Genomic DNA, 57,671 nt, shown 5'->3' with positions numbered 1-57,671 from the left:
GAGGACAGCGACGTCAAGTTCGTCGTCAGTGACGCCAGCGCGCTTGGCGCGAATGAATCGCGCCGCGTTCGCGATTTCGATCGGGCTGATGTAGACGAAAGGGCGATCGGCGTCGCTGTCGTTCGGCCGGAACTCCGCCCATGTAGAGGCGTCGAGCTCGCGAGGCCACACAAACTTGTCCTCATCGACGAAGAGACCCGCCTGCCGAACCTGATATGCAATCTTTCCCTGACGTCGAGCATGGACACGCTGGAGGCCGAAAGACTGGACGATCTTGTCGACGAGACGGTCGATGTGAATGGGGCCTTCGAACGTCGCGATCTCGACCGCAATCGCTCGCACCTTCTCCTTGGCGGCCTTCTTAGGGAGTTCGTCCAGCACGTCGATGCTTCCAATACGGACGACGCTCCACGGCGAGAACTCCAGCCGCCCGTCACCGATCGCGCTTGGTTCGCCCATAAGAACGTCCGGATCGGGCGTCACCGGCTCGTCTTTCGATTCTATCGCTTTCGGACGAGGAGCCTCGGCCTTCTCAACGATCGCCGGCAGACCGAGTGCAACGCTCGCGTCCTCCGCTACCTGTTCGGTTACACCTTCCTGTTCGGCTAAAGCCGCAAGGGCTTCGTGGCGAACCCGTTTCGCTTCGTCCGTTCCTTCGGGGTCACCAAAGTGTTCCAAGAGCCGTACGCAGAAGTCGTTCGCTCTGAACGCGTCGTCCACTGAGAACTCGTACATGTGGGCCATTTGCTTGCGAACAATGCGCAGCTCGTTGCCGATGGTACTGACGGTCCGCTCGTGATCGTCAAACGGGTACCCGAAGTCACCAAGCCTCTCTGTGAGCATCCGGAGTTGGGCTTGCAGGTCGTAGGTCCAGTACTTGTAGCCGTTGGCGAAGCCCTTCTTCTGGTCAAGGATGTCCAAGACGACGGTCCAAGGGTGATCTCCGAGGTCGCTGGCCAATCGTGCGGCGATGATCGGGTCGAGGCGTTTCGCAAGGTGGTCGAGTCCCTCTTTCACTGAGAGGTTGGGTTTGAAGGCCATTAGGAGGCTCCTTCCCCGTCATCGCCGAAGAGGACGTTTTCTTCGCCGATGCTCGCACGGACTTTCGGGGGCTGACGAAGGGCGAGCGGAACGGGTGGCAGTTCATTTGCAGAGATGAGCGGACCCGAGATGATGTCCTCAAGCAAGGTGACACCGTCAGGAATGAGTGCCAAAGTCTGCTTGATGGCGCTCACTACCTCAACTAGTTCGGTGCTCCATTCAGGGGCCCAAGCAGTCGGACGGATCTTATCCAACGGCGATCTACTTGATCCTGCTTTTCCTGCAGGCTTCACCATGCGATAGCCCAACCATTTCGGGATTACCTTCATGCCGCTCACTTCAAATGTCCACACGGCCTCGGGTATTCCAGTGAGGACACCGTCGGCCACGCGAAGAGTCGCGGTTTCAGAGTCGAAGACAACATCCGCCTTAGATGACGGAAGCTCCGTCGGGGTCGAACTCCACGCCACGCCGTTGGTAGTGAATGTGCCGTCCCCGAAGCGCTCGCCGAAGGTCTGGAGCCAGATCAACCTCTCGCCATGGGTTGCCATGTTATCGAAGCGCTCTGGATCTGCCGTGAGCGGTATGCGCGTTCCAGCGGTATCAAGCTCACTGTGGAAACGCTCGGTGTAGTCGGCGCCCGCGAGGACACCCGTGACATAGGCGAACAAACGCTCTCCCGTGATGCCTTTGGCACCAGAGTCCATGCGTAGGTGGTGCTGTGTCACAAGTTTGAGAAGCGCCGGGTCCGCATTTGGTGTCCCCTTGGCATCACGGTAGAGAGGGATCACGTCCTTGCCGCCGCGTCCATTGAAGTAGTCAAGATCGGGAACATACGCCGTCGCGACAACCGCCGGGCCGAGACCAAGTTGTCGGGTTGACGTCGTAATCATGACCTGTCGGTCACTCTGAGCCCACCAAAGCGACGGACTCTCGGTCTTGGCCATACGCGGGTCTTGAAAAGCCCACTGCCGGTCGAACGAGCGATACCCGTATCTCACTACCGGCGGGCTCGGCGTTCCCGACTTCAGGTCGGCAATCCTATCTAGAGCGCCCACTTTCGTGTAGATGTTCCTACCAGCCGAGGGAGTAACAAAGCATGTGGCTCGGTCGTCGGAAAGTTCCGATGAGATCAGTCGCTTCCAGCGCAACGCGAGAACCTGAGGCGCTGGTGACAACGGCCATGTTCTTCCGAATTTGCAGCCCGGTTGCTGCCAAGGGAGGAGGTCAACGAGTGCGGGATAAGACTTCCAGTCCGTGCCGCTTGACGTGGGAATCAGCGGCGCGTACCACTCTGTGCTGGCATCGGTGAATTCGAGGACCTCCTGGTTAGTGGCGACGCTGGTTAGCAGCGCGAGTTTTTCGGCGCGACCACCCCGGCAACTCGCGTAGCGTACGGAAGCTGGGACTGTGCGATCGCCTCTGCCGTGTCGTACGAGAGTAACGATTGCGACTGGTGACTCAATGTCGAAAACGTTTTCGTCCTTCCGTGCGCCCTTGTTGTTTCCATGCAGGTCGACCACTATGATTTCGTCGGCGACTTCGCGAGCGAGTCGCCGGAGGCCAAGGAAACCAGGGCCTTCGAGCCAGGATGACGCGGTGATCATGGACACGACTGCGGGCCCTGTGTTCTCCTCGAATGCCTTCCAAATGGCAAATCGCCAGAAATAGACATAAAGGTTGTAGAGACTAGCGACGTGCGCGAAATTGGTGTTTTGAACCGCTGGCCCGTAGATGTCGTCGAAGAGCGATCGTTTGGAGCCATCCTGCATCGCGGTTATGAAGCCACCAGTGCCGGAGCTCTTGACTCGGTCGTACGGCGGGTTGCCAATGAGGACGTTGTGGTTCCATTCGAACTTGACCTCGTCGGCATGTGCTCCTTCGATACTGATCGGGTCGGCAAGCTCCTCAATCACTTGGGGATGTCGCTTGCCGAGGGTGTCGCCGAGATAGATAGGGAGCCGAGACTTTTCGCGAAGCCCTTCAGCGACTTCGAGTGAGACCTTGAGGTGGCTAACCGCGTACGAGGCCAGTGAAATTTCACAGGCCGATGAATGCGCGAGGGCAGATGCCTCGCCGATGCTCCCGCCGTTGCGCCGCGCCTGCCTCATCCACTCCACTAGGAACGTGCCGGTGCCGTTGGCCGGGTCGAACATCGAGACCACCGCGTCTTCGGGTCTGGCCAGTTTGGGAACGTCTATCTCGGGACGGGTTGTAATATACTGCGCCCATGTGGTCGAATCCGCGACACCAAGGGGAAGCCCGAACGACCTGAGGGCATCGTCGACAGTCTTCACGATGTAGCGGACCACGGGGAGTGGTGTGTAGAAGGCCCCGAGGTTCTTGCGCTGCTCAGGGTCGTACTGCGCGAGGAATTCCTCGTAGAAATACACCACCGGGTCGTCACGCTGGTTGTCGGCTCCGAAGTCGGCCAGGAGTTCATCGACGTCCGTGGCGGCGAGTTCCTCGGCCAGATCGTTAAGGCCGAGCTCGTCGACGTCGATCACACTATCCGAGTCGTCGCGGAAGCGTGCGTAAATGGCATCCAAAAACTCGTTGTCGAATTTGAGCGCCGTCAGCGACCTCGCAGCCTTAAATTCCTCTGGGTGGGCAATGCGGGCTGTCAACAGTCCATAAACCATCGTCTGCGCATAGACGTCTGCAAAGCCATCGGGCTGTAGGTTGCTCAGCAGTTGGGCGCGCACTTCGTTGAAGAGGGTTCGAATCGGCCCGCCTGCCGTCTCGACATCGTAGAGGGCTTGGATCTCGTCGCGGACATCCTGCGCGACCTCGGCCATCCGCCGCGAGAGTGTAGCTGCCGATTTGATCCCCTGGCGGTAGCCATGGAAACCACTCCCGAGGTCAGAGCTGAGGACGATCTTAGGGCCAGCGGCCGTTTGCCAAAAGAGGTCAGGCACGCCGCGTTGTACAAGCAGGTCGAGCCTGGTCTTGGTCGGATTGTCGCTCCACGACATCACGTTGAGGAGTCGCTTCCCGTCTTTCTCACGGAAGTTGACAACGTGGAGTAGATTTTCCTGCCCTTCCGATAGGCAGAAGAACAGGAGATCGCCGAGCGCCCATTGAGCATGGCGTCCGCTGCCCTTGCGGGCTCGCTCGTTCCTCACCAGTCGCTGCACCACACGGCGGATTGCGCCGATCGGAAGCCTGCCTCCGTCGAACTCCAGCACCCAGACGCCGAAGGTTTGATTCGTGGTCAGTTGTGGCAGCTGTGAAATGTGATTGAGCTTCGCGACCTTCTCGGGGTCAAGATGGAGTTCCTCCGGCTCCCATTCAAGCTGGAGGTCATCCCACGTGAGCCCGTCGGTAATTGGCCAATCGAGGCCGTCGAGCAACAGGGTGAGCAGCTGGTCAGCCGACCGGGGGGCGGCCATGAGCAACTGGCGGAGTTGATCTTCCACGACGCTCATCGGACCTCCATCCAACAAATTGTCGTGGGGTTGGGGGCATCAAGTGGCAGCTGAGTTTCCTTGCGCATCCGCTTGGTCTCGTCCCGCTCAAGTTGGCGCAATGTGCCGCTGACTTCCTCTCGATCGCTGAACTTCACAGCAGGCGACTCAGGCAAAGCCTCGACGGCAGCCTCAATCTTAAGGAGTTCGCGCTCGACGCCATCGGGTCTGCGGAGAACCCACTCGACAGCTCCCGGATCGATGACCCAAGCGGGCTCGAGATCATCGTCATTCACTTTGGTGAGAACGGGAACTCGACGGCAGATGAACACGCCGGCCGGCTTGCCTGCCTTGGCCACCGAGATGCCATCAGGGAGGCGCTCTACAAGTTCGTCGAGGCCAGGGTTGTCTTTAGTGAGTTCGAGCCACTTAAGCCGAAGTTCCTCGATGGGTGCGATATCTCCGACGTACTCGTCCTTGAAGGCCTGGAATACCTTGACGTCGTCATACATGTCTGACTCGTCGATGAGCTTCCCGCCAGGGATGCCAAGCGTGCTGGAGATCATCAAGGTCTTGCTCTGAACACGGGAGTACAGGGCGAGGAGGGTCTCGATCTCAGCGGGCGGAAGAAAGTTTCGGACCTGGATGTGGCCGCGCGACTTCCTTGCCGAGGGCTTCTCCCTGACGAGTTCAGCCTCGATTGTGGGGTTCATCCGGCGATCGACACGGCCAATCCGCTGCATGAGCCGCACCGGATTCCAGTGGATGTCGTAGTTGACGAGAAGAGTCCCGTCCTGGAGGTTCACGCCTTCACTCAGGACGTCGGTCGAGACCAACACACGGATCGGGGCGAGGCTCTTGCGTTCCTCCGCGCTGACCTTGTTGTAGAAAGGCGCGAACCGTTTGATCATCGAGTACCGGTCGTTGCCACGGGTGCCATCAATGCGATCGACCTGCTCTAGGCCGTCCGCCTTCAGCCTCTCTTCGAGGTAACGGGCCGTGTCGGCGAATTCTGTGAAGATGATGACCTTCTCATCCCGGAACTCTGGCGTGAAGACGCTCTTGTCGAGCGACTTCTGCTCGATCTTGCCGGCACCGCTGAGTAGGTCGCGCAAGCGGAGGTACTTGTCGTCGATTCCAGCGCCTTGGAGGATCAGGTCCATGAAGCGCTTGAGCTGGTCAAGGTCATCAAACGCGGCGTCAATCATTTCCGCGAGCTTGTAGTCACCGCCCACGAGGTTGTACTCGAGTTCATCCAGTTCTTCCTCGGTCAGATCCTCGTCATGCCAAACCTCTAAGAGGGTTGAGCGATAGCGATCGTGAATCGACTTGAGCGTCGGCCCGTTCGCGGAGCGCCACACGTCGAGCCGGGCCTCCTGATCGGGGTCAACCTTGGTGTTGACGTCGAGCCAATGGAGCACTTTCGCAGACAGATCGAGACACGAACCCGCGAAGGCCGCCAGACTGGATTCGAAACGCTTGAGGAACGTTGTGCGGATCAACGCGACCACTTGGCGTTGCCGGTTCTCCGCGACAGTGTCGATGGCCTTGTCAGTCGAGAACGCGAGGGGGTAGTACATGGGCAGCACGAAGAGTGGCGTTTTTCGGCTGAAGGCCGACTGGAGTTCGGTAAAGAGCGGCGCATACAGAACCCCGAATGAATAGGGCACGACCTTGGGGACTTGAGTCTCGGGGAACACCACCTCTGCTCCTCCTGCGACCTTCGACCCTTCGACCGCATAGCGTCGGCTGTTCTGGTGGATAATTGACCGGAAGAGCTTGTCCTCTGCCATCAACGAGGCGATAGCCGCGTGGTCCGGAATCGCGCTCTTGAAGGGTTTCTCCAGGCCAACGATGTACTTGCGCAGGCTGCTGACGCCGATGCTCGCGAAGTGGTCGTCCGCATTGACGCCGGTGAACAGTTCTGTCTGGTGTACGAGGTCAAACAGTGAGTTATTGATCGGCGTAGCCGTCAAGAGAAAGACGGTCTTCCCTTTGCAGATGTCCTGCATGCGCCACCAGCGCGAGCCCCAGGGGTTTTCCTCCGTCTTGTGAGAGCCGTGATTTCTGAAGTTGTGTGCCTCGTCGATGATCACGATGTCGGCGCGCTTTGCTAGATGTTCAATCTCCTCCTGACCCTTGACGGTTGACAAATCTGTGTGGGCACGCACGAGTACGTTGGAGAATTGGCCGAAGAGCTGCGGCAATCTCTCTCTGAGCTCAGGGTTCCAGACCGCATCCTGCCCCGTTTTTGTTGCCATGATCAAGACGTTCTTGCGGTGCCGGATTGCATAGTACTCGGTCAACATGAGGCCCACGAACGTCTTACCGAGCCCAACGCCATCGGTCAGGAACCCACCATTCCAGCGACGAGACATCTCGATAAGAGCATGGAAACCCTCTTGCTGGTACGGCGCCAACATTGGGTAAATCACCGACTCGGACTCTTCCCAGGTTTTGTCAGTTGGGTCGACGTTCGCAGTCAACGCGTGTAGCGCCTTCGCATAAACCTCGAAGGGGGTGAATTCGCGGGCGTTGTGCTCCAAGACCGCGAGGAGGTCCTCATCAACTGGGGCTGCGCCGTCCCAATGCTGCTCGTACCAGTCCTGAAGTTCCGCAATTTCTGGGCCTTGAAACCTCACATTGAGTTCAACGTTCTGAGTCAGGCCAGGGCGAGTGAAGTTGGATGAACCCACGAGAGCAGCTGAGCCCACCACCTTCAGTTTGCTGTGTGTGATGTAAGCCTTCGCGTGGAACTTCTTCTGTGAGTAAACGCGGATCTCGATCTTGCCAGTTCGGATGGCATCGACGACGGCCTCGATGCCTGTCAGGAAGGTATCGCCCTTTTGGCGCTCAACGGCAATCGACGAATCTAGTGCCGTAGCAATAGCGTCTGCGGTCGTACGGCTGGTTTCCCCGCCGATAAGCAGGCGGATCTTGTCGACTTTTTGCCACGCTCCGTCAAGGGCGAGAAAAGCGCCAATTTCGAAGTGCCCAGTCGCGATGTCGATCGCCGAGCTAATGTCGCACCACTCCCGTACGTACTGGAGAGCTTTCCAGTCCTCGTTGGTGTTGTCGACGATGAATTGCTCGGACGTTGTCATGGGCGTCTACTTCCCTGCTCGGATTAGTGAGATTCCAGGTGCTTTTCGCACCTCTTGGAAATCCTCGGTGTCAACGCGACCCCACTGCGGAACACGCGCGCGCTGGGCGATGGCGTACAGCTCGGCATTGACCTCCTGGCCGTAGAGGTGGGTGGAGAGCTTCTTGTCTCCGGTGAGCTCGTTGAGGGTGTCCTCGGCGACGGTGAGCATTCCGCCGGTGCCCATAGCTCCGTCATACAGCAGGTAGGTGCCCTCGGGGACGGTGTCAGCGAAGGGTGCGAACATGAGGCGGGTCATGAGCTTGACGACGTCGCGAGGCGTCCAGTGCTCGCCGGCTTCCTCATTGTTGGCCTCGTTGAACTTGCGCACCAGCTCCTCGAAGACGCTGCCCATGCCGTGATTGTCGAGGGCGTCGGGGGAGAGGTCTATTGAAGGGTCGAGGAACTTCTCGATGAGGGTGCCCAGCGCGTCTGCCTTGGTGAGCCGGGGGATCTGATTGCGGAACTCGAAGTTCTCGAGGATCTCCTGGACGTTCGGGGAGAAGCCGTCGAGGTACGCCTCGAAGTCTTGGCGGAGCTGTGCTTGGCTGGTGGCCGAGCGGAGGTCCTTGAGCGTGAACTGGCTGGTGTTGTAGAAGTCCTGTTGCGCGGCCTGTCGGAGAGGGGCGTCCTGGTTGGTGATGCCAGCGTTGTCGAGGTGCGTCTTTGCTTCCAGGACTTGGGCTTTGGTGGGAACGAGGACGGCGTCGAGGCGGCGCAGGACCACCATGGGGAGGATGACGTCGCGGTACTTGCCGCGCACGTAGAGGTCGCGGAGCACGTCATCCGCGATGAACCAGATGAGGGACGCCATGCGGGCGTTGGTGGTGGCGTTCATTTGGTGAAACTCCTCAGCGTGGATACCGCGGCTGTGCGGCGTCCTGTGGACATCAGTGGTTGGCTGTCTTCAATCCTATTGGGGGAGGGTGACATGGGGCGCGGGCGCTCGATCAGCCGCTTGATCTAATTGGCTGTCTCACATTTAGGCGGTCGTTTACGCACTCAGTATCTAACGTTGCAGGACTTTGTCGATGGCACGCTCGGGTGCCTGTGCGGGCTGCCAGTGGCCCTGAGCGACATCGAAAATTGCTTCTTCCACATCGACGACAGTTGAGCCTTCCATGGCTTCCGACCACTCATTCAGCAGATCGACATACTTTACGTAGCCGGCTTTATATCCCCACTTGATGAAGTTGTCTCCTGCGACCGTGTTCACGTATTGCTGTGTGACTTCGTCGAGGATTGGGAGAGCGGCCTCAGCAGAAACATCGCCCTTCGACGAGACCGCATAGAGCCATTCTGTGAAAAAGGCCGGACCCAGGTTCTTGCATTTTCCAGGTCCGTAGTTCAGGTAACTGAAGCTCCCTTCCGCGGCATGGTCAACCCGAGCGAGATCGATTGACCGGGCTAGGTTCTGCAAAACCCCGATGCTTGGTGCATATGCGGAGTCGTCCTCGACACACAGGATGTTGCTTGTTCGGTATGGGCCGTAGTTCGAGGGGCCGTGCCCCCACACCATCGTCAGGACAAATGCAGCCGCGACCCCATATGTCGGGTTTGCAGGTACGCGTAAACCATCGCCGTCGAGCGAGCGAGTGACTAGATCAACCATCTCCTGGCGGTTGATTTTGCCGCCGAGAAATTTCAGATTGAGTCCATCTAGACCAAGGCGGTCCACCATTGATTGCCACGCTGTCGTATTAAAGTTCACGTAGCGGTAAGTGGTCCCCCGATATTTTAGTGCCTCGAGGACCGTTGGTGGAATCGGCGGGAACTCGTTCATGTAAGGCGCCTCAGCATTGGTTCGGGAATGGGCTCTTAGGCATTGTGGCAGAAGCCCACAGGCCAGTCCCTTTTCGTGAACGGCTATCGCGCTCGGCGCTAAGCCTTAGCCAGGGCTACTAACTGGGTTCCGCGGAGCGGTCCCGGCCGTGGGAGCGTGGGTCAAAGGAAACAACGGCATCACAACCGTAACCATTGCATGATCGCCAGTGCATTTGGTTCTGAGCTGCAGGTGATGCAAGCACAAATGATTGCCGAGCAGGTCGGCGCGTACCCGGACCAAAATGGGCTGTGGGGTGCCAGACCAGCGTAGGTGCCTTCCCCGGCGTCGAACAATGCTGAACGAGACGGCACCGTCTAACGGTTTGAAGGTCGACGGTCAGGAGTCAGGGCGGTGCGTTCACGGGCCCAATGATGATGATTCGCTCCTAATTGCGTTGGAGAGGAATTCGTAAGGAGCGCTAAGTTAGGGCTTGCCGCCGAGCCGCACCGCAAATCTTCGAAATCCAAGCCATCCTAGGACGTATTCGACATCGGAGTGAGCTGGGGGATCCATATGACGGACACGCCGGAGCCGGTGCTGCCGCTATCTCTGCTCGCGTCAAACCGAGATAAGTTCAATGCGCTCTTCTACGACACCGTCAGCGTCCCTCTCCAGAAGAAAACGAATCTTCATGTGCGTGTGCTCCGCGTGCAGAATGGAACGTTTGACCTCGTCGGCCTCTACCGGGAACTCCAGAACAATAGTGTTCCGTATGTACTTTCACGTCTGAACTACAAAAAGGCGCTCGAGGATCCGAGTCGCTTGATGGAGGTGGCCGCGAAGGTTCAATCACAGTTTCGAGTCCCCGATGAGAAGGCAGGTGAGGGCGGCGAGGTGATTCTGTACTCACTTCTGGAGGGGCATTTGGGGGCGCCGAAGGTGCTCTCGAAAATGGAGCTGAAGACGAACAGCGACCACTACGTTTACGGCTCCGACGGTGTGCACCTCCTTCGCGCCAACGACTCGTCATACCAACTGATCTTCGGTGAGTCGAAGATGTATGGCGACTCAGGGGGAGTGGGCACGAGCGTGAAGCGTGGCATCAAGGCGGCATTCAAGTCGGTAGGCAAGGTCCACGAAGAGGGTTTCGACTTCGATACGTGGCTGGTGCAGTCCGAACTCTTGAAAGAGGAGCTGGACGACGCGAAGCTCGCAGCCCTTGCGGCCATTCTACTCCCTTCCACCAGCGGGGGAGACGAAGCGACAAAGAAGCACAACGCATTCGGCATTTTCGTCGGGTACGAGGTTGACGTTACAGACATGAAGACTGAGGACATGGAGTTAGGCGAAATCGAGACCGAGCTGCGGAAACGAGCGACTGAGGCGATTGCCGCCCAGCACGAGCTGATTAGACAAGAGGTCACCGATCACGGTCTTGGCGTCTATCCGATTCATCTGTACGCCATCCCATTTGCAAAGCGCGGAACTGGCGACAAAGTGCACGGGATCACGCAAATCCGGATGGAGCTTGCTGCTCAGCTCGGGAACCACGGAGTGTCGAAGTAGGTGGCGGGCCGTATTGCAGCCGATGTCCTCAGCGACATGATCGTCACTGGTGAAGACTTCGCAACCGATCTATTGGTGGTCGAGACAGCTTCATCCGAAGCGTTTCTCAATGGCGCGACTTCCGCGGTAATCGAGGACGACAGAGTCGATCGCCTCCTACGCTACGCGGACATCATGTCCCATTCGACGCTTCCGGCGCACCGTGAGGCTGCTTACAACGTGATTGCGCTGCTGCGGGAGTACGACGAGCTTGTTGGGCTCTCAGAACGTGGCAGCGGCCGACTAACAGCAGTCGCCACCGCGGTACTCATTGAGCTCGGCAACTTTCCCGGCCTGCGGACGCTGTCGAGTACGACCGACGCTACCTACGCACTTCCGTTATCGCGAGGGGTGCTCCGTGCTGCGAAGGAGGTCACTCAGGCAACGAAGCACGGCACCGCTACGTTGACAGACACCCAGTTTGAGATTGCCGAGCGCATGCGCGGTGAGGATTTTTTCAGTTTCTCGGGCCCCACTTCTCTCGGAAAGTCGTTCATTCTCAAGGACGCAATCTACGACATCGTTCGGCGCACGGATCTCGATCAGCACTGCGTTGTCGTGCTCGTTCCAACGAAAGCGCTCATCGGCCAGACGGCCGCCGACCTCCGAGAGCTGTTGCGAGATGTGCCTGAGGTCAACGTCGCCACATTCCCATCCCTCCCGCTTTATCTTCGAAAGACCTACCCGCGCACAATCTTCGTGCTCACGCCGGAGCGCTTGCTTCGCTACCTCTCGAATCCCGTGCGGGACATCGACTATCTGATCGTCGATGAGGCGCAGAAGGTGATCGCGAAGAAGGATGCTCGTTCCTCGATCTATTACCACGCAATCGTTGAGACGATTCGTCGATTCGCAACCAAGTTAGTGTTCGCATCGCCGAGTATTGAGAATCCGCAGCTATTCCTCGAACTCTTCGGCAAGGCCTCAAACGGCGCACTTGCGGTCCGCGAGCGGACCGTTGCCCAGCAGCGGTTTTTCGTTGACCTTGTCGACCGTAAGCAGTTCTACCTGTCCGGAGCCTCCAGCACCGACGGACAGCTCCAAGCTGCGCCTGCCGCAACGACGGCAATCGACCTTGTGGCCTCGCTCAGCGGAGCCCGAAAGTCGATCGTCTACATCAACAGTGCGGCCAAGTCCGCTAACTTCGCGATGGAACTTGCGAAGGTCCTGCCGAAGATCTCCGATCCCAAGATCGACGCACTCATCAAGTTCGTTAAAGAACACATCCACAAGGACTACTTCTTGGCGGACACACTCAGGCGCGGAGTGGCGTTCCACCACGGCAAGATGCCTCAAGAAGTAAGGGAGAAGGTCGAGGAGTGCTTCTCGGATCCTCACTCACCCTTGCGGTACGTCGTCTGTACATCCACGCTGCTAGAGGGGGTGAACCTGCCGGCCAAGAACATCTTTGTTCTCAACGACACGCATGGACCTTCGGGATTCAGCAAGATCGACTTCGAGAACCTCGCTGGACGTGCGGGTCGGTTGACCTACGATTTCTCCGGAAACGTCATCTGTGTTCGTCATGAGCCCAACGGATGGAGCGAGTCACGTAAGGAATTGATTCCGCGCGGTGATCCGATTATTGCGGAGAGCTTCTTGGTGAATCCTGGGAAGACCAAGAAGGACTTCACGGACATCGGCTACGTGCTCCGGGGCGAGGAACTACCGGGCACACCATCGAATGACGCAAAGCGAACCGTGGAGCAGTACACGTCGATACTTCTCCTGCATGTGCTCGGCAAGCAACAGACACCGCTACGTTCCCTCTTCCTGGAAAAGGTGCCAGACGCGGCGAAGCTCCTTGATAAGGCGGTGAGCAGCTTCACCGGTTCAGAAGAAGTACTCCGTCGGTCGCCAGGTATTCAGCCGAAGTACCAAAGTGCGGTTTGGGGTGAATTAAAGAGCGGCTTGGCCGGTCCTCTGGTTCCGTCCGATACAACCGAGCTGAGCTTCGAGTTGTTCGAAGACGTGCTACTCCGTCTCGGGCGCGCGTACAACTGGATAGTCGAGGAATCAGGCGGTAAGGATCCGCTCGTCCCGAAAGAAGAGCCTGGCTATTCCGATCGCCTTCGCTATTGGGCGACGCTCATGTCCTACTGGGTCAGGGGAGATCCACTCGTGCTCGTCATAAGCCGGGCGATTCGCTACCACGCGAAACTGGGCGTAGTGAAATATCGCGATTACGCCGTCTCGCCTTACCTGATCACGGAGCCGTTCAGGGCAGACGACGCGAAGCAGATCAACCGAATCATCGAGGAAACCATGCGTGACTTGGAGTCCGGCCTTCGGTTTAAGATCATTGGTTACATCGAGAACTACTGTGACCTGACCGTCCAAGCGCTGGGATCTGAGAAGGCGGGTGTGAATGTCGCGAAGCTCGTCGAGTATGGCTCGGGCGACGCGAAGAACATCAACCTGCAGGAGGTCGGGTTCACGCGCGGCGTCACGCTTGAACTGCTGAGCAAGCACGCGCGCTTCTTGTGGTTCACCCCCAGCGAGGAGCTCGACACTGTTGATCTGGAAGGAATCTTTGCTGATCCTGACCTGGCCGAAGATGTAAGAGTCGAGCTGGACAACATCCTTCGCAAAGCACCTCCAGTCTTGACCGACCCGCTGACATAATCAATAGATTCCACAACGTCATCACGGAGACTCTTTTCACGACTAATCACGCTCTCAGTTATGCGACTACTTCCCACGGCTTAGAGAACTTGACGTCCCTGTTCTTGGACGCAGCGGCCCATCTGTTCCACACTCCGGCAGTTGCGGTGCACCTCGCGATACGCCGACCGACGAGATACGCTGCTGAGATTGTCAGGTCGGTGACGAGCAACACCAGCCACGAGGCTCCGATCCTGTGTGAGGTCGCAAACACTTTGACGCCAACCATGTACGAGGTCTTCGCCTACAAGATTTCTCGGCTTGCATGTCGAGGGCCGGTAGTAGCGGAAGCCACTCGCAACGCCGAGAAGTTCGTCATGTTGGAGATGGGCGGTGACGGGGCCAACGAGCCCGGGGAATCGTGGGTTCTAAGGCGTGGCGCCGCGCGAAACTAGGCTTTGGTCGCGGTCATGGGCTCAAAGCGCACGGCCGAATAGCTCGTCGCCGACATGTTCGATCATCTCACGCGGAAGTGGGATCGGCCGATGTTAAGAGCCTCGCTTTGGTGAAGTCTGCGTAAGTCGCTGCAGTTCACCGAGGATCCCTGCAAGATCACTGGGGTCGTCAACGAGGGACACGGTGCCGAACGACTTTCCTATACGGTTGAAGGAAAATTCCATCCCGAGTGCGCGCGCACGATCCGCGATCACGTAGCGGGAGTGCATGGCAGATCCTCTAGTGAAGAGGACGTCAATCGACGGGTTCAGCGTTGCGATGTCCGTATCTAGCAATTCCCCGAGATCCGGCCCGGCCTTGCCGTGCACAAAAACTAGACGCTTCGCGCCTCGTACTGCCGGGCTCAGGAGCGATGTGACGTTGCCTGCGTATGTGGCAGCGTCCGCGCCGCCAGAGTCGAGCATGTACGGGTCCACAATGTGTACCTCGTCCGCGGGAAGGATCTTCTTGAGTTCGAACCAGTATCGAGCGAGCACGTCGGACAACGAGAGGCTGATTGGGAATGCGGCATGGTCAAGTGTGTCTTGGCTACTGGTGTGCTTGGAGCCCGTGGAGTTAGACTTCATTTAATAGAATCTAGCGGGGGTCTGCTGAACGGTTAGGTGACAACTTGACCGGCCCCACTGTTTGGTTGCCTCGTGAGGTGTGTCGTTTTGCACCTGGTGGTCGACAGCACTTCGCGAGAGCTGGAATTCTTCAACACGAGTCCTACCGTTGCGCGCTGTCAATATTCATCTTTCTAGGCAAATAACCTACTGGGCTATTTTATCTTGAAGCTCGCATGGTAGTTCTTAACCCTGTCCTCGCCACCAGAACAGATACCCCAGGCCACCTTGCCCATAATGGAACAGTGGCCTCCCAATGGATCTACCAGCGACTGATACGTAGCGACGAGTCTGACCTCGGCAGTCTGAGCGAGGAGGCTCGGCCCAACGTGCCCGGCAACGCGCTCCGGCAGATGGGCGCCCTCACGCTGCAGTCCATTGGCGATCAGGTGGTCAACGCCAAGACGGTGCTTCCCTGGCTTTTGAACGCACTCGGCGCACCCGGGGCGTTCGTCGCCTTCCTGGTGCCCATCCGCGAGTCCGGTTCGATGCTGCCGCAGGCCGCCTGGGCCCCACGGGTGCAGGCGCGGCGCGAGCGCAAGCAGGTCTGGGTCCTGGGCGCGGCCGGCCAGGCCTTCGCGGCAGCCGGCCTGGCAGTGGTAGCCGCCACGGCATCGGGCTGGATCGCGGGAGCGGGAGTGCTGGCGTTACTGGCCGTCTTCGCGCTGGCCCGCTCACTCAGCTCGATCGCGAGCAAGGACGTGCTGGGCCGCACGGTACCTAAGGGGCAGCGAGGACAGATCAAGGGAGTGACCACCGTCGCATCGGCCGCCGTGGCCCTGACCCTGGGCCTGGCGCTACGGCTCTGGGGCGGCGACAACCTGGGGGCCGGGGTGTTGGCCGCGCTGCTCGGCGGCGCCGCGCTCGCCTGGGTGGTGGCGGCCATCATTTACGCGACCATTCGCGAACCCGCCGGGGAGGTCGAGACGCCCGTCGAGGACCAGCCCGGCTGGGTCTCGCAGGCGAGGGAACTGTGGCGGGACGATTCCGTGTTCCAGCGGTTCGTCGTCGCGCGTGGCCTGTTGCTGGTCGCGGCCCTCAGCCCCCCGTTCGTGGTGGGCCTGGGCATCCAGCAGGGCGCCTCCGGGCTGTCCTCGCTGGGTCTATTCGTGATGGCGCAGGGCATCGCGGGGCTGCTGGGCGGGCAGCTGTCCGGCAGGCTCGCGGACAAGTCGTCCCGGCGGCTGATGATCGGCGCCTCGCTCGCATCGTCGGCTGTCATCGTCGTGTTCCTCGGCCTGCTGTTGGTGGGCGACCTGGCCAAGACCTTCTGGCTCGCGCCCGCCACCTACCTGCTGCTGGCCCTGGTCCACGTGGGCGCGCGGTTGGCCCGTAAGACCTACGTGGTGGACATCGCCGAGGGCGACCAGCGCACGCAATACGTGGCCGTGTCCAACACGCTGATGGGGGTGCTGCTACTCGCCGTCGGCGCGATCACCGCCGGGTTGGCGGTGCTGGGCAACCAGTGGGCGCTGCTGCTGCTCGCGGCGCTGGGCATCGCCGGGGCCGTGGTGGGCAGGAGCCTGCCGGAGGCCGAGCGCGCGTAGGTTGCGTTGTGGTCGGCTACGCATCGCCGATGCTGCGGCTAGTTGTCGTCAAAACTCGCGAAGTACGCCGCGGCCATGTCCTCGCCGCCGTGGCCTTGCTCGACGGTACGGGCAAAGCGATCGGCCGATGCTTGGGCCCCGTCCAGCCGGACGCCTCGGCTTTGCGCCGCGGCGACGATCAGTTCCGCGTCCTTGCCCGCAGCATCGGCGGAGAAGCTCGGAGGAGTGAGCGCGTCGTCCATGATGAGGCCCGCTTTGACGCGAAGGTAGCCGCTGTCGAGCGGTCCGCCCTCGATGAGTCCTAAGAACTGATGCGGGTCCACCTCGAGCGCCTGGGCCAGCGCGACCATCTCGCCCGCAGCGTTGGAGACCGCAATCACCCAGCTGTTGGCGACTAACTTCAGGCGGGTCGAGGTGGCCGATGCGCCATCCTCGCCCGTCCAGACGGTCTTGCTGGCGATGGCATCAAGCACGGGGTCGAGGGTGGCGCGGGCGTCGAGCGGTCCGGCGGCCAGGACGGTGAGCTGACCCGACTCCGCGGGGGCGCGCGTGCCGAGCACGGGGGCGTCCACGTAGGTCACGCCCAGGTCCGCGGCGGTGGCCGCCAGCGCGGGGACCTCGTCCACGCCCACCGTGGTGCTCTGCATCCACACGGCGTCCTCGCGCATGGCTGGGCCCGCCTCCACCATCACCTCCCGAACGGCCTTGCCATCAAAAAGCATGGTGAGGACGACGTCGGCCCCAGCCACGGCATCGGCCGCACGTTCTGTGGCGGTGGCGCCGTCGTCCCCCAGGGGAAGCGCGCGTTCGCGCGTGCGATTCCACACCCGCACCTCGAGCCCGGCGCGTAGGAGGTTGCGGGCCATCGCGGCGCCCATGATTCCGGTTCCCAGGACTGCAACGGTGGTGGTCATTTGCCCATCTTTACACGCGGTGGCGCGAGGTGCTGCGGCGTTGTCGGGCCCGGGCTCTAGACTCGGCAGTCAAAGGAGACAGCCACTATGCATGAGATTGTTTGCCCTCACTGCGGGAAAGCGTTCAAGATCGACGAGGCCGGCTACGCGGACATCCTGAAGCAGGTCCGCGACCGCGAATTCGAGAGCGCGCTGCACGAGCGTCTCGAAATGGCCGAGCAGGACAAGGCCAGCGCCGTCGAACTCGCCAAGGCTCAGCTCGCCGCCGAGCAGCAGAAAGCCGCCGCGGCCAAGGAAGCCGAGCAGCAGAAGGCCGCCGCGGCCAAGGACGCCGAGATCCAGGACCTCAAGGCGAAGCTGGGAGCGGGGGAGTCCACCCAGAAGCTCGCCGTCGCCGAGGCGCTCGGTGCGGTGGAGAAGGAGCGCGACGCGCTCGCCAACCAACTGGAGCAGGCGCGTCTTGCCGAGAAAGCATCGGCCGAACTGGCGGCGGCCAAGCTCGCCAACGAGCTGCAAGAGGCCAAGGCCAAGACGAGCTCAGAGATCCTGGAACTGAAGAGCAAGCTCGAGAAGGCTGAGCTGGAGAAGCAACTCGGAGAGACCTCGCTCAGGGACAACTTTGAAACGCAGATCAAGGCCAAGGACGAGCAGATCGCGTACTACAAGGACTTCAAGGCCAAGCTCTCCACCAAGATGATTGGCGAGACGCTGGAGCTGCACTGCGAGAATACGTTCAATCAGTTGCGCGCGACCGCGTTTCCCAAGGCGTTCTTTGAGAAGGACAACGACGCGCGCTCGGGCAGCAAGGGTGACTACATCTTCCGCGAGGAGGACGATGCCGGGGTTGAGTTGGTCTCGATTATGTTCGAGATGAAGAACGAGGCCGATGCCACGGCCACCAAGAAGCGCAACGAGGACTTCTTCAAGGAACTAGACAAGGACCGCCGCGAAAAGGGCTGCGAGTACGCGGTGCTGGTGTCGCTGCTAGAGCCCGAGAGCGAGCTGTATAACGGCGGGATCGTGGACGTCTCGCACCGCTTCGAAAAGATGTATGTGGTGCGCCCGCAGTCCTTCATCACGATTATCTCTTTGCTGCGCAACGCCGCGCAGGGGGCGATGGCCTATAAGAAGGAGCTGGCGCTCGTGCGAGAGCAGAGCGTGGACATCACCAACTTTGAGAACGAACTCGACAGCTTCAAGGCGGCGTTCGGCAAGAACTACGACCTCGCGTCGCGGCGCTTCCAGACCGCGATCGACGAGATCGACAAGTCCATCGACCACCTGCAGAAGACCAAGGACGCGTTGCTCGGCTCCGAGCGCAACCTGCGCCTGGCAAACGACAAGGCTCAGGACGTGACGATCAAGAAACTGACGCGGGGGAACCCGACCATGGCGGGGAAGTTTGCGGAACTCAACCCGGGGGAGAGTCCGCGCGAGGGGTGAGGGCGCCCCAGCATCGGCGATTTCCGCTGAGCTGAGGCGCCGCCACGCGACTCGTCGTCGTTACGGACGCAGCAGAATCTTGCCCGCGCGACCGGGGGTGAAGTGGGCGCGTGCAGCATCGGCGATCTCGCTGAGCGGGAAGGTGGCCTCCACCGGCAAGGTGATGGTGCCATCGGCGAGCCGTGCGAAGAGTTCCTGCATGAGGCGGGTGCGGGTGTCTGCGGCCATGTTTTCGCCCACCTTCTTGCCCCAGAAACCGCGCACGGTGGCCTGCTTGAAGATCACGTCGCCTGAGCTGAGGTTCAGGACGGGCGAGGCCATCGCCCCGAACACTACGAGCGTGCTGTCCTCTGCGAGCAGCGACAGGACGTCGCCAGCGGACTCGCCGCCCACCGACTCGACGCCTACCTTGACGGGTGCGCCGCCGGTGATCTGGGCGACGCGGTCCTTCCAGCCGTCGGAGTCCGTCGCGACAATTCGCTCGATGCCCTGAGCGGCGAGCTCCTCGATGCCGTCGGCGCGGCGGACCAGGCCCACCACGTTGATGCCGCGGCCCTTGGCGAGCTGTGCGACCAGGCGGCCCACGGCGCCATTGGCGGCGTTCTGGATCAGCCAGTCGCCCTCGGCCAGGTCGAGCGAGTCGAGCAGGCTGATCGCGGAGAACGGCATGGACACCAGTTGTGCGGCGACCTCGTCCGGGATCTGGTCCGACACCGGGATGAGTGCAGCGGCGTCTGCCACGAACTGCTCGGCCCACACGCCAAAGGTGCCGGCGCTGGCGACTCGCTGGCCCACCTCGAGATTGGTGACGCCCTCGCCCAGCTCTTCCACGACGCCGACGGCCTCGGTGCCTGCCTGCGCGGGCATCTGGGGCTTGAAGCCGTAGTTGCCACTGACCGTCCACAAGTCGTGATTGTGGATGGTCGACAGGACCATACGGACGCGCACCTGACCGGGGCCGGGCGTGGGCGTGGGGACGTCCTCGACGGCCAGAACGGTGGCGGGATCTCCGAATTCGTGCTGAATGAGTGCATGCATGATGAGGCCTTCCGGGTGGGATGGGAGCGCGCGGCGTCCCGGGTGGGGGCGAGGCGCGCAGGGGGTTACCTCTGGGCAACGCGGGAGGGAGCCAAGGTATTTCATCGGCGGGCGTGTGTGCTCTACCGAGCCACAGCATCGGCGCCTCTTTTGGGGAGCCACGGCGAGAATCGCCCATGCCCGCCGAGTCGACCAGTGGCATAGTCCACATACCAGGCGCGTCTTATTGACCGGACCGCGCGGTCCTGGTTTGATGGACTGACGGCCACCGCTGAGGAGTGGTCGCGCGCATTCATCGCGGTTGGTGAGGGTGCCTAATGGGGATGAGTCGCAATGCTGTTGAAGTCCGTTCACCTGTCTGTGTCCCGAGCGGTAGCGATGCTGCTGGCGCTCGTGCTGGTTGTCGGGAGTGCAGTTGCCGTAGCAGCTCCCGCACGGGCCGCAACTGGAGATTCCGTTACCGACGGAAACATCACTGCTACGTGGCTCGACACCACGTTTCACACGGACGGCAACAATAACGGCCGCCCTGACGCGGGCGACGTCGTCGTGGTGCACTACGAGATCTCGGCGGCGCTAGGCTCTGGTTTGACGGAAATCACGCTCGAATCCTTGCAGGTTGGAGGCGACCACGAGCCCGTCGGCCCCCAGGTTGTCGCGCTGCCGCACACCGTCAACTTTTCGGCACTGGTGACCGCGGACGACCTCGACCCGTTGGGTGGCGGCCCTCATTACAGCCCAGTGAACTTCAGGTACCGCATCGGTTCGGGCGCCACACTGCGGGTGCCCCTGAGCCCGCCTCCGTTGATCTATACGCCTCCGACGCCAGTGACCGTCGCAAGCTTCGTTGAACTCGAAGGAGGCGGCACACTGCCAAGCGACGGGCTGGTGGAGGGCGACCGCGTCCGGTTCGCCGCCACGGTGAGCAACGAGTCGGCAGTGGCCGTCTCGCTGGGAGGCGCCGCCAGGCTTGACGCATCGCCTTCGCTTCCTACGTCGCTAGCCGCCGGCGATACGTCCACCCTCCACGGCGCGTGGCACACGGTCACGTTCGCGGATATGCGTGCTGGCTCGGTGCAGTTTGCCGCAACCTCGGTGGAGTGGAGCGTGGATAGCTTGAGCGGATCGGCACCTGTCGCCGCAATGAGCGCGACAACTGCGGTGCCTGTGGTCAGCTACACCACCCACTTTGACACGGTGATCCATAGCCCCGGATACGGCGTGGAACGCGGCTTCGGTGACGCGCAAGTCGGCGATCTCCTGGACCGCACCTACGTGGCCACTAACACGGGCAACGTGGTTCTCAATTATTTCGCCATGACTAACTCCCGCTCGGGATACTTTTTCTACGATGTGGGCCTGAAACCTGGAGAGTCGATTCCCGAATCCGGTCTCAGTACGTCTAACGATCTCGCAAAAGGTACGAGCCTGCCGGGTGGCTACTTCGAATCCGACCGCCACACTCTCACAGCGGCGGACATTCAACGGGGCTACGTCGATGTGTCCGGGCGAATGGGGGTATCTCCCTCGTTCGATGAGCAAGCGTGGGGAGGTTCTGGGCCAGTGACCACGCGTGTATTTCTGCGCGAGTTGACGGCTGACGTGAGCTGGACCGCCGACGCCGAGCTTCAGGACACCAATGGCGACGGTGTGGGCCAGTCGGGCGAGGAGGTCAAACTCACGTGGACCGCCGCCCTTCCGGCCGATGCTGACCAGAGTGTGACGCTCGGCACGGTGACCGAGTCGGGTCAGTTTGGTGCCGTGGGGGCCGCGTTTGATGGTGTTCAGTTGGCGCCCGGCGAGTCGTCGACGCACACCGACACCGTCACGATCGATGCCGCCTGGCTCGCCTCCGGCGCGCTCGACTACACCGCGACGCTGTCCTATTCAGGTGACATCGACGACGCGGAGGGTAGCGCGGTTGCCGGCGCCGATGCCGTGGTTCTCGGCGAGTACGTGGCACCTCCCGTGTCACTCGCGGTTGTCGGCTCATTTGACGACCTGAACGGCGACGGCAAGGCGTCGCTGGGCGAAACGGTGACCTTCGACGTCACTGTCGCCAACGACGGGACCTACCCGCTGACCGGGGTGAACTTGGGGGAGGCCGGGGGTGCGACTCTTGATCCCGCCGTTCTTGCCGTGAATGCTGTGCTGCCTGGCGCATCGGCCGCCTGGAGTGCGACGCACGTGGTGACCCCAGCCGATCTTGCGGCCGGATCCGTGTCCTATTCGCCCACGGTGGACGCCGATGGCATGACGACGCTCACGAAGACTGGCTCGGTTTCGCCGCTGACTTTTGCCGCGTACGAGGCCGACCTTGATGGCGTCGCGCAAGGCGGCGTGGCGATTTGTTCCGCGGCGGGCGAGCATGTGGGTAGCGCCGTTCAGGGTGACTCCGTCACGGTGGTCTTGGATGCGTGTGGCGGTGCTGCGCTTGAGGGCGATTCGCGGATTGTGGCGTTCTCGTCGCCGATGCTCCTTGGGGTTGGCGCCGCACCCGTCACCATTCCTTCCGCGCTGGCCGTCGGCGACCACCGCATTGCTGTTTATGGCGCGGATGGTGGGCTGGTTGGTTGGGCGCCCGTCGCGATCACCGCACCGGTGACGGCGGAAGTGGCTCCGACCGTCACCGCGCAGGCAGCCGACCCGGTGGCCGACGGTGACCCCGTCGCGACCGGGGGTGAGCTTTCGACGACCGGTGCCGAGGGCATCGGCCCGATGCTTTGGCTCGCTTCCGCTTTGATGCTCGCCGGGGCCGGGGGTCTGGTCCTTGCACGCCGCCGATGGTCAGGGGTAGACGCGTAATTTCTGGCACGTGGCACGTGGCGCGTGGCGCGTGGCGCGTGCTCGCTTGTCGCGTAGGGTGCCGGATGCGTATCTCGTAGGGGCTTGGACGCGTGGTCTCTGACGTGCCGGGCGGGTGCCCACAGGCCCGCGTTGCGCGGGGGTTGTCCACAGATTTCTGTGGCGCGCGGGCTGGCTGTCAGTCCCTTTTGGTTGAATTGTCCTATGAGCACGACCACCGGCATTGAAGCCGATCTCGACACTGATAGCAGGGACGATGCTGTCTGCGACGCGGTCGCGCGGGTGCGCGAGGGGTTGGTGTCGGGCACCGGGTGGACAGGGATAGATCTGGATTCATTGCCGAGCGATGATCTGCTCGCTTCCCACCGTGAATTGGCCCGCATGCGACGTCAACTTGACGCGATGGTTGCCTCGTCAAGCGCCGCGATCGCCCGGCGTTCCATGGGTGAAGACGGACAGCAGGGGATGGCCAAGCGCCAGGGATACCGGACACCCGAGGAGTTACTGGCGAGCATCTCGGGTGGCAGCACGGGCGAGGCCCGCGGTCTCATCGAAGTGGGCGACATGTTGGCCTCCGATGAACGCGAGGCGCATGCCGGCGAAGGCTCAGGTGATCTGCAAGAGGCCGGGGTGGTTGAGGTCTCCCCGCGGTTCGCCATAGCGAGTGAGAGGGTGCGGGCCGGCAAGCTCCATACCGATGCGGGACGTCTCATCAAGCGAATGCTGACTCGGATCTGGGACCGACGCGAGGACCTGGGCGTGGAACTGTGCGACATCGAGCGGGTGGAGCGCATGCTCGTGGAGCGAGCCCACGGTTTGTCGTCCAACAAGTTTGCGCGCATCGTGCGTCAACTGGAGGCCCAGATGGATGCTGGGCGTCACGCGCTGACCGAGGAACTCCAGCGCCATGAACGCTCGGTGACCATGTACGAGGACCACGAGGGGATGTTCGTACTGCGGGCGCGGCTGGATGCGGAGACGGCAGCTCCGGTGCGGGCCGCCCTCGACTCGCTCGTGGGCAATGCCCTGCACAACCGGCGCGACAACGACGGCGTGGCCACTGACGACGGCCAGGTGATGGCGGATGACCGATCCGTCCCACAGATCCGCGCGGATGCCCTCGCCGCCCTTGCCCGCCACTGCCTGGGATGCAGGAGCGAGGACCTGCCCTTCGCGTCCACCACGGTAGTGGTGCGGTTGAGCCTGGCCGACCTGCAGGACGGCACCGGGGTCGCCGAGATCGACGGTGGAAGCGAGCCGGTCTGCATCCCCACCGCCCGCAGAATGGCCGCAAACGGTGCCGTGATTCCCGTTGTGCTCGGCGGCAAGGGGGAGATTCTTGACCTTGGGCGCGGATCGCGGCCCTTCAGTTACGCGCAACGCATCGCTCTCATTGAACGCGATGGTGGGTGCGCCTTCTGCGGTGCTCCACCGGCCTACACGGAGGCACATCACATCAAATGGTGGGCCAGAGACCGAGGCAAGACCGACCTGGAAAATGGCGTGTTGTTGTGTTCGATTTGTCACCATCGCATTCATCGCGATGACTGGGAAATTGGCGTCCGAGACAACCAGGTGTGGTTCAGGCCGCCTGCGGCCGTTGATCCCGAACGCAAACCGCGACTAGGCGGCCGAGCAAGATTTGGGCTACCCAAGATCGAAGCCGCGTAGTCCCAAATACTTGGCGCCTGCGTATCGGTACTTCTTGAGGGGAATTGACGTCGCTGAGCCTGCCATCGAGCCCTTGTTTGGTGGGGCCGGGACGAATCCACGACCACAGAGGTGCGACCGGTTCGTCAAGGTTTTTGCCCCTACGGGGCACTCGGACGAGGCGCCAATGTGGCCTTGACAGCATCGGCCGCAGTGGGTGTATGGTCCTGGCTTCTCGACGCCAATTGATTGGGTGTCGAGCCCTCCCCACACCAACTGACGTCAGGAGAACTCTGTGAAATCGCATGCCGAAACACAGCCATTTGCTCACCCGGAACATATCGAAATGCATGAGATTCAGCTCACCGTGACGCTGGCCTTCGACTCCCGGAGCGCTCTGTCCATCCTGACCAACGCGAAGTCGCCCATGGACCGGGAGTTCCTCCTGACCAAGACCGTATTCGAACTCTTCACGGGCTATCTCGACTACCTCAATGGTATGGACGAGACGGGCCATCCCGCTACCGAGGTGATCATTGGACTGCGACCGCCAGGCACTTGTCAGACCCCCTAGATAACTTGAAATCACCGCGCATCGAAGCGCGCCGCCAACGAGTCTGAGGGGACCACACCATGAACGTCATCGACATCACCGTAGCCAGTAGTTCTGCCCACGAGGTCGCGTCGGTCGACCATAAAGTCGTACCGATTGTCCGCAAGTTCGGATCGATCTCGCATGACGGTGCTGCCGGCCGCCGCCTGATCGTCGCCGACCTCGAGAACCTGCTCGGCTGCAAGCCGGCCGATGCTGAGCCTTCGCTTTGGGATGAGGCCTTCGAAGGACTAGTAGATAGCATCGCGTTCGACGCCGAGGTTGACCAGCTCGTGATTGGCGTCGACCCCCAGTGGGCCTTCACCGTATTCGAGCTCGCTCCCGCGGCACGCCTCGTCACCAGGTCAGGGGAGTCCGGCGCCGACATCGCGCTGTGCGAGGTGCTAAGCGATTACGACTTCATCGCGCGCCGCTTCACCGAGGTAGTGATCGCCAGTGGCGACCACGAGTTTGTCCGCTCAGTCGGCCAGCTCCGCCACCGCAATGTGCTGACGACAATCGCGTCGAGGGGAGCAGGACTGAACTGCACGCTCGCCGTGATCGCGGACCGCGTCATCAATCTGGCCACACCCATGCGCCACGAGCTCGCCCTCGCGGCCTAGGTCCGGCGATGGGAGACAAGCAGCTTTGCCCGGAGAAGTGTGTCGTGACGTGGCACCCCAACGGAGACATCACGGTGGAATGCCGTAAACCATGGGACTGCCGCGCGTGACGTAGGCAACTCGCGCACGCCTCGGTGTCATGGCTCCGCGGCAGTCAGTTCTCCCGCGAATTACCAGCAGAGCTGAAGGCTGCTGGATGATGCGCCGCAGGAGTAGTTGTAGTCTGCCGGTCTAACCATCGAGCGCTGAGGGGCGAACATGAGGGTGTATCACAAGCTGTCCGCGGCGGCCTTGGCCGTCGCCGCACTGGGTGCGTCGGTCGTTGCCGGCTGCTCGACGGACTCCATGGTTTCGCCGCCGCAAGCGCCGCGTTCCGAGGCGCCTCACGACCCCGACAAGGTCCAGGTCCCCAACTCTTCGTCGAGCTCGCAGTCGAGTGATGAGGCCGGCTTGCCCGCCTATGGGGAGGAATCCACCGCCACAGTGATCCGAGTGGTAGACGGCGACACCGTGTACACAGACAACGGTGCAAAGATTCGGCTCATCGGCTACGACACACCTGAGCACGATCAGTGCGGGTTCGACGAGGGCAAACAGTTCGTCACGGATCTCGTACTTGACCAAAGCGTGACGCTGGTGAATCCCCAGAGTGTGGCCGATGCAGACCGATACGATCGCTGGCTCCGCTACGTCGAGGTCGACGGCCAAGACCTTGGCTCGGCCGTCATCGGGGCCGGCCTTGCACACGCACGGTACGACGGGCTAGATGGATACGACGAGCATCCTCATCAGAACGAGTACAGGGCGTTGGACGCCGACACTCCGCACCTATGCGGCTAGCAACTGAGAGCCGGCGAGCGAACTACTCGTCGTCGACGTCGTCCGCCACGCGCACGTTGTCCGCAAGGAATCGCGACAACTGCGGGTGGAGCACCGCAGCGTGGTTAGTGCTTTGCGTGAGGTCGTCCCCGTCGAGAGCGTCGATCAGCGCGGTCTCCTCCGCGGTCAGCACTCGGTACGGGTCACGTACCAGCGAGACCGCAGCGTCCTCGTCCAGCACCTCGAGGATTGACTGGATCTTGTCCTTGATCGCGAGAGCCTCCGGGTCCACGGCCACCGCAGCCTTGAAGAACGCCACGTAGTCCTCACCCAGGAAGCGGTTGCCGCGCTCCGAGTCGAGCATGTGCTCCAGGCCGGTGGCCAGCAGAATCTCCGCGGGGACCAACTCGCGCTCCGGGTCATTGATGAGGAGGGTAGCGGCATCGGCCGGGAACGAGTCCAGCAGTGCCTGCACGTCGCGCTTCATGCCCTCGAGGACCTGCTCCGCCGATGCCTGGAACTGCTTGGCGTAGGCGTCCGCTTCGGCGGCGTTCGTGGGGATGTTGGTGGGCGCCTCCGGGGCGGTGCCGGACTGCGAGGCGTCGTCGCTGGAGGAAAGGTCGCTGTTCTCAGAAGTCATACGTCCACCGTAGTGGAGCGCCGGGTGCTGTCCACCCGCGTTGGCTGCCAGCGAAATCGCTGACGACGCCGCCGGTGCGTTTGCTGCCGAAACTCCAATACATATGGCTAGCAGAACTGCTAGAACAGTTCGTCACCAGCAGACAGTTAGAACGGCCCGCGACACCTACTGCAGGCAGAACTCATTGCCCTCGGGGTCCCGCATTTGGTAATAGAGCTCCGGCCACGGCCCCCACTTCTGCTCGATGAGACGTACGACGCTCGCGCCTAGTGAGACGAGCCGGTCCCGCTCCGCGTCCAGGTCCGCCAGCGTAGTCTCGCCCTCGACCTGCACGTTGACGTCGAGGTGCAGGCGGTTGCGGCCAGACTTTGAACCGTCAGCGTGGTGGAAGAACAGCCGCGGCCCCACTCCCGAGGGATCCTCGGCAAGTCCCCGTGTGGCGAGGTCGGCATCAGTCAACCCGCTCGCCAGCAGCATGTCGCGTAGTTCGCCCTCGAACCGACGCACCTCGTAGCCGAACGCCGCCGCCCAGAACACCGACAGCGCCACCGGGTCATCCGCATAGAAGACGATGTTGCCGATCTTTCCTGCCATCGTTGGCCCCCTTGGAAACTGCGCCGCGCGGCACGAACGCACACAACAAAAGTAACCCGCAGCATCGTCCGCCGCTACGCTAAACAAAAGCCCCACCCGCGTCTCAAAGAAGGAGCACCACATGTTCACCGGACTCAACCAAGAGGTCTGCGCGCAGGCGTGGGACGTCATTGTGCCCGCCATCGAGAAGGCCGCCGAGCTAGGCGTCACCAACGGGCTCTGCGGCACCCTGATTGTGTTGGACCCCGCGAACCCCGACCCCAAGAACCCGCTGTTCATGGCGACCATTGGCGACGAAGACCCCCAGCTCCTCATCAACGTCGAGGGCAAGGTTGCGGTCACCATCCGTACCGGCCTGGACAGCTCCCGTGTGGGGCAGGACTTCCCGTACCTCTACAAGGCCGGCGACATCAAGTACCCGGGCGCGATTATCCGCGAGGGCCTAATCGTCAGCTTCAGCGGCGTTCAGGGCGACTACGACGAGATGATCTGCGAGTGGATGGTGGCTGCGCTACGCGGGATCTGCCGCCAGGGATTCAACGGTGAGGGCGGCGCCAACCGCCAGCCCGGCGCATATCTCGCGGGCTAGTTTCTAGCACCAGAGGTTTTGTAGCACCCAATAGTTCGTAGCGCCCGCGGGTTTGTAGCGCTGGCGCGTGGACTGACGCTAGCGCTTGGGGAACGGGCGCGTGTTGATCTCTCGCTCGTCGTCCGTGGGGTCCTGCTGGTAGATCAGGTGGGACGGGACTGCGGCGGAGCCTACGAGTTCCTCAGTCCGACCGCCGGGACCAGACGAGGGGTCTGCGTCGTCGGATTTCGTTGTGCCTGCCGTGCCGGTGAGCTCCTTCAGCCGCGCGAGGATCTCCGACTGTTGACGCAGGTTCGAATCCCTCGCAGCGACATGCGCCAGGTAGGTCCGCTCGACCGCGATGAAGATCAGGATGAACGGCACGCCGCCAAACAGCGACAGAGCCAAGGTCGTGAAGAACGCGGTGGTGCCAAACGACGAGGTGCCGTCGTAATCGTTGGTGATGCTATTCGCAACCCCCACCAAGAACGCCGTGGCGAAGGATCCTCCGATGTACCAGACGTACAGGCAGAGCTTGAGCACCTCGAGTTTGCGCATGAGCAAAAAGTACACCTTGGCGTTCCACAATGTGTGGGAAGCGCCTAGTTTTCTTGTGGCGTCAGTGGCTAGCGTCCTGCAGGGGGCTCGAACGGCGAGCGCGCCGGAGTGCCGACCTCGATTGAGGTGAACTCCATGACCGGCTCCTCGACTTCACCCTGAGCGATTGAGTCGCTCACGGGTGACTCAACACCGTTCGCGGCAAGCAGTGCGTCTACCTTGGCCTCGAGCGAGGCGCTCCGCGCAGCGTCCTCCTCGCGCTGGAATTCCCGCTCGTCACGGCGGCGGTCCAGTGCCATCGCGATCAGTGGGGCGGGAAATGTCAGTACCGCCGCGACCCACGCACCCACGGCGAAGGCCGTCCAATTGAACACCGAATTGCCGTACACGTCGACATCGAACGTCCTGAACGTATTGCCGGCCCACGCGCCAATTCCCAGCGCCACTACTACGTACCAGGCGTAGATCCACCACTTCACTTTTGTCATGACATGCATGGGGGCAACCTACCCCGACTGCGCGTCTAGGGCTACCGTGGAGGAATGACGGACAATTCGACTGATGCCACGTCCACCAGCGACGACGCCTCCACCAACCCCGCGCTCGACGCCTTGGCGCGCTCTGGACTGGAATATCACGTGGTGCGGCATGAGAATGTCGACTCCCTCGAGGAGGCCGCCCAGGCCCGCGGGCTCGATCCCCGCCAGGTGCTCAAGACGTTGGTAGTGCGCCGCGCATCCGGCGACTATCTGTTCATCCTGGTCCCCGGCGACCGTCAGATCAGTTGGCCCAAGATGCGCGAGCACCTCGGCGTCAATCGCATCTCGATGCCCGACGCGACCAAGGCCCTCGAAGTCACCGGCTACGTGCGTGGCACCATCACGCCCTTTGGCTCGCATGGCTCCGCGAATGGCACGCCGTGGCCGGTCATCGCCGATGCCCTCATCGCCTCCCGCGCTGGAATTTCAGCCAACGGCACCGCGGCCGATGCTGGGGCAAGCGAGACTGGCGCGGCACCATTTGCCGAGGTCAGCATCGGCGGGGGAGCGCCGGGCGTCTCCGCGACCCTCGCAGCCGACGCGCTGATCGATTACCTTAACGCCGAGGTCGCGGACGTGACCGACCCCGCGGTCATCTACGCCGAACCTCCATATTGGAACGTCACCATGGACGCGCTCGACTCCACCGATCGCCTGGGCTACCCGCTCCACCTCACCCCCGGCGCGCTGCACAGCCGCGACGTCATGGAAGCGCTCAAGGCGGCCCTCACCGGCGAGCCGCTCGCCAGCTTTGAGCGTGCCGCGAGCGAGGCGCGCCGCCGCCTGCCCACCCCCAACGCCGAGCAGATCGCGCAGGCAGAGGCGGACTTCCGGGCCTAGCCCACGCCGCAAGCCATGCGCTGAACCGTGCGAGAATCGGGATATACCCGACATCGAGGAGCGTGCCCGTGCAACTTCCTGCCGACTACCCACCGGTGCTCTACGTCCCTACCGCCGCGGTCGTCGCCAGACCCGACGACGCGCAGTTGGAGTATCGCAAGACAAAGGACGGCCGGAAGGCGCTGCTGGCGTATTCCGCGCTTGACCGCCTGCACGCCGGAATGGGCGCGACCCAGCCGTGGCTAGTGCTCCCGACGGTCCAGTTGGAGACCGTCTGGGAAGCTGACAAGTTCGACACTGTGCTACTCGACGTAGAGATTCCGCCGGAACACCGCAACGGTCCCGAGGGGGTGGCGGCTCGTGCCGCCATGGGTGCCGAGGGCGAGTCAGAGCGCGACGAATGATCGAGGTCGACTACGCCAAAGCATCGGCGGCCGTCAAGGCGATCCGCGACGCGACCTCCGAGTTTGACGGGGCCGCCGCGAGCAAGAACCCCGAGCCCGGCGATACCGGCGCGGCGCAAGCAATGCTGGCGGACGTGCTCGCCACCTCGGCGGACGTGGCGTTGCGCCTGGTACACGAGGTTGACACCCTCGCGATCAGCGCCGATGCCGGCCTCGCGGACCTGAGCACCTTTGACCAGAGCATGTCCACCAACCTGCAGGGCATGGGCTGGTCACTGGAATGAGTCAAATACAAGACACCCAGATCGAGGGCTCGCCCGCCGCGATCGAGGCGGTTGCTACGTACCTGCGCACCACGCTATCCGGCGCGTCCTCTACCTGGGCCGGCGACGTGGCCTCCGGGCGCACCAAAGCCTCCGGTGCATGGTCTGGCGAAGCCGCCGAAGCCTTTGCCGGCCGGCTAGGCACCGCAAAGAAGGCCATCACCTCGTTTGGCGACGAGACCGACGCGGTGGCCGCCGCCGTCTCCAAGCTCGCGACGGGCCTGACGAACGCCCAACAGAAGATGACCGATGCCAGATCCACAGCATCGGCCGGTGGGCTGACGGTTTCCGGAACCAAGATTCATGGTCCAGGCAATGCTCCCGCGACCCAATTCGCGACCACTGCGCCCTACACGCAGACCCCCGCGAGCACGGCCGCCGGCAGCGCGTATTCCAAGAAGGTCAAGGCCTGGAACACGAGCGTGCAGCAGGCGACCAGCGGGTTCGACATGTGGCAGGAGGCGCTCGACGCCTTCTCCGCGACGTGGAGTGAACAGAGCGGCAACCTCACGAGCGTGACCACCGGGCTGCTCACCGGGGGAATCAGCGCCGGCGCGATCGCCAACACTACGTACCAGCTGAAGGGGGTGCGGGCACTCAACTTGGATCGCCTCGCGAGTGCCGAGGCCACCCTCGCTCAAATGGTGAAGGACGGCCGTGTGGTGGTGCCCAAGTCCGCGTACTACGGCATGGCCGACGACGCGCTCGCCGCCCGCACCGCGGCGACCTCGGCGGATGACTTGTTGAAGGACGGCGTGCGCGTGGGGTCAAAGCTCAGCAAAGGGCTCCTGGTCCTCGGCATTGCTGGCACCGGCTACGGAATTTACGATGACATTCAGCATGGCGAATCCGTCGCGCAGGCCGCTACCTCAAACGTGGGCGGGTTCCTCGCGGGAGTGGGCGCTGGCGCGGCGATCGGTTCCTTCATTGCGCCTCCCGCCGGGACCATCGTCGGCGCGGTGGTGGGCGCCGGCATCGGCCTGTTCACGTCTGGCATGATCGATCACTTCTTTGAGGACGGCTGGGGCGACGGGCTGTCCGGAGTGGGCGACGCGTTGGAGTCAGGGTGGAATGAGGTGGCGGACACGGGTAAGGCAATCGGCGATCTGGCCACCGGTGTCTGGGACTCGATTTTCTAACATGGGGACGTGGTGACGGTGGCGCGGAAACGCAGAATGCCAGTAGCGGCATTCGAGATGATCTTTGGGCGCGTGGTGTTCTGGCTCGCGCTGCCCGTGAACGTGGCGATTGCCGCGCTGTTGACGGTAGCTGCCGTGGCGAGCTTGGCAGGCGACAGCACCTGGAGCTTGGCCGTGACGGTGTTGGTCGCGGTGCTGGCGGTGTGGTGGTGGGTGCTCTGCGTCGACCTCTGCGTGCTGGTGCTGTACCGTCCCCGGCACAGCCACGAGAGTCTGCAAGACGCGAATGCTCAACGCCAGGGTGGAGTGCTGATACCTGGCAGTCGACGCCTGGTCGTGACCACCTTTGTCGCCGCGCTCCTGACGTTGGCGGTTCTGGTGGCCGCCCTGTGGGCGGTCGACGGAGGCTGGGTGATTGTCATGGCGATCCTGGTTGCCGGGATGGCGCTCGTTGTGGTCGACTTCGCGCTCACCGTGCGGCGGCCGAGGTTCCTCGAACTCACACGCGATGGGTTCTCCGTCGCTGTGTTCCGCGGTCAGTGGACACTCGCCTGGGACGACGTCACGTCTATCGCCTTTGTCCAGGGCATGAACGGCACCATGGTCTTTCGCCTGGGCCTCGTGCCGGGGGCCGCCTCCCTGACCCAGCAGTGGCGCCATCCGTTCGCTCGGCGCAAGGACTCGATCGACGTCGAGCCCATCGCGCTCGACCTCGATCCGCTCCTCCTGATGTTGGCGTTGCTGCTGTACCGGGACGTCCCTCAGGCGCGCGAGGAACTCGCGCAAGGTCAAGTGCCGGTGCGACTCACGGACGCCAACCGGGCACTGAGCTCTGCCTCGGGTCCGGCGTCCGAGCAACTCCTTAAGCGATTCAAGCCGGAACGGTCGCAGGCCTAGAACCGCGCCCAGGCTTCCCCGGCATCGGCGTCAATCGTTGCCAGCCAATCGACCACGCGTTCCTCAAACTGGTCAGCAGCATCGGCGTCGTAGTCCCTGCTCGACGGGTCGATGAACATGTGCCCTTTGCTGTTGTAGCGGAACAGCTCGCCGTGGGGCGCTCGGTACATGAGCCCCTCAACCACCCCCGGGTCTACCCACTCGTCGGGATCCGCGACGTGAAGCTGCAGGTGGCACGTGTGTCGCCAGTCGCCGCCTAGCGACTCAGGTGCCTGTGCGCCGCCCATGAGCAGGCATGCCTTGATGCGCCGCTTGTGCTGCGCGAGCTGCTGCGCTTGCGAGGAGCCGAGCGAGAAGCCGATCACCACCGCGGCGTCCCGATGCTGGCGGTACGCGCGGTTCGCCACCTCTTCCAGGGCGTCATGGCCGATGTCCTGCGCGAACCGCAGGCCGTCGTCCAGGTCCTTGAACGTCTGACCCGAGTACGCATCGGGGCAGTGAACCACGTGGTGATTGGCGCGCAACCGCTCGGCGAATGACTGGAGCCCTGCGGTGAGTCCCAGTGCGTGGTGAAAGAGCAAAATCTCTGCCATCACCCCAGTCTTGCGTGGCGCGGCGTTCTTCGCGCGGTGAAACCCTCCAACGCGCTTCAACCAGGGTGGACGGTGCGCACCCTATGGTGGTCTTAGGTTGTCAGTCACTACGGAGGGTCGTCATGGAATACGCCGTCATCGCGGTGCTCGCCGTCGTGGGGATCGTCGCAGTTAACTCGATCGCGCCGCGCGTGGGCGTCGCCGCGCCCCTGGCGCTGGTGGCGGCTGGCGTCGCCGTGAGTTTTATCCCTGGGGTCCCGCACATCGACATCAACCCCGAGGTGATCCTGGCGGGAGTGCTGCCACCGCTGCTTTATTCGGCCGCGGTATCCGTGCCGACCATGGAGTTCCGGCGCAATTTCAGCGCCATCAGCGGGATGTCGGTGTTGCTTGTGATCGTCGGCTCGGTGCTCATGGGGTTCTTCTTCTGGTGGGTCATCCCCGGCATCTCGTTGCCGATCGCCATCGCGCTGGGAGCCATCGTGAGCCCCACCGATGCGGTGGCGACCAACATCATCAAGCGGCTGGGGGTGTCGCCGCGGGTGGTGACGGTGCTCGAAGGCGAGTCGATGCTCAATGACGCCTCCGCGCTAGTGCTGCTGCGCTCCGCGATCGCCGCGGCCGCCGTGAGCGTCACGCTCCTCGAGGTTGCGCTCGACTTCGCTAAGTCAGTCATCTTTGCGGTCGCTATCGGTGCCCTGGTGGGCTACATCGGCCTGCGCGTGCGCAAAAAGACCCCCAACGCCGCCGCGAGTACCGCCATCTCCTTTGTGCTGCCCTTCGTGGCGTTCGTTCCCGCCGAGGCCCTCGACGCCTCGGGCCTCGTGGCGGCCGTCACGGCCGGCCTGGTGACCAGCGCGCTGTCCGCGAAGTACCTCAGTCCGCAGGACCGCATCTCCCAGACCACCAACTGGCGAACCGTCGAACTGTTGCTCGAGGGCGCCATCTTCGCGCTCATGGGCCTCGAGCTGATCGGGATTGTCGAGAGCGTCGAGGAGCGCCACGGCAGCGTGTGGTTCGCAGTCGGTCTGGGAGGGATCGCGCTGGTACTCGTGCTGGTGATCCGCTCGTTGTTTGTGTTCATGGTGTTGGTCATCGAGCGGCGGCGTGCGCGCAGGGCCGACGCTTCCCGGGGTCAATTGGAGGATTTCGCGTCTCTCGCGGGCGAGATCGACGACGATCGCAAGCAGCAGCACTTCACCAAGCGGGTGGAGAAGCGCGTCGCGGACGTGGACTACCTGACCGACAGTCGGCTTGGCCGGCGCGAGGGTGTGGTGCTGGTGTGGGCGGGCATGCGTGGCGCGCTGACTCTCGCTGCGTCGCAGACGCTACCTGCGGACACCCCCGCGAGGTCCACGCTGGTACTGATCGCTTTCGTGGTGGCGGCCGGGTCGCTGCTGATACAGGGCGGGACGCTGCCGTGGCTGGTGCGCAAGCTGGGGCTAGTCTCCGACGCCACCGCAGCGGACGATGCTGAGGACAGCGGGCTGCTCGACGAGCTTTCCGACACCGCCTCGCAGGTCCTCGAGGATCCAGACTTGCGCCGGCCCGACGGCACCCAGTACGACGAGCGCGCCATCCGCTGGCTACGGGTCGCCCTGGTACGGGAGCGCGGGGAGGAGGACCGCGAGTCCCGTCCGGTCTATGGCGCCCAGATCAACGAACTACGCCTCAAGGTGATCGCCGAGCAACGCGAGTATCTGATGGAGGCGCGTGCCGTGGGGGCGCACAGCACCGATGCGCTCCGCCATGCCCTGCGGGTGCTGGACTCCGACCAGATCTCCGCGGAACTGCGCAACGACCACGACTAACCGCCGCGCCGCTGCACTGTTGCACCGCATCGCCATGGATCCGCGGAACGTCCGCACCCTCAATCGACACCGTCGAGGCGTGGACACGCACGATGCTTACAGATGTACCTCAGTTAGGGGTGCGGACGTAGGGGCGTCGGATCCGCCCATGGGTTCCTGCGTGACGTAGATCATCTCCACGTCGTCAAAGCTGGAGTGCATCATGGTGACGAACTCGCCGTCGCCCTCGGGCATGAACGTGGGGCCGGGCATCGACTTGCCGTCGTCCATCATCAGCCACAGCTGATACTCCATGCCCTTGTCCGGCATGGGTGCGTCGTGGCCCATGGCGACCACGCCGTCCATCTTGGCGCTCATGACCAGGTGCGAGGCGCCCAGGTCCAGGTCCATCGAGTACGCGTCGGGCGCCGTCGTGACCATCATCAGTTCCTTCTCCACGGCGAGCTCCTGGGCGTGCTCGTCGCGCGAGTTTTGCGTCGACAGGCCGATGCCCGCCGCACCCAGGATCAGCACGGACGCCGCGGCAACCCCGATGAAGGCGTTGCGCCGGCGTGCTGGACGGCTGCGCTTCGCGTCGGAGATGTGGGTAACGGACGCCGATGCCGGGACGGGCTCGGGCGTCGAAGAAGACTGGGCGGCCGCGGCATCGGCCGTGATGGCTGTGGCGGTGTTGTCTGTGGCAGCGACGTCGTTGGCATCAGTGGTGTCGGCCAGCGGCGGTAATTGCGCGGTGCGAGAGGCCTCGGCCATCACCCGAGCGCGAAGTGACGCGGGGGGAGAGACGGCCTCGGCCTCGGCGAGTGTGGTGGTCACGTCGCGCAGTGAGGCAACCTCGTCGCGGCAGTCCTCGCACGTGGCCAAGTGGGATTCGAAGTCGTCACGCTCAGCGGGAGAGACGGCGTTGACCAGGTACGGGCCTAGCAGCGAGTGCACGTTGTCGTTCATGCTCCTGCCTCCCATGCGTCGCGTAGTTTGATGAGCCCGTCGCGCACGCGCGCCTTGGCGGTGCCGAGCGGGATGTCTAATGCCTGGGACACCTCGCGGTGTGTGTATCCCTTGAAGTATGTGAGTTCGAGCGCCTCGCGCTGGCGGTCCGTGAGGAACTCCATTCCGGCGCGGACGCGGGCCGCCTGCCACTCTGCGAACATGGTGTCGACCACCTTGTCCTGCTCTGCGGGTGTGACCTCGTCTCGCGGTGCGTGCTTGAGGACGCGGTCCGTGTGTGACTGCTCGGACCGGACGCGGTCCACGGCCCGGCGCTGCGCGATGGTGAGGATCCATGACCGGGCGGACCCGGCATCGGCCCGGTAGCGAGCGGCGTGACGCCAGACCTCGATCAGCGCCTCCTGGGCGATGTCCTCGGCCATTTGGGCGTCGCGGACCACGCGCAAGGCGACGCCGTAGACGGCGCCGGCCACCTCGTTGTACAGCTGTTCATAGGCGACTGCTGAGCCACGACCGGTGGCCGTGAGCAGTGGGGCGAGATCCATGCGGGTTGGCGACAGTGATGCGGGTTGCTTTGCCTCGCCGTCATTGATCGCGGGGTCGACGGGAGAGGACACCGCGTGCAAGTGTCGCGCTGTGCTCATGTCGTCGTCCTCCGTCTCCGTGGTTCTCGCCCCCCCTGCGTCAGTGTCGGCTTAGCCTTCGTCTTCCATCTTGTCGTCTTCCATCATCGCATCGTCGTCGGTCTTCTCCATGGAATCGTCTTCCATCTTCTCGTCGTCCGTCATAGCGTCGTCGCTCATCATGGCGTCGGGCTCCATGGAGTGCTCCATCGTGGACTCCATCGTCGACTCCATGGTGGATTCCGGCGTGGTGCCGCTGTCGTCATTGGAGTCGCCACATCCTGCCAGGGCGAACCCGGAGATCGCGATGAGGGCGGGTACTGCAAGCTTGGTGATGGTCTTCATGATTCCTCCGTGATTGTCGGCACGGGGCCGGTTGCCCCTACATGTGACTATTCGGAGTCCTCGTGGAGAGGGATGGGTGCGAGGGTGTGAACGCAAAGAAAGGGACGGCCCGCCATCAGTGGCGGACCGTCCCTTGTGAGACGTTGAGGGCTGTCTAGCTGTCTGACTCCATAGTGGAGTCCATCGTGGGCGCCATTGTTGACTCCATGGTGGTGCCGGGCGTGGAGCCGTCGCCACTGGTCGTGTCGCCGCAACCGGCGAGCAGTGCTCCTCCAACGAGGATCAGGGCGGGAACTGCAGCATGACGGATGTTCATCTGGTGCCTCCTTGTTCACTGGACGGGCCACTCGGCCCGCTGTGAGAGAGAACGCCTTGGCGCAAAAGGTATGTTCCGGACATCGGCAAGATTTGGGGAGGTTTTGCCAAGATTTTGCCGGACGCACGTGTGATGCGCGGACGTCTCTAGGGCGTGCTTTGGTCGATGCTTGGTGTGGACTCAGGTGTCCTTGACCTGAGTTCGCCCCCCTGCGTTCAGGGTTTGGTTGAAATCCAGGGGTCTCTCGGCCCTGCGTTCACCTGGTGGTTGATCTCCAGGGTTTACCGCTAGCTCAGCAGCAGGGCCAAAAGTGCGATCGCCGGCGGGATGGCCTGGCCCAGTGCGGCGCGCCACATCTCCGGATTCTTCGTGACGAGCACGAGCCCCGCGCCCACCATGAAGAGGCAAGGGAACACCACGAGCGCGATGGCGCCCGAGTCCGCGAGCATCCACGCGCCCGCGAGCGTGCCGAGGCCCAAGAACAGGTTGTAGAAGCCGATGTTGTAGAAAACCGTCGCCTGGATGCGGGCAGTCTCAGCGTCGCCCGCACCAAAGGTCTTGTAGACGGCGGGTCGTTTCCAGAACACGCTCTCCGCGAGGAAGATGCCTACGTGCATGAGCCCGGCAAAGGCCGCGAAGATCACTGCAACTGTTGTCATGCAGAGACGCTAACACCGGTGAACCAACCACGAGGTGAACGCTGGAGCAACAGGGGCAGGTATTTCAACCAATATCTGAACGTTGGAGCGTGGGCCAGGAGTACGTGTCGGCCCTGGGAACGCAAAAGCCGGCCCGCCCCCTCGTAGGGAACGGGCCGGCCGGCGCGACCGAAGTGAGCGCCTATCCGAACGTAAAGGCGTAGACCTCAATGCCTTCCGAGAACTCGAGGTGCATGGTGTCGTCGGTGGGCTCACCCACGTACAGGTCGTACAAGTCAGACGTGCCGTCGATCTCGACAACTTCGTTGTACGAGGAATCGCCCGCCAAGGTGACCGTCACAGTTCCTTCGCCAGCCATGACCAGGTGGACGTCGGCTGCATAGAAATTGAGGTCTAGCGTCGCATCGGCGCCGGTCGTCGAATATTCGCCCTCGACCGTCCACTCGCCGCCAAAGCTGAACTCGTCCTCTGCGGGAGTGGCGTTGCCGGTGTAGGTGGTGGCCTCGCCGGAGACAATCTCGTCATTGTCTGCAGCCGCTAGCCGACCTTTGCCCACGTAGAGTTCCGGCGTGCGTCCCTCGGTGTGCCCGCCCGTGTCGGCCACCACGGCCTCCTGCGGCGGCGCATCGAGCAGCTGCTGGATCAGCTTCTCCGTGGCCTCGTACTTGCCCTCGCCGTAGTGAACCTGACGCACGGTGCCCGTCTGGTCAATGAGGTAGTGCGCGGGCCAGAAACGCTGATCCCATTCACGCCACGTGGTGAAGTCGTTGTCGATCGCGACGGGGTACTCGATGCCGTAGCGCTCGGTGGCATCCTCAACATTGCCCACCACCTTCTCGAAGTTGAACTCGGGAGAGTGCACACCGATGATGGTCAGGCCGTCGTCGCGGTAGCGGTCGTCCCAGGCGGTCAGGTACGGGAAAGTGCGCTGGCAGTTGATGCAGGAGTAGGTCCAGAAGTCCAGCAGTACTGGCCCGTCCAGGTTGTCCAGATCGATCGCCTCGCCGTTGGGGGTGTTGAGCCACTCCTGGATGCCAGGCAGGTCGCGCGCGGGGCCGCAATTCTGCAGTACGGTCGCGTCGCCCTTCTCGCACTCGTCGAACGTCAGCGCGTTGCCGGAAGCGGGCGCGGCGGCCTCGCGGCCCGCCAGGTTGTCGAGCTCACCCTGCACGTTGCCGTTGTTCTCGATCGACTCCTGGATGTTCGCCAGGAACCCGGGCACTGACCGCTGCAGCGGCTCTGCAAGGTTGGTGGCGATCACTAGGGCGGTGAGCATGAGGATCACACCGGAGGCGATGCGGATGGCCTGCAGGCGCTCGCGGACGGCCTTGATGCGCTTGCCGATTGACTGGCCAGCAACGCCGAACATCAGCAACGGAATCGCAATACCCACGGAGAAGGACATCGTCAGAACAATCAGACCCCAGCTCACGCCATTGGTCGCGGCGAGTACAGTGATGGACGCCAGAATCGGTCCGGCGCACGGCACGAACACGAGGCCCAATGCAAGCCCCATGACGAAGCCGTTACCGTCGCGGTTGAGCGTGGGGATCTTGGTGTTGACGAACGGCTTCTCCAGGATGTGTCCCACAGCCGGAACCGCGAGGCCGAGGCCCACAATCGCGAGCGTGATGATTCCCGCCCAGCGCAGTACGTCATCGGGAAGGCCCAGCAGGCTGATGAGCACTCCGCCGATGAGCGTGAAGACGGCGAAGCTCACGACCAGTCCACCCACCACGACGTATGGCCGGCGCTTATTCGCGGCCCCGTCTTGGATGGAGCTGGTGAGGATCGCGGGTAGTACCGGCAGCACGCAGGGGCTGATGGCGGTGATGATGCCGGACACGAGCCCGACGAGTATGAGTGTGAACATAACCACTATTCGGCGCCAACTCGCGAGGGGATGGGACGCAGTGCAAATCCGATGCCGCCGCGAGTTATCCACAGATTGTTTTGGCGGCCGATGCTGGGGTTGGCTCGTTCAATAGCGTCGCCTTTATGGAGACGATGCGAAGAAGAGTGACGATGGCGGCGGCGAGTGTGTGCGTGGCGGTGCTCGTGACGGCAATGACTGGATGTGCGGGAGAAGGCGAGGCAGTCGGTGGCGAGGGCTCGGGGGCGGTAAGCGCGTCCCCGATGCTGAGCCCAAGTGCCGAGCCAAACCCAACTCCCGATCCCGAGGGGGATGCGGGCGAAGCGAGCGGTGAGGTGCCGGAAATTGGCGCAGACGCGAAGGTAGAAGCCAAGGCGGAGCCGGACGACCTGGAACCATGGGTATCGCCGGAGCCGAGCGCCGCGATGGAGGCGCTTGGTGAGGAGGCCAACGCTCCGGCCCCCATGGCCGAGGGCTCGTTCCTCACCGTCACGCAGGACGCGCTCACCGCCGCCGACGTGGCAGAGATGTTGCCGGTGCCGCTCGAGGACACTGAGGAGGCGGCCTTCCATACTGCCTTCGCCCTCATGAACACCTCCGACGACGTCTACGCGAGCGCGGCCGATGAGCCTGGCGAGCTCTCGTTCTTTGCGGCGATCAGTGCGGACGAGTGCGGGTGGTGCGCGTCGGTCCTCGACACTGCAAGGGCGGCGGCGGCCTCAAACCTGCGGGTCACGGGAGCAACCTTTTCCGCGGTGGGGGACTCCTTTGATGGCGGCCGTACTGACGACGGATCGGTGGTGGTCAATATTCCGGTGGAAGAGGCGCCCACGGTCGTCTGGAATACGGACGGCTCGCTCAGCACCAGCACCGACGGGGGTCCCTCGACTCTCAACATCCAACTGGTATGGCGCGGGGAGATGTGGAAGGTGATCGGTGTCAGTACGACGGAGTGATGTGGGCCGTGAGTGCGACCATTTTTGTCGAGTTTGTCACAAGAGAGGAGTGACAATTTGATGAGCGGTTGCGCCTGCGGACTAAGTCGGGTGTACTCGAAGCAGTGGTCCCCGCGCATTTGTTGTCGAGCGCGCGGGTATTTGGGCAACGACGCCCAGAGTGCGCTGTGTGATTTCGCCGACGCCGGGAGGGCGCATCGTGAGGAACCGTGGCGGCCCTGTCGCCGGTTTATTGATCGGCGCACTGGTAGCGACCACCAGCGTTGGTGCGGTGATCGCCACCCCAGCCCCCGTCGCTGCAGCCCCCGGCACCCCGGGCGTGATGCAGACGCCCACCGTTGCCTGGTACGAAGACTTCTCGAACGTGACCACGCCCCAATCGCAAGCATTTGTCAACACCCTGATTCCAGGGCCCGATGAAACTCCCGTCACGCCTGGTTACACCAGTACCTCCGGTGATGCCTATACGCAGTCGCCTCAATACGCACTCGGCAGCGGCTGCAACGGCCTGCTGCTGCAGGCCCAGACCGCCGTGTCCCTGGGCACGGGAAACGACACTGCGGCTCCCGCAGTGTCGGTCTTGGGCGCCTGTGGGCCAAGCAACAACTGGAACCGCTACCGCTATATGGCGGCGCACACGGGAACGTGGCAGCGCCAGGCGAGCTACCCGTATGCCGCAGAGATTCCCTCCGCCGGCAGCGGTCTCGCAAACTACATAGTCTCGGTCCCCGGGAGCGACAGCACGGCTGCCGGGACGCTCTTTGAAACCCCCGCGACCATCCCCACCCAGGCAGGTCACTACTACCAGGGCTCCATCGACTTCGCCACCATGACCTGCCAGAACACCGGCTACTACGGCCTAGACCCACAGATCACCTTGACTCAAGGGGGAGTCGGCACCAGCACGTTCAGTGACGTGCCCGACACCTGCCGCGACGGCATCGGAGTGCAGGCAGGGAATGGCAACGACAACCGGATGACACGTGCACGAACCTTCGTGGGCGACACCGCAGTTCTCTCCGACGGCTCCCCGCTCAGCTATCGACTGGATCAGACGGAGCAGATTCTCGATGTCAACTCTCCAGCGGGATCTGCGAATGGCGCCTTTGATAATCCGGTGGTTGTTGACACCACACCTCAACTCGACAAGGAGTTCGCCCAGCGCGTGCACACGCCCGGCTTGCCGGTGCGCCTCACCTTTACCGTCACGAACACGCACTCACCTGGTCAGCCAACCGTCCCCAGCGGCCCCAAGAAGGGGTGGTCCTTCGATGATAAACTCCCGGGCGACCTGGTGGTGGCGCCAATCCCGAACGCGACCACTGACTGTGATTCGGGATCGATTTCCGGAACCGGGGGCGTTGTTTCAGGTACTGGGAACCTGTCTGGATCCTCTATCGAGGGCTGCACACTTTCGATCGATGTGGTGTCGGCAGTCGGCGGCACGTTTACTAACGCGGCAGACGACGTCACTGTAGTCGGCCTCCAACTCCCGGCCGATGCGGACGTCACGTACTCCGACGGCGCCTTCTGCCCGCCCGAGGCGACTCTCTGGCAAAGCGCCACTGTCAACGCCGGCACCGCGGTGCAGTCAGTGAACCTCTTCAGTGGCGAAGACTCGGTGATTGGCGATTTGGGCGGCGTCACGGTGAACGCGGTGGGATTCAACGAGTTGGACGGCTTCTACTATGCGATGCGCCGTGATTTCCTGACCACGGGCACGTCTCCGCTGGACGTCATCGGGGTGTCGTCGGATCTCACCAGCGTCATTGAGCTGGGCAAGATCGACCTGAGCCTGTCTCCGTTCAATGAGTCTCACTTTTCGAACGGACTCGTCGCTGGCGACGTGTCTCCCGACGGCTTTTATTACATCCGTGATGGGGTCAGCTTTCGTTGGCTCAAGGTAGATGTGCGCCCGGGCTCTGCGGACTACCTCAAGGCCGTCGACTGGGGAACCGCCAACGGGCCGGCGAACTGGAATACCGGCGCGGACTGGGTGTATTACAACGGGTTGTTGTACTCAGTCGGCTCGCATACTACTAACCACAGCGCCGGAATCTTTGCGGTCAACCCGGACGGCCCCAATGGAGCGGTCTTCCAGTTTGGGCTGGGTAGGTTGAGGGCGCCGGACCTGTCCTACACTCAGCGCGGGAACTACGACGGCAATCAGAACACCGCGGGAGCCACCTACTTGGACTCGGTGGGGAACGTCTACGCGTCGTTCAATGGTTCGGGGCACATTTGGCGGGTCGATCTCACGGGCTCGCGAGCTGCAGACTTTGTCGCAACCGGCCCGGCTGCCACCAACAACGACGGCGCTAGATGTGCGAGCGCGGTCGTCGAGGCCGACTTCGCGGATGCGCCGCACACGGCCTCCGCGCCCCTGACCCACCAATACACCACCACCCTGAACCAAGGTGGACCGTTCCATGGCATAGTGCGCGACACCAACGGCGAGCCCAACTTGATGCTCGGAGCGTCTGTGACTGCCGGGCGCGACGGTCAGCCGGGGGTGGGCGCCTCACTGGACGACGACGACGCGTTCGCTGCCGATCCGGTGATCGTCGCATCGGTCGGTGAGGATGTGTCCGTCCAGGTCCCGGTCTCCAACACGAGTGGCGACGAGGCCACCGTGGTGGGCTGGATCGACTTCGACCGCAATGGAAAGTTCGAGGATAACGAGCGCGCCTTCGTGAGCGCCGGCGCCACCAGTGACACGGTGACGCTCACGTGGACGGCCCCCAATGACACAGTGCTGCTCGACACGTATATGCGTCTGCGAGTCTCAACCGAACCCGAATCCGCGATGCCGAGCAACACCGCGGCAAATGGTGGCGGCGTCAAGGATGGTGAGGTCGAGGATTGGGCGGTAACACTCACGCCGCCTCCGTTCGAATGTCCGAGCGACGGCTTCCTGTTGCAGGGCAACCCACTTGACGTCTTCGCGGTGGACTTGGGCTCGGGGCAAACTGAAGAAATATTCTCGAACGTCTATGCGGCCCTCAATGCCGCCGGCTTCAATCCCCTTGACGGGTATATCTACGGCATCGACGACGCGCGGCGCACCGTCAGGATGGGTAGCGACGGCAGCTTCACCTCCCTGGGGGTGGCTGTCAACACCACCGGAGTTTCGCTGCCCACGACGGCCTGGAACTCGGGGGACATCGATGCTAACGGCCAGCTGTGGATCACCCGCGGGAACTTTGCGAACACTCAAGTCGCCCGGATCGACCTCGATCCAGCGTCGCCCACATTCAACACCCTGGTACAGGCTAGTTCCGCGTCACTTCCGGCTGGCATTCAGAACATTTCCGACTGGGCGTTCGACATCGTCTCGGGCAACCTTTACGCGCTGGGCCCCCGGGCGAATGGCACCTTCGATTTGATTGAGTTCGACACGGCCGCTGGCAACTTCTCGGTGGTCGCGAGCATGGGCAGCATGACTGCCCCCAACGGCGTGCCTGCGGGGCGCCTCAACGGGGCGTTCCAGGCGGGCTTTGGTGCCGTCTATTCGGACCCTGACGGCTATCTCTACGGGTCGAGCAATACGACAGGTCAGATCTGGCGAGTCGATGTCGCGACCGGGGAGGCGTCGTTTCTCGCGTATGGCCCCGCCTCGTCCTTGAACGACGGGGCGCGCTGCGCGACCGCGCCAGTTTTCCTCGACTTTGGGGACGCGCCGGCAGGCTTCCCGGTGTCACTTGCCGAGGACGGCGCCCGCCACTCGTTGCGCGACTTCGACGAAGGCAACAGCTACGCGCCGCTCATGATCGGCACCTCCGTCGACTCGGAGATCGACGGCGAGAACTCGGTGGCCGCCGACGCGGACGATGCTCGTGATGAGGCTGATGAGGACGGCATTGCACCCGGCACGTACTACCCGGACGACTTCTCCACGTTCTCCCTCGACATTGCAGTGACGAACGAGACCGGAGGTGCAGCGACGCTCGCCGCGTGGTTGGATCTGGACAACTCAGGAACCTTTGAGCCCGGCGAACGAGTCGTAGTTTCCGTACCCGATGGAGCGACGTCCGTGACGGTGCCGTTCGGTGCGCCCTCGGTGGATGAAGACTCCATCGCCTTGCGCCTTCGCCTCTACCCGGGAACGGTGGCCGCGCCTGCGATAGCGGGTGCCGCGCGCGGTGGCGAGGTCGAGGACCACCTGCTGGAGCCTACGCCAAAGGTGCCCGAACTTGACATCACCAAGACGGTGGTGGGGGGTGCCGCCGTCGTTGAACCGGGTGACACCGTGACGTACCAGGTCGAGATCGAGAACGTGGGCAACGGCGACTACACCGAGGCCGACCCCGCGAAGATCATTGACGACCTGTCCGGAGTGCTCGACGACGCGGACTGGGGCTTCGACGTCGACGTCGTGTCCGACAGCACGGTGTCCGATGGCGCCACGGTGTACAGGGACGTAGCCAAGGAGTTCGAATGGTCCGGGCCCCTCGCGGCCGGCGAGGGCGTGGTGTTGACCTACGCGGTAGTAGTGGGGACTCCTCCCACTGGCGATGGTGAACTCGTCAATGTCGTCGTTGGCCCACCTGGGTCGAATTGCGGCCCGTTCTCTCCCGCCGACCCCGACTGCCGCACATCGTCGCCGATTCAGGGACTCGAGGTCGTCAAGACGGTCGCCCCGGCCAGCCCGGTGACGCCGGGCACGCTGCTTCAGTACCAGATCACGGTACGCAATGTCGGCAACACGGTTTACGTGGGCGCAGCGCTCGCGGACGACCTCAGCGACCTCGCCGAGGATGCGGTCTACCAGGGTGACGTGGACGCGAACATCGGTACCGCGGCAGTAGCGGGGGACACGCTGACGTGGAGCGGTGATCTTCCCCCGCTGGAGACAGCCACGATTACCTACAGCTTCATGGTCAACGATGAGATCACGGGAGATGGAACGCTCGGAAACGTCGTCTCGGCCCCAGGAAGTGAGTGCGACCCGAGTGGCACTCTTGCACCCGATTGCTTCACGTCAACCGAGGTGCGGGCGCTCGATGTCTCCAAGTCCGCAGACGTCACCAGTGTGGTTCCCGGTGGCACCGTCGAGTACACGGTCACGGTGGAAAACACCGGATCTGTCGCGTATGCCGACCCGTCCTCCTCGGCAGTCATTGAGGACGACCTCACCGGAGTGCTCGCCCACTCCTCGCTGACGGGCACGCCCACGGCAGTCCAGCAAGGCACCACCACCAGTGTCGGCACCCTGACCATTCCGGATGAGAGCGCGGGCGAGACCGGGCTCGTGTGGACGGGACCCCTGGCGCCAGGCGAGGTCGTCGAGATCGCCTATTCGGTCGAGGTAGACGATCCAGTGGCCGCGGGGATCACGCTAGTCAACGCGGTGACCGGTCCGCCGGAGACCGCCTGCGACGACTGCACCGTGACCGTCCCCGTACGCCAGATGACGCTGGCGAAGTCCGTGAACGTCACCGAGGCCGCGCCCGGCGATACCGTCACCTACACGGTCGATGTCGTTAACACCGGCACCGCGGAGTTCTCCGCGGCGACGGAACTTGCCACGTTGAGTGACGACATGTCCGGCATATTCACTAATGCGAGCTTCGGTGAGATCGTCTCCGCTACGGGTACGGTTCTGGCCGACCGCACCGGGGAGGTCGTGCCGTCCGCGTCCCCCGACCAGGGGATCACCTGGACCGGCCCGCTTGACGTGGGGGAGAGCGTAAGGATTGTCTACACCGTGGTCGTGAACGACGACGTGGTCGCCCCCGGCACGCTGATCAACGCGCTCGTCCTGCCGCCGGGCGCCTCCTGCACGGACTGTGGCACTGCCACCCCCCTGCGCAGCTTTACCATCGACAAGCAGGCCAGCGTCGCCGAAGTCCTGCCCGGCGAGGACGTCACCTACACGATCACGCTGGAGAACACGGGGGCAATTGACTACGTGCTGCCCGCAAGTCCGGCCTCAATGACGGACGACCTCAGTGACGTGCTCGCCTACTCAACGCTTGTGGGAACGCCTACCGCGATCGACGCGGACACCAGCGCGCCCGTCGGCACCGTAGACGCGCCGAATGCCGGCCTCGGCGACACGGACCTGTCCTGGACCGGTCCGCTTGCGGCAGGTCAGCGCATCGTAATCTCGTACACGGTGACCGTGAAGGATCCAGTGCCACCAGGCGCCGTGCTAGTGAATTCAGTAACGGGCCCGCCGGAATCTGTGTGCGACGTGACCTGCTCCACCACCACCCCCGTGCGTTCGCTAGGCATCGAGAAGTCCGCGAGCGTCGCGGAGATTACGGCTGGCGGCATCATCGAGTACACGGTCGAGATCACAAACACGGGAGGCATTGAGTACACCGACCCCGGCAGCACGGCGGTCGTTACGGATGACCTGTCGGACGTGCTTCAGAATGCAACCTACCAGGGGCTTTCTTCGGCTACCGGCGATGTGACGGGGGACCGCGCAGGTGAGGTGACCGAGCCCACGACGGGTTCCGATAACTTGGTTTGGCAGGGCGGCCTCGCGGTGGGTGAGACGGTCACCCTGGTCTACAGCGTGCAGGTGAATGACCCCGTAGATTCCACCGCAGTGCTCGCAAACACGGTGACGGGCCCGCCCGAGTCCACGTGCGCGGACGGCTGCACGGTGACGGTCCCCGAACGTGCGCTCGCCGTCGTCAAGAGTGCGGACGTCTCCGAGGTGATCCCGGGCGGCACCGTCACCTACACCATTACGGTGGAGAACACCGGGTCCGTGGCGTATACCGATCCAGAGCTGCCCGCGAGGATTGAGGACAACTTGGCCGGCGTGTTGGCGCACTCGACGCTGACGGGAACTCCCACCGCGCTTCTGCAAGGCACGGGTGCCAACGTGGGGACGCTGTCCGTGCCTGACGAGGTTGCGGGCGAGACCTCGCTGGTGTGGTCCGGGCCGCTGGATCCCGGTGATGTCGTGGAGATTACATACTCCGTGGTCGTCGATGCCTCGGTGGTCGACGGCGCGAGCCTGGTGAACGCCGTCACCGGACCTCCGGAGTCCGCGTGTACCGAGTGCGTTACGAGCACCCCGATACGTCAGATGGTGATGAGAAAGAGCGCGGACCTGGCTGAAGCATTGCCAGGAGACACTGTGACCTACACCGTCGCGATCACCAACAGCGGTGCGGCTGATTACGAGGCCGGAAGTGCGCCGGCGAGCATCGCGGACGACTTGTCCGGAGTACTTGCCAATGCGAGTTTCGGAGAAGTTACTCGCGCGGAGGACGGCGGCGGAGCTGACCGCCGCGCCGAGGTGCTCGCCCCTACTGATGCAGGCGGCGCCCTTGCGACACTCACGTGGGAGGGACCTCTGGCGGTGGGGGAGACTGTCACGATTTCCTACACACTGGTCGTCAACTCAAATGAGGCGCTGACTGCTCCCGCCACTCTCACCAATGTTGTCTCTGGGCCACCCGAGGCGACCTGCGACCCCACCTGCACCACGGATACTCCCATACGGTCGCTCGACGTCACCAAGACAGTGACGTCGACGGGTCAGGCCGCGGCCGGTGGCCAGGTCTCGTACCAGCTCGTGATCACGAACACCGGCGGCGCCCCGTACGCAGCCCCCGACACGTTGGCCACCGTGACGGACAACCTCGCGGACGTGCTCGCGGATGCCGCGTTCGGCACCGTCGTGTCCGCCATTGGAACCACGACCGTGGACCGCGTCGGCGAGGTCACCGCCCCCGCAGGGGGCGGCACCGAGCTGGCCTGGACGGGCGAGTTGGCAATTGGCGAGACCGTCACCATCACGTACACCGTCGACATCGACCAGACGCTCTCCGCTACCTCCGATGGCACGCTGGTGAACTCGGTGACCGGGCCCCCGGAGTCGTCGTGCGTGACGGGCGCGCAGCCTGGCTGCACCACAAGCACCGACGTCGCAGCGCTGGAGATAGCCAAGGAGGCCAACGTCACCGAGGTGACGCCCGGCGCATCCGTGGAGTACACGGTGACGGTGCGCAATACCGGAGCAGCCGACTACACGGCCGGCGCGCCGGCCGCCATCCGAGACGACATGGCCGAATTGCTTGCCGATGCGACCTTCGATGGGCTGGTTTCAGCGCAGGACTCGAACGGCGCAAACCGTGCTGGCGAGGTGACCGAGCCCGACCCCGGTGCTGCGGCGCCCGGGGACACGGAGTTGACGTGGACCGGACCCTTGGCGGCGGGCGACTTCGTCAAGGTGACTTACGCCGTCACGATCAACGACCCGCTGGATGGTGAGGCGAACCCCACTAACACCGTCTTCGGGCCGCCCGAGTCTAATTGTGAGGCCGGCTGTTCTGTCACCCTGCCCGATCGCCAGTTGCAGATCACCAAGAGCGTCGATGTGACTGAGACGGCCCCCGGCAGCATCGTGACGTACGAGGTGTTGGTGGAAAACATCGGGGAGGCAGACTATCTACTGCCCGGCACGCCCGCCACGATCACCGACGACCTTACCGACGTGGTTGATGACTCTCAGGTGCAGCAGGTCCGAGCGATCGACTCCACCGGTGGTGACCGCGCCGCAGAGCTCTCCGCCGCCGCGAACTCCATCACGTGGTCTGGCCCCCTCCTTTCCGGCCAGTCCGTCACCATCACGTATTCCGTCCTCGTCGACACCGCCGTCACGGCAGGCGCCACCCTCAACAACGTGGTGACCGGACCTCCCGAGTCGACGTGCATCGATGGTTGCGAGACCACCACGCCGGTGCGTTCGCTCACCATGGAGAAAATGGCGAGCGCCGGTGAGGTACTTGCCGGGGAGACCCTGCAGTACACGGTCGTTATTGCGAACACCGGCAGCGTGGCATACACGGCCGCCGATGCCCTGGCCACCGCCACGGACGACCTCACCGACGTGCTCGCGAACGCCGAATTCGTGAGTCTGGACACTGCGGGAGCGGCTGCCGGCGACCTGGCGCGCGCTCCCGAGGTAACCGTGCCATCGGCTACGTCACGTCAACTCCAATGGGAAGGCGAACTCGGAATCGGGGAAACCGTCACCCTGCAATACACGGTGCGGGTCCTTGACGAGGTCACGGTGGGCGCGGAACTCACCAACTCAGTGGTTGGTCCGCCAGAGACCACGTGCATCGACGGCTGCACCACTACCACGCCCGTCCGGGCGCTGGACATCGTCAAGTCAACTACCACCTCGGGCATCCTGACGGCTGGCGGCGACATCACATACCGGCTACGTATCACCAACATCGGAACGGTGGACTACGTGGCACCCGGCACGCCGGCCACCGTGACTGACGACCTGAGCGACGTGCTCGCGGACGGCGCGGTGGGCACGGTCACCGCCGTCGACTCGACCGGCGCTGACCGCATCGGCCAAGTGTCGATGAACGGCGCGGAACTGGTCTGGAGCGGCTCGCTCGCCGCGGGCGTCTACGTGGATGTCATCTATGTGGTGACCCTCGCCAACCCGCTCTCCTCAGGCAGCGATGGTGTGATCGTCAACTCGGTGACGGGTCCTCCCGAGTCGCCCTGCGACACCGGATCCGAGTCGGGCTGCACCACCTCAACTCCCGTGCGTGCCCTCGATGTGGTGAAGGCTGCTGATGTCGACACGGTGGTGGCGGGCGGCGTGATCAATTACACCGTCACCGTCACCAACACCGGTGGGGTTGACTACACGGCGAGCAGTCCGGCTCGAATCACCGATGACCTCGGCGACGTGCTCGCCGATGCCGCGTTCCAGCCAGGCTCCACCGCCACCGTGAGCGTGGCGGGAGATCGTGACGCCGAGCTTCAACTCCCGGACGCCTCCAGTGACGAACTCGTGTGGGAGGGGCCGCTCGTGGTCGGCGAGTCGGTAACGATCGCGTACACGGTCGTGGTCAACGATCCCATTGCCCCCGATGCCGTGCTCGCCAATACGGTGTTCGGGCCACCGGAGTCCCCGTGTGACGTGGGGTGCACGGTCACGGTTCCCGACCGCCAGTTCACCATCGACAAGAGCGTCGACGCGGCCGAGGCGGTTCCCGGTCAGGTGCTCACCTACACGATCTCCGTGGAGAACACCGGCGACGTTGACTACGCCGCGCCTGAACCGCTCGCCTCCGTGACGGACGACCTTGCTGACGTGCTCGCCGATGCCGTCTTTGGGCAGATTGTCTCCGTCACCGGGGACGCCGGGTCCCGCGTGGGCGAGGCGGCGTTGGCGGGTAACACGTTGACCTGGACCGGGCCGCTCGCGGCTGATGAGGTGGTCACCATTGTCTACACCGTGACCGTGAAGGATTCACTCAGCGCCACCACCGATGGAATGCTGGTCAACGTGGTCACGGGGCCTCCCGAGTCGACCTGCGTGGACGACTGTTCCACCTCTACGCCGGTGCGCGCGCTCGAGGTCTCCAAGTTCGTGGACCAGACGCAGGTCGCGCCCGGGGACACGCTCACCTACACCGTGCTGGTTGAGAACAACGGCGGAGTGGATTACAACGCCGCTAGCCCCGCTCGAATTGAGGACGACCTGACTGACGTGCTCGATGTCGCCGAGTGGGGTGGCGTGTTGTCGCTCAGCGACGAGGGCGGCGCGCACCCCACATCCGAGGTCACGGAGCCGACGTCCGGAACGCCATCGTTGGTGTGGGAGGGACCGCTCGCGACGGGGAACTCGCTCACCCTGGTCTATACCGTCACCGTGCCGGCCGATGCCTCAGGGGATGTGACACTCGTGAACTCCGTGACGGGGCCGCCAGAGTCCACGTGCATCGACTCGTGCACCACCTCAACGCCGTTGCGCGCCTTGGAGATCGTCAAGCAGGCCGATGTCACAGAGACCGTGCCCGGTGGGACTGTCAATTACACGCTTACCATCACGAACACGGGCGCAGTTGATTACGTACTTCCGGCAGACCCCGCTGTGGTGACTGATGACCTGTCCGCAGTGCTGACCCACGCGACGCTGGCGAACATCGCCGCCACCGACAGCGAGGGCGCCAATCGCCTTGCCGAGGTCGCGACCAGTGCGAGTGCGCTGACGTGGACCGGAAGCCTCGTTGCCGGCCACACCGTAACCATCGAGTACGCAGTGACGGTCGATGCGGAGGTCGTCGACAATGCAACACTGGTCAATACCGTCAGCGGCCCGCCTGAGAGCACGTGTGACCACTGCACGACCGCCACGCCCGTCCGCCAACTTGAGATGGCCAAGCGGGTAAGCCTCGCGGTGGCGGCGCCTGGTGACACCGTCACCTACACACTGACTCTGACTAACAGCGGTGCAATCGCATACGACGGAGCGACCCCGGCGTACTTCGAAGATGACCTCGCCGAGGTCCTTGCGTACACCGAGAACTTTGACCTCGTCAGCGCGGTCGCGACCGATGCTGGCGACGTGAGCGCCGACGTTGACGTTGACCTCGCCGGGCAGAAACTCTCGTGGAGCGGTGAGCTGGGTGTGGGCGAGACGCTGACGCTGATGTACTCCGTTGATGTGCCCGATCCCGTCGCCGCTGGTGCGATCCTGGTGAACTCGGTGACTGGGCCTCCGGAGTCGACATGCGTCGACGGGGACGAGACCGGCTGCGCCACGACCACTCCAGTGCGGTCGCTGACCATCGACAAGCAAGCGAGTGTGGCTGAGGTGCTCGTGGGCGAGGAACTCACCTACACGGTGACGGTGACCAACACCGGCGGCGCGGACTATGCCGTGCCCGGGCCGCTGGCAACCATGTCCGATGACCTGTCCGACGTGCTGGCCGATGCCAATCTGGTCGCTGCATCGGCGCTGGATTCTGACGGGGCGAACCGCACATCCCAAGTCAGACTCGCGGACACCACCCTGACGTGGACCGGTCCGCTGGCCGCAGGGCAGAGCGTGGACGTGACGTACACCGTTCGGGTTGACGATGTGTTGCAGGTCTCCTCGGACGGAGTGCTCGACAACTCAGTGACTGGCCCGCCCGAGACCACCTGCGTCACGTGTGTCACCAGCACGCCGGTTCGAGCGATGACGATCATGAAGACTGTCGACACGGATGAGGTCACGCCAGGCGCGACCATGATGTACACCATTGAGGTCACGAATGTGGGCGGCGCAGCCTATGACGCGACGCACCTCGCCACCCTTACCGACGACATGAGTGATCTGCTGACGGATGCGGACTTCGGCTCGGTCACCTCGCTTGAGGGCTCCGACAGCGGGACGCGGACTGTTGCCGACGAGATCACGCAGGTGGGCGACACCCTGGAATGGGCGGGGCCGCTCGCGGTGGGCGAGACCGTCACCATTCAATACTGGGTCGTGGTGAGTACGCCGCTGTCGCCGGGATCCGACGGCATTCTCGCCAACACCGTGACCGGGCCACCCGAATCCAACTGCGCTGACGGTTGCACGGTCACCGTCCCAGGGCGCCAGCTCACCCTCGGCAAGTCGGTAGACGTCGCCTCGGTGGTTCCCGGCGCCACGGTCCACTACACGGTCACGGTAACGAATTCGGGGTCGCAGCCTTACACGTCCGCCCTGCCCGCGACGATTACTGACGACCTGAGCGACGTGCTCGCCGACGCGGCGTATGGGGGCCTGGTCTCGGCATCGGCCGTCACGACAGGTGGCACCACAACCAACCGCGACTCCGAGGTGACTGAATCAGGCACTGTGCTGACTTGGACCGGGGCGCTGGAGCCCGGTGAGGTGCTGGAACTCGTGTACGCCGTGACCGTAAATGATGCGTTGTCGCCCGTGAGTGACGGCGTGCTCGTCAATTCGCTTCAGGGGCCGCCCGAGGCGACGTGCGACCCCACGTGCGCCACCGCCACCCCCGTGCGCACCGCGCTGCTCGAGAAGTCCGTGAGCGTCGCCAACGCCGCGCCGGGCGAGCTGGTGCACTACTCGGTTACGGTGACCAATTCCGGAGGTGTGGACTACACCAGGGCCGCCCCACTGAAGATTGTCGACGACCTGGGCGGCGTATTGGCGCACGCCGCGTGGGTCTCGCTCGACTCCGCCGTCGATTCGGACGGCGCGAACCGCATCGGCGAGGTCACCACTCCCAGCGGCGGTGGAACCGACATCTATTGGACGGGGCCGCTGTCCGTCAAGGACTCGCTGGCCATCACCTACACCGTCCGCGTGAAGGACCCCGGCGACCCCGGAGCAATCATGGTCAACACCGTGTCCGGGCCGCCGGAAGCCGCCTGCGTGGACGAATGCCGCACCGTGACGCCCATCCGTTCGCTGGCGATCGCGAAGAGTGTGGACGTGGATGAGACTGCACCGGGCGGCGGCGTGACGTACACCGTCACCGTGACAAACACGGGCGCCGTGGACTACCTGGTTCCCGCACTGCCGGCCAGCTTTGAGGACGACTTGAGTGATGTGCTGTCGGATGCCACGTTTGTGGAGGTCGTCTCCGCACGTGATGGTGCCGATGCCGACCGCAGTGGGGAAGTGACGCCGCCCAGCGCGACAGCGCCGCAACTGTCGTGGACTGGGCCGTTGGCGATCGACGACACGGTCACGCTGGTGTACAGGGTCACGGTCAACGACACGCTGTCCTCGGTGAGCGACGGGATCTTGACGAATGTGGTGACCGGCCCTCCCGAGTCAAACTGTGACGCGGGCGACGAGCCGGGCTGCGGCACGGCAACGCCGGTGCGCTCTATGAGTATCGACAAGGTGGCGGACGTTGATGAAACTGCCTTGGGTGGCACGGTCAACTACACGCTGACGATCAGGAACACCGGCGCCGTCGCGTATCTGGATACGACAGTCCGTGACGATCTGTCCGACGTCCTCGCCGGGGCCGATGAGGTGATCCTCACGGACGCTATCGACTCGAACGCCGTCTCGCGCGTGGGTGAGGTGGCGATGTCAGACGTCACCGGGTCGACGCTCACCTGGGTTGGCGACCTAGCAGTGGGTCAGTCGCTCATCATCACCTACGCCGTGACCGTGTCAGACACTGTGAGCGATGACGCGGTGCTGTCCAATTCCGTGACCGGCCCGCCCACGTCCAACTGCGTCGTGAGCGACGAGCCTGGCTGCAGCACCGACACCCCGGTGCGCGCGCTCGCGTTGAGCAAGGTGGCCTCCGTCGCACAGGCGACGGCCGGTGACGCCGTGACGTACACGGTAACTATTCAGAACATCGGCGGAATTTCTTACGATGCCGCGGCTCCTGCCTTGGTCAACGATGATCTGGCCGGCGTGCTCGACTTTGCGGCCTTTGGGGGACTCGACTCCGCGGTCGGCTCGGTGGTCGCAGACCGGGCAGGGGAAATCACTGAGCCAACTGACGCCGCACCCACGCTTAGGTGGGAGGGCGAGTTAGCGGTGGGCGAGACAGTAACGCTGATCTACACGGTGACGGTTGACGACCCCGTTGCCGACGGTGCCGTGCTGGTCAACGCGGTCACCGCGCCAGCTGGCTTCACGTGTGTGGCCGAGTGCGCGACCACCACACCCGTACGCGGCCTCGCGATCGCCAAGTCCGCGGCTGTGAGTTCCGTGAGCCCGGGAGGTCTGGTGCGCTACACGGTTGCAATCACCAACACGGGAGGCGCTGTGTATCCTTCCGAAGCCCCCGCGCGTATCGAGGACAATCTTGCCGATGTGCTGCAGGACGCGACCTTTGTTGGGCTCGACTCTGCGACCGGCTCCGTGACGGCAGACAGGGCGGGGGAGATTGCTGAGCCCAATGTCGACGCACCCACGCTTGTGTGGGAGGGTCCGCTCGCGGTCGGCGAGACCGTGACAGTGGTCTATAGCGTGACAGTCAAGGATGCGGTAGCTGACGGCACCACCCTGAGCAACTCGGTATCCGGTCCGCCTGAGTCCACGTGCGCGAATGGAGACGAGTCGGGCTGCCAGACCGAGACACCGGTCAAGGGGTTGAGCATCATCAAGACCCGGAACGACGTCGCGGATATCGCCGCGACAGGACTTGTCCGCTACAGGGTCGAGGTGATCAACACCGGCGGCGCCGATTACACGACCACCGAGCCCGCGATCGTAAAGGACGACCTATCTGCGATGATCGATGACGCCGATCTGGTGGCTACCCCGGGGCCGGTGACAGAACCGGCCGGCGTAGGTGGCTTCGACCTCAATGCCTCCGGGGACACGCTCACGTGGAGCGGGCCCATCGATTCCGGGGACACCGTGACCTTGGTCTACGAGTTCGAACTTGTTGATGGTCAGGGAGACGGGGAGATGGTCAACACCGTCACCGGGCCGCCGGAGTCCACGTGTCCCGAGGGTCAGACGCCGGGCGATGGTTGCCGCGTCGACATCCCCCAGCGTCAAGTGAACATCGTGAAGTCCACGACCACGACCGAGGCTTCGCCGGGGGATGAGGTTACCTACGAGCTGACCGTCACTAACCCGAGCCCCGTGCCGTTCGGAGTTGCGAGCCCGGCCAACGTGGTCGACGACCTCTCCGGCGTGCTGGACTACGCGACGTGGGTGGGATTCGATGTGCCGACCCAAGGTGTCCTCGAGCATCTCGTGGGCGAGCGCAAACTGCAGTGGAACGGCGAACTGGACCCGGGCGCCGAGGTGGTCCTGCGCTATACGGTGCGACTCCATGACACCATCCCGGCAGGTGTGAGCCTCGTCAACACTGTGCTTGGCCAACCAGTATCCAATTGCGTCGTCGCCAACGATCAGTTGCCCGCGGAGTGCGTGAATGAGTTGCCCATTCGGCAACTCCACATCGACAAGCGGGCCACCGTCACGGACTGGATTGGGCCGCACCAGGTGCAGCAATACACCGTGACCGTGACTAATACCGGCACGGTCGACTACACGGCGGATGCCCCCGCCCAGATCACTGACGACCTGTCAGGAGTGCTGGACGACGCGGAGCTCGAGGGGACGCCGGTCGCCAGCACGGGCACGGTGGGGGTCAGTGGCGACACACTCACGTGGTCCGGCACGCTGGTCGCAGGGGAGTCAGTAGCCGTCACGTACGAAGTGCGCGTGCTGGATCCGCCACCTTCAGGTGCCCGCTTGGATAACGTGGTGAGTGGTCCGCCAGAGTCCAATTGTGACCCTGGGGTAGCCCCCGGCGCCGGCTGTAGCACGGTGACGCCAATTCGCGCGCTAGGCATCAAGAAGACCTCCGATGCTGGGGCGACGGTTGACCCGAGCGATACGGTCCACTACACGGTTGACGTGACGAACACGGGCACGTACCCGTATGCCGGGGCGGATCTCGCGCGCATCAGTGACGATCTTTCAGATGTGCTGGACGACGCTACCTATGCGGATGACGCGACTGCGACGAGCGGCACCGTCACGGTAACTGTTGCCGGTCGGCAACTCTCGTGGAGCGGCACCCTCGAGCCGGGGGAGACGGCCACCATCGAGTATTCGGTCACGGTGAAGGACCCTGCCACGGGCAACGCTCAGCTCAATAACACTGTGACTGGACCTCCCGAGTCTGTTTGTGCGGTGAACTCGTCGATGAGCGCACCGCGCATGTCACCCTTCCCGTTGCCTGTCCTGCTCCAGGAATTTAACCCTGCGTGCTCGACAAGTACGCCGGTGACTGGTTCTTCGTTAGAGATATCCAAAGCCGTCGAGGCGCCCGGCTCCGTCAAGGCTGGTAATCGCGTGACTTACACCGTGGTGGCGACGAACGTGGGGCAGGCGGACTACTCCGAGTCGCACCCGGCGGTATTGATCGACGACCTCTCGTATGTCCTGGATGACTCGACCTTGGACAGCGGGGCAACCGTCGATCGCGACGGCGGAGTGCTCGACATTTCGGAGCCATGGATCCGCTGGACGGGGCCGCTGCCAGTGGGAGATTCGGTGACCCTGACATATTCGGTGACCGTGCATGCGTGGGGCGATAGCACGCTCGACAACGTTGCCTTTGACGGATCCCTGTCCGACTGCATTGAGGGCGAACAGTGCGCGCCGGCTCCACCCGTCGACACGTGCGCCGACGGAGACATGGCAAATGGGCTGCC

The 57,671-nt window shown here is 63.3% G+C and carries 37 protein-coding genes (2 of these 37 cut by a window edge); 18 read left to right on the top strand and 19 right to left on the bottom strand.

Translation table 11 applies throughout. The features are described from left to right. From AOP77_RS01300 to AOP77_RS01280, 5 genes are all read right to left on the bottom strand, one after another. On the bottom strand, nucleotides 1-1,041 hold the 5' portion of the coding sequence (locus tag AOP77_RS01300; protein ID WP_062208317.1) for a DUF3320 domain-containing protein. The gene continues 72 nt to the left of window position 1, outside the view; only the first 1,041 of its 1,113 coding nucleotides appear in the window; its start codon is at nucleotides 1,039-1,041; its stop codon lies off the left edge, out of view. Further along, entirely contained in the window at nucleotides 1,041-4,469 is a 3,429-nt protein-coding gene (locus AOP77_RS01295) for a type ISP restriction/modification enzyme (RefSeq protein WP_062208314.1), read from the bottom strand. Before AOP77_RS01295 ends, AOP77_RS01300 begins: the two co-directional genes overlap by 1 nt. Then, nucleotides 4,466-7,552 (bottom strand): helicase-related protein, encoded by a 3,087-nt coding sequence (locus AOP77_RS01290; protein ID WP_062208311.1) that lies wholly within the window; start codon nucleotides 7,550-7,552, stop codon nucleotides 4,466-4,468. The genes AOP77_RS01295 and AOP77_RS01290 overlap by 4 nt, the downstream gene beginning before the upstream one ends. Before the next feature lie 6 nt (nucleotides 7,553-7,558). Then, nucleotides 7,559-8,428 (bottom strand): type I restriction-modification system subunit M, encoded by an 870-nt coding sequence (locus AOP77_RS01285; protein WP_084622107.1) that lies wholly within the window; start codon nucleotides 8,426-8,428, stop codon nucleotides 7,559-7,561. Nucleotides 8,429-8,599: 171 nt separating this feature from the next. Then, entirely contained in the window at nucleotides 8,600-9,373 is a 774-nt protein-coding gene (locus AOP77_RS01280) for an 8-oxoguanine DNA glycosylase OGG fold protein (protein ID WP_152649725.1), read from the bottom strand. 555 nt (nucleotides 9,374-9,928) lie between these two features. On the opposite strand from AOP77_RS01280, the gene AOP77_RS01275 reads away from it, so the two are divergent. Together AOP77_RS01275 and AOP77_RS01270 are read left to right on the top strand one after the other, a co-directional pair. Continuing rightward, nucleotides 9,929-10,921 carry a HamA C-terminal domain-containing protein gene (locus AOP77_RS01275; RefSeq protein WP_062208306.1) on the top strand — a complete coding sequence of 331 codons (993 nt, stop codon included), beginning with the start codon at nucleotides 9,929-9,931 and terminating at the stop codon, nucleotides 10,919-10,921. Next, on the top strand, nucleotides 10,922-13,585 hold the full coding sequence (locus AOP77_RS01270) for a DEAD/DEAH box helicase (protein WP_062208303.1): 2,664 nt from the start codon (nucleotides 10,922-10,924) through the stop codon (nucleotides 13,583-13,585). Between the two features lie 527 nt (nucleotides 13,586-14,112). Here the strand turns inward: AOP77_RS01270 and AOP77_RS01260 are convergent. Further along, nucleotides 14,113-14,646: a hypothetical protein gene (locus tag AOP77_RS01260; RefSeq protein ID WP_062208298.1), complete on the bottom strand. Its 534-nt coding sequence runs from the start codon at nucleotides 14,644-14,646 to the stop codon at nucleotides 14,113-14,115. A gap of 284 nt (nucleotides 14,647-14,930) precedes the next feature. Between AOP77_RS01260 and AOP77_RS01255 the strand changes: the two genes are divergently transcribed. Further along, nucleotides 14,931-16,232 (top strand): MFS transporter, encoded by a 1,302-nt coding sequence (locus AOP77_RS01255; protein ID WP_062208295.1) that lies wholly within the window; start codon nucleotides 14,931-14,933, stop codon nucleotides 16,230-16,232. 38 nt (nucleotides 16,233-16,270) lie between these two features. Here AOP77_RS01255 and AOP77_RS01250 read toward each other — a convergent pair whose 3' ends face one another. Then, the gene (locus AOP77_RS01250; RefSeq protein WP_062208292.1) at nucleotides 16,271-17,146 is read right to left on the bottom strand and encodes an NAD(P)-dependent oxidoreductase; all 876 of its coding nucleotides are present in this window, start codon (nucleotides 17,144-17,146) and stop codon (nucleotides 16,271-16,273) included. An 87-nt stretch (nucleotides 17,147-17,233) separates the two neighbouring features. Here AOP77_RS01250 and AOP77_RS01245 point away from each other — a divergent pair, with 87 nt between their 5' ends. Beyond that, on the top strand, nucleotides 17,234-18,589 hold the full coding sequence (locus AOP77_RS01245) for a DUF2130 domain-containing protein (protein ID WP_062208289.1): 1,356 nt from the start codon (nucleotides 17,234-17,236) through the stop codon (nucleotides 18,587-18,589). A 60-nt stretch (nucleotides 18,590-18,649) separates the two neighbouring features. Here AOP77_RS01245 and AOP77_RS01240 read toward each other — a convergent pair whose 3' ends face one another. After that, nucleotides 18,650-19,627, bottom strand: coding sequence for a zinc-binding dehydrogenase (locus AOP77_RS01240; protein ID WP_062208286.1), 978 nt, complete (start codon nucleotides 19,625-19,627; stop codon nucleotides 18,650-18,652). A gap of 333 nt (nucleotides 19,628-19,960) precedes the next feature. Here AOP77_RS01240 and AOP77_RS01235 point away from each other — a divergent pair, with 333 nt between their 5' ends. From AOP77_RS01235 to AOP77_RS01215, 5 genes are all read left to right on the top strand, one after another. Further along, nucleotides 19,961-22,432 carry a COG1470 family protein gene (locus AOP77_RS01235; RefSeq protein WP_062208283.1) on the top strand — a complete coding sequence of 824 codons (2,472 nt, stop codon included), beginning with the start codon at nucleotides 19,961-19,963 and terminating at the stop codon, nucleotides 22,430-22,432. Between the two features lie 204 nt (nucleotides 22,433-22,636). Continuing rightward, nucleotides 22,637-24,103: an HNH endonuclease signature motif containing protein gene (locus tag AOP77_RS01230; protein WP_062208281.1), complete on the top strand. Its 1,467-nt coding sequence runs from the start codon at nucleotides 22,637-22,639 to the stop codon at nucleotides 24,101-24,103. A 325-nt stretch (nucleotides 24,104-24,428) separates the two neighbouring features. Continuing rightward, on the top strand, nucleotides 24,429-24,656 hold the full coding sequence (locus AOP77_RS01225; protein ID WP_062208278.1) for a hypothetical protein: 228 nt from the start codon (nucleotides 24,429-24,431) through the stop codon (nucleotides 24,654-24,656). Nucleotides 24,657-24,715: 59 nt separating this feature from the next. Beyond that, complete coding sequence (locus AOP77_RS01220) at nucleotides 24,716-25,297, top strand: NYN domain-containing protein (protein WP_062208275.1); 582 nt, start codon at nucleotides 24,716-24,718, stop codon at nucleotides 25,295-25,297. Nucleotides 25,298-25,555: 258 nt separating this feature from the next. Further along, nucleotides 25,556-26,137 (top strand): thermonuclease family protein, encoded by a 582-nt coding sequence (locus AOP77_RS01215; RefSeq protein WP_084622105.1) that lies wholly within the window; start codon nucleotides 25,556-25,558, stop codon nucleotides 26,135-26,137. 22 nt (nucleotides 26,138-26,159) lie between these two features. Here AOP77_RS01215 and AOP77_RS01210 read toward each other — a convergent pair whose 3' ends face one another. Both AOP77_RS01210 and AOP77_RS01205 read right to left on the bottom strand, forming a co-directional pair. Beyond that, nucleotides 26,160-26,756: a hypothetical protein gene (locus AOP77_RS01210; protein ID WP_062208267.1), complete on the bottom strand. Its 597-nt coding sequence runs from the start codon at nucleotides 26,754-26,756 to the stop codon at nucleotides 26,160-26,162. A gap of 165 nt (nucleotides 26,757-26,921) precedes the next feature. Further along, complete coding sequence (locus tag AOP77_RS01205) at nucleotides 26,922-27,350, bottom strand: VOC family protein (protein WP_062208264.1); 429 nt, start codon at nucleotides 27,348-27,350, stop codon at nucleotides 26,922-26,924. 121 nt (nucleotides 27,351-27,471) lie between these two features. Between AOP77_RS01205 and AOP77_RS01200 the strand changes: the two genes are divergently transcribed. Beyond that, the gene (locus AOP77_RS01200) at nucleotides 27,472-27,939 is read left to right on the top strand and encodes a hypothetical protein (RefSeq protein ID WP_062208261.1); all 468 of its coding nucleotides are present in this window, start codon (nucleotides 27,472-27,474) and stop codon (nucleotides 27,937-27,939) included. 78 nt (nucleotides 27,940-28,017) lie between these two features. Here AOP77_RS01200 and AOP77_RS01195 read toward each other — a convergent pair whose 3' ends face one another. Both AOP77_RS01195 and AOP77_RS01190 read right to left on the bottom strand, forming a co-directional pair. Then, entirely contained in the window at nucleotides 28,018-28,476 is a 459-nt protein-coding gene (locus tag AOP77_RS01195; protein ID WP_152649724.1) for a hypothetical protein, read from the bottom strand. Nucleotides 28,477-28,544: 68 nt separating this feature from the next. Then, nucleotides 28,545-28,964, bottom strand: coding sequence for a hypothetical protein (locus AOP77_RS01190; protein WP_062208255.1), 420 nt, complete (start codon nucleotides 28,962-28,964; stop codon nucleotides 28,545-28,547). A 54-nt stretch (nucleotides 28,965-29,018) separates the two neighbouring features. On the opposite strand from AOP77_RS01190, the gene AOP77_RS01185 reads away from it, so the two are divergent. The 5 genes from AOP77_RS01185 (at nucleotide 29,019) to AOP77_RS01165 (ending at nucleotide 32,618) form a co-directional block, all read left to right on the top strand. Further along, nucleotides 29,019-29,855, top strand: a complete 837-nt coding sequence (locus tag AOP77_RS01185; protein WP_084622103.1) for an aminoacyl-tRNA deacylase — start codon at nucleotides 29,019-29,021, stop codon at nucleotides 29,853-29,855. 68 nt (nucleotides 29,856-29,923) lie between these two features. Beyond that, entirely contained in the window at nucleotides 29,924-30,259 is a 336-nt protein-coding gene (locus AOP77_RS01180; protein WP_236683526.1) for an SAV_915 family protein, read from the top strand. Then, nucleotides 30,256-30,543 (top strand): hypothetical protein, encoded by a 288-nt coding sequence (locus AOP77_RS01175; RefSeq protein ID WP_062208252.1) that lies wholly within the window; start codon nucleotides 30,256-30,258, stop codon nucleotides 30,541-30,543. The genes AOP77_RS01180 and AOP77_RS01175 overlap by 4 nt, the downstream gene beginning before the upstream one ends. Next, complete coding sequence (locus AOP77_RS01170) at nucleotides 30,540-31,721, top strand: hypothetical protein (RefSeq protein ID WP_062208249.1); 1,182 nt, start codon at nucleotides 30,540-30,542, stop codon at nucleotides 31,719-31,721. Before AOP77_RS01175 ends, AOP77_RS01170 begins: the two co-directional genes overlap by 4 nt. Nucleotides 31,722-31,757: 36 nt before the next feature. Continuing rightward, on the top strand, nucleotides 31,758-32,618 hold the full coding sequence (locus tag AOP77_RS01165; protein WP_062208246.1) for a hypothetical protein: 861 nt from the start codon (nucleotides 31,758-31,760) through the stop codon (nucleotides 32,616-32,618). Here AOP77_RS01165 and AOP77_RS01160 read toward each other — a convergent pair. Next, nucleotides 32,615-33,211, bottom strand: coding sequence for a dienelactone hydrolase family protein (locus tag AOP77_RS01160; RefSeq protein WP_152649722.1), 597 nt, complete (start codon nucleotides 33,209-33,211; stop codon nucleotides 32,615-32,617). The genes AOP77_RS01165 and AOP77_RS01160 overlap by 4 nt on opposite strands. A 122-nt stretch (nucleotides 33,212-33,333) precedes the next feature. Here AOP77_RS01160 and AOP77_RS01155 point away from each other — a divergent pair, with 122 nt between their 5' ends. Further along, nucleotides 33,334-35,022, top strand: coding sequence for a cation:proton antiporter (locus tag AOP77_RS01155; protein ID WP_062208239.1), 1,689 nt, complete (start codon nucleotides 33,334-33,336; stop codon nucleotides 35,020-35,022). Between the two features lie 96 nt (nucleotides 35,023-35,118). Here AOP77_RS01155 and AOP77_RS01150 read toward each other — a convergent pair whose 3' ends face one another. The 6 genes from AOP77_RS01150 to AOP77_RS01130 all read right to left on the bottom strand — a co-directional run bounded on the left by AOP77_RS01150 (nucleotide 35,119) and on the right by AOP77_RS01130 (nucleotide 39,783). Beyond that, nucleotides 35,119-35,967 (bottom strand): anti-sigma factor, encoded by an 849-nt coding sequence (locus tag AOP77_RS01150; RefSeq protein WP_062208236.1) that lies wholly within the window; start codon nucleotides 35,965-35,967, stop codon nucleotides 35,119-35,121. Beyond that, complete coding sequence (locus AOP77_RS01145) at nucleotides 35,964-36,611, bottom strand: sigma-70 family RNA polymerase sigma factor (RefSeq protein ID WP_084622099.1); 648 nt, start codon at nucleotides 36,609-36,611, stop codon at nucleotides 35,964-35,966. The genes AOP77_RS01150 and AOP77_RS01145 overlap by 4 nt, the downstream gene beginning before the upstream one ends. Nucleotides 36,612-36,662: 51 nt before the next feature. Next, nucleotides 36,663-36,935 carry a hypothetical protein gene (locus tag AOP77_RS01140; RefSeq protein ID WP_062208233.1) on the bottom strand — a complete coding sequence of 91 codons (273 nt, stop codon included), beginning with the start codon at nucleotides 36,933-36,935 and terminating at the stop codon, nucleotides 36,663-36,665. 154 nt (nucleotides 36,936-37,089) lie between these two features. Then, on the bottom strand, nucleotides 37,090-37,251 hold the full coding sequence (locus AOP77_RS12305) for a hypothetical protein (RefSeq protein ID WP_160300024.1): 162 nt from the start codon (nucleotides 37,249-37,251) through the stop codon (nucleotides 37,090-37,092). A 287-nt stretch (nucleotides 37,252-37,538) separates the two neighbouring features. Next, nucleotides 37,539-37,910: a DUF1304 domain-containing protein gene (locus AOP77_RS01135; RefSeq protein WP_062208230.1), complete on the bottom strand. Its 372-nt coding sequence runs from the start codon at nucleotides 37,908-37,910 to the stop codon at nucleotides 37,539-37,541. 181 nt (nucleotides 37,911-38,091) lie between these two features. Then, nucleotides 38,092-39,783, bottom strand: a complete 1,692-nt coding sequence (locus AOP77_RS01130; protein ID WP_062208226.1) for a cytochrome c biogenesis protein CcdA — start codon at nucleotides 39,781-39,783, stop codon at nucleotides 38,092-38,094. A gap of 152 nt (nucleotides 39,784-39,935) precedes the next feature. Between AOP77_RS01130 and AOP77_RS01125 the strand changes: the two genes are divergently transcribed. Together AOP77_RS01125 and AOP77_RS01120 are read left to right on the top strand one after the other, a co-directional pair. Further along, entirely contained in the window at nucleotides 39,936-40,739 is an 804-nt protein-coding gene (locus AOP77_RS01125) for a hypothetical protein (protein ID WP_062208223.1), read from the top strand. Nucleotides 40,740-40,908: 169 nt separating this feature from the next. Further along, nucleotides 40,909-57,671: the 5' portion of a DUF7927 domain-containing protein gene (locus AOP77_RS01120; RefSeq protein ID WP_152649720.1), read on the top strand. It continues 226 nt past the right edge of the window; only the first 16,763 of its 16,989 coding nucleotides appear in the window; its start codon is at nucleotides 40,909-40,911; the stop codon falls past the right edge of the window.

The organism is Demequina oxidasica, from assembly GCF_000975115.1.
Classification (GTDB): Bacteria; Actinomycetota; Actinomycetes; order Actinomycetales; family Demequinaceae; genus Demequina; species Demequina oxidasica.
Note: the sequence above shows the minus strand (reverse complement) of the source record. Positions and strands in the feature narration are given on the sequence as shown.

Coding starts and splice junctions, on each gene's coding strand:
- AOP77_RS01295 (WP_062208314.1), bottom strand. CDS start 4,469: ATGAGCGTCGTGGAAGATCAACTCCGCCAGTTGCTCATGGCCGCCCCC.
- AOP77_RS01290 (WP_062208311.1), bottom strand. CDS start 7,552: ATGACAACGTCCGAGCAATTCATCGTCGACAACACCAACGAGGACTGG.
- AOP77_RS01285 (WP_084622107.1), bottom strand. CDS start 8,428: ATGAACGCCACCACCAACGCCCGCATGGCGTCCCTCATCTGGTTCATC.
- AOP77_RS01280 (WP_152649725.1), bottom strand. CDS start 9,373: ATGAACGAGTTCCCGCCGATTCCACCAACGGTCCTCGAGGCACTAAAA.
- AOP77_RS01275 (WP_062208306.1), top strand. CDS start 9,929: ATGACGGACACGCCGGAGCCGGTGCTGCCGCTATCTCTGCTCGCGTCA.
- AOP77_RS01260 (WP_062208298.1), bottom strand. CDS start 14,646: ATGAAGTCTAACTCCACGGGCTCCAAGCACACCAGTAGCCAAGACACA.
- AOP77_RS01250 (WP_062208292.1), bottom strand. CDS start 17,146: ATGACCACCACCGTTGCAGTCCTGGGAACCGGAATCATGGGCGCCGCG.
- AOP77_RS01245 (WP_062208289.1), top strand. CDS start 17,234: ATGCATGAGATTGTTTGCCCTCACTGCGGGAAAGCGTTCAAGATCGAC.
- AOP77_RS01240 (WP_062208286.1), bottom strand. CDS start 19,627: ATGCATGCACTCATTCAGCACGAATTCGGAGATCCCGCCACCGTTCTG.
- AOP77_RS01235 (WP_062208283.1), top strand. CDS start 19,961: ATGCTGTTGAAGTCCGTTCACCTGTCTGTGTCCCGAGCGGTAGCGATG.
- AOP77_RS01230 (WP_062208281.1), top strand. CDS start 22,637: ATGAGCACGACCACCGGCATTGAAGCCGATCTCGACACTGATAGCAGG.
- AOP77_RS01225 (WP_062208278.1), top strand. CDS start 24,429: ATGCATGAGATTCAGCTCACCGTGACGCTGGCCTTCGACTCCCGGAGC.
- AOP77_RS01220 (WP_062208275.1), top strand. CDS start 24,716: ATGAACGTCATCGACATCACCGTAGCCAGTAGTTCTGCCCACGAGGTC.
- AOP77_RS01215 (WP_084622105.1), top strand. CDS start 25,556: ATGAGGGTGTATCACAAGCTGTCCGCGGCGGCCTTGGCCGTCGCCGCA.
- AOP77_RS01210 (WP_062208267.1), bottom strand. CDS start 26,756: ATGACTTCTGAGAACAGCGACCTTTCCTCCAGCGACGACGCCTCGCAG.
- AOP77_RS01205 (WP_062208264.1), bottom strand. CDS start 27,350: ATGGCAGGAAAGATCGGCAACATCGTCTTCTATGCGGATGACCCGGTG.
- AOP77_RS01200 (WP_062208261.1), top strand. CDS start 27,472: ATGTTCACCGGACTCAACCAAGAGGTCTGCGCGCAGGCGTGGGACGTC.
- AOP77_RS01195 (WP_152649724.1), bottom strand. CDS start 28,476: ATGCGCAAACTCGAGGTGCTCAAGCTCTGCCTGTACGTCTGGTACATC.
- AOP77_RS01190 (WP_062208255.1), bottom strand. CDS start 28,964: ATGACAAAAGTGAAGTGGTGGATCTACGCCTGGTACGTAGTAGTGGCG.
- AOP77_RS01185 (WP_084622103.1), top strand. CDS start 29,019: ATGACGGACAATTCGACTGATGCCACGTCCACCAGCGACGACGCCTCC.
- AOP77_RS01175 (WP_062208252.1), top strand. CDS start 30,256: ATGATCGAGGTCGACTACGCCAAAGCATCGGCGGCCGTCAAGGCGATC.
- AOP77_RS01170 (WP_062208249.1), top strand. CDS start 30,540: ATGAGTCAAATACAAGACACCCAGATCGAGGGCTCGCCCGCCGCGATC.
- AOP77_RS01165 (WP_062208246.1), top strand. CDS start 31,758: ATGCCAGTAGCGGCATTCGAGATGATCTTTGGGCGCGTGGTGTTCTGG.
- AOP77_RS01160 (WP_152649722.1), bottom strand. CDS start 33,211: ATGGCAGAGATTTTGCTCTTTCACCACGCACTGGGACTCACCGCAGGG.
- AOP77_RS01155 (WP_062208239.1), top strand. CDS start 33,334: ATGGAATACGCCGTCATCGCGGTGCTCGCCGTCGTGGGGATCGTCGCA.
- AOP77_RS01150 (WP_062208236.1), bottom strand. CDS start 35,967: ATGAACGACAACGTGCACTCGCTGCTAGGCCCGTACCTGGTCAACGCC.
- AOP77_RS01145 (WP_084622099.1), bottom strand. CDS start 36,611: ATGAGCACAGCGCGACACTTGCACGCGGTGTCCTCTCCCGTCGACCCC.
- AOP77_RS01140 (WP_062208233.1), bottom strand. CDS start 36,935: ATGAAGACCATCACCAAGCTTGCAGTACCCGCCCTCATCGCGATCTCC.
- AOP77_RS12305 (WP_160300024.1), bottom strand. CDS start 37,251: ATGAACATCCGTCATGCTGCAGTTCCCGCCCTGATCCTCGTTGGAGGA.
- AOP77_RS01135 (WP_062208230.1), bottom strand. CDS start 37,910: ATGACAACAGTTGCAGTGATCTTCGCGGCCTTTGCCGGGCTCATGCAC.
- AOP77_RS01130 (WP_062208226.1), bottom strand. CDS start 39,783: ATGTTCACACTCATACTCGTCGGGCTCGTGTCCGGCATCATCACCGCC.
- AOP77_RS01125 (WP_062208223.1), top strand. CDS start 39,936: ATGGCGGCGGCGAGTGTGTGCGTGGCGGTGCTCGTGACGGCAATGACT.